This is a genomic window from uncultured Oceanisphaera sp. (genome assembly GCF_947495715.1).
In the GTDB taxonomy this organism is placed as follows: domain Bacteria; phylum Pseudomonadota; class Gammaproteobacteria; order Enterobacterales; family Aeromonadaceae; genus Oceanimonas; species Oceanimonas sediminis.
In genome coordinates this window covers 1-57,671 of sequence record NZ_CANLZU010000017.1, presented here as the reverse complement: position 1 = coordinate 57,671, position 57,671 = coordinate 1, and the positions used below count along the sequence as shown (strand labels likewise).

The window sequence follows — 57,671 nt, the reverse complement described above, 5'->3', positions numbered from 1 at the left end:
ATGGTGTTCTGGGCGATCAGTTCCATCAGAGGACCATTGATCGCCTGCTGCCGCTTGACCCGGCTCATGTCGGAAAAATCGGCCGATACCGCAATCACCTCGAAATGACTGCCTTCGCTTTTGATATAGAGTTCGTCCAGGGGCAGGGCCTGCCGCAGTAAACGTTCGACTTCGTTATTCAGATCCATGTTGGCTCCCGCTCATGTTAGCTCTCGGCTGTATTGTCGGTCAGTTCAAACAGCGAACTGACACCGTATAAATCGGCCAGTGGATAAAAACTGGTCGGGGGGGATATCAGGGTCAGCGCCTTGTTGCCGGCGGCCAGCGCCTGACTCCATTGCACCAGAAAAGCCAGGCCGACCGAATCGATCTGCTTCAATTTGCTCAGGTCTGCCCGCTCGGCACCGAACAGGGTATTACGTTCGGCCCAGTAGGCCGGCAGCATATCCCGTGTCAGTTCCCGTTCGAGTTTCATTGGGTTCTTTCCAGCGGCGTCACCGGCTTATCGGTGTGCGCCTGCAGCTGAAGAGTGACCTTGTCGATGCCGTTCTGACGGATAAGGCCGCTCAGCTCGGCCTGCTTGGCAGACAGCAGGCTGATGCCCTCGGCCACCATGTCGAACACCCGCCACTCACCGGTGCGGCCGTTCTGGCGCAGTTTGAACTCCAGTTTGATGGCCGGCTGGTTCGTCTCCAGCACCGACACCGGCACCGAGACCAGCTTTTCGCCCTTGGCGACGCTACCGGTACCTATGTCCAGCTGCTGCTCCTTGTAGGCCGCCAGGGCATCGGCATAGGTCACCACCAGGTAGTCGCTGAAGGCGGCAACAAAACGATCCCGTTGTTCGGGCGTGGTGTTGTTGAGCTGATTACCGATCACCCGGTAGGCGGAAAAACGCACATCCACCGCCGGCAGCATTTCTTCCCGCACTATGGTGCGCAGGTATTCCGGGTTGGCCTTGATTTGTGCCTGCTGTCGACTCAGTCGGTCAAAGGTACTCTGGGCGACTTCGTTCACCAGCACATAAGGATTGTCCAGCGAGATGGCACTGGCCAGCGGGGCCCAGAGCCCGGCCAGCATCAACAGCCCCGATATCAGTAATTTTTTCATTATTGGCTCCTAGGGAGTGGGCTTCGGCTCAGTTGTCGCCGATGGAATAAATGAACTTGCCAATCAGCTCTTCCAAGACCAGCGCCGATTGGGTATCCGTTATGGTGTCGCCGTCCTTGAGCATGCCGATGCCCATGTCCTCATCGGCAAAACCGGGGGTCAGCCCCAGATACTGCTCACCAAGCAGACCCGAGGTCTGAATGGCCGCCGTGCTGCTTTCGGAAAATTCACCGGCGCTGCGGCCGACCGTCAGCGTCACCACCGGCACCTGATCCTTTGCGTCCAGGCTTATCTGCGTGACTCGTCCCACCACCACGCCGCCTACCTTGACCGGAGAACGCACCTTGAGGCCTCCGATATTATCGAACTTGGCATAGAGGGTATAGCTTTCTCCCTGACCATTGACGCTGACACCGGCGACCTTGAACGCCAGCAGCAGCAAGGCGCCGATACCGGCCAGCATAAAGCAGCCGACGCTGAATTCCAGTTTGCTGTATTTCATTGTTATTTACCCGAACATGACGGCGGTAAGGGCGAAATCGAGCCCCAGTACCGCCAGAGAAGAATGAACCACGGTACGCGTCGTGGCCTGACTGATCCCGGCCGCCGTCGGCTGTGCATCGAAACCGTTAAACAGGGCAATCCAGGTCACCACCAGGGCAAACACCAGACTCTTGATCACCCCCTGCATGATGTCCTGCTGCCAGTCGACCGCCGCCTGCATCGTCGACCAGAAACCACCTTCGTCAACCCCCAGCCAATCCACACCTACCAGCTTGGCGCCCCAGATGCCGATCAGGCTGAACATCAGCGCCAGCAAGGGCATGCTGATCACACCGGCCCAGAAACGCGGCGCCACCACTCGGCGCAGGGGATCTATGCCCATCATCTCCAGGCTGGAGAGCTGCTCGGTCGCCTTCATCAGTCCAAGCTCGGCGGTCAGTGCCGACCCGGCCCGCCCGGCAAACAGCAGCCCGGTCACCACAGGACCCAGTTCCCGCAGCAGCGACAAGGACACCAGCGGGCCCAGGCTGCCTTCGGCACCGAAGTCGACCAGCACGTTGTAGCCCTGCAGCGCCAATACCATGCCGATAAAAATGCCCGACACCAGGATAATGGCCACCGACTGCACGCCCACTATCTGTAATTGCTGTACCAGTAATGGAAAGTGTTTTCCGGGTTGTGGCCGCCCTACCAGCGCATGCATCAGCATGATGCCGGCGCGTCCGCTGGCGGCTATGCCCACCATTCCCTGTCGTCCCAGCCGCCCTATCATATCAATCAACATTGGTTAACGACTCCCTGAAAGAAGGCGCCGGGTAATGAAACGCCACCGGACCATCCGCCTGCCCCTGCAAAAACTGAATCACCTGCGCATCGGTATGCTCACGCAGCTCATCCGGTGTGCCGGCGGCAATCACCTTCTTATTGGCGATGATATAGGCGTAATCGGCAATATTCATCACCTCATCCACGTCATGGGTCACCACGATGGAGGTCAGCCCCTGGGCCCGGTTCAGCTCGGCGATCAGCTTGACCAGCACCGCCATGCTGATGGGATCCTGACCGGCAAAGGGTTCATCATACATGATCAGCTCGGGATCCTGTGCAATCGCCCGCGCCAACGCCGCCCGCCGCCCCATACCGCCGGACAGTTCGGACGGCATCAGCCTGGCCGCGCCACGCAGACCCACCGCTTCCAGCTTCATCATTACCAGGGTACGAATCATGGCTTCCGGCAGGCCGCTGTGCTCGCGCAGCGGAAACGCCACGTTGTCGAATACCGACATGCCGGTGAACAGGGCGCCGCTCTGAAACAGCATGCCCATGCGCTGGCGCACCTGATAGAGACGGGAGCGGCCCATAGCGGGAATCGATTCGCCATCAAACAGCACATCACCGCTGCTCGGCTTGATCTGGCCACCGATCAGGCGCAACAGGGTGGTTTTACCGATACCGCTCGGGCCCATGATGGCGGTGATTTTGCCTTTCGGGATCTGCAGATTAATCCGGTCATACAGGGTCCGGTCGCCATGGCTGAAGCAAAGATCCCTTATTTCGACGAGGCTCTGGCTCAAACTGATTCCCCAATGAAAAGAAGGAATTGTATGAGTTCCCCGCAGGATGGGCAACCAAGCCGACTGCTTTTCCTTTGCCGATGCGCCATTCCCTGCCCGCTTATACCCTTCACATTAAGAATTCGATCTTTTTGACTGCGATATCAATCCCGGACAAAGGGCCCGCTTTGCCGACTCGCTCAAGCACCATCCATGTGACGCTCAGCACATGACATCCGACCGCCATGGACGGCGGGAGTGCCAGCATTGCAGGAGCTTTTGTTGGCCCTGTCATGTGATGGTCGGCGAAGCAGATCCCCTTGCCCTCCCAGATGCTCCGGCGTTGCCTGTAGATACCATCTGCGGGCAACTCGGTGTTCCTGAAGAGGCAACAGAGAACGGCTCCCACTGCCGTGAAATGCCAAGGACGGCATTTCCGAGCCCCCATGGATGGGTTCATGGCGTGTAGTGGGAGGTGGCTGTGTTACCTCTGACGCTCCGGTTTAATATAATTGGTATTACTGCCTATCGGCAGGTGAAGCTCGCTCCGCTCTACCGTTTTTATTACATCAGTCGCTTATCGGCACAAGCTTTTCTATAATGGCGCCGCCTAAGGTGTGGAGAAAGCTATGACTGCAGAATTTGATTATCGAAAAACCGCCAAGCAGGTACTGGATATTGAAAAGGCGGCCATCGATGGCCTTTATCAATATCTGGACCAGGCGTTCAATCATGCCTGCCGGCTGATGTTCCAGTGCCCGGGGAAAATCATCGTCACCGGCATGGGTAAATCCGGGCATATCGCCAATAAAATCGCCGCTACCCTGGCCAGTACCGGCACGCCCGCCTTTTTCGTGCATCCGGGCGAGGCCAGCCATGGGGATCTCGGCATGATCGGCAAGGACGATGTGGTGCTGGCCCTGTCCAACTCGGGTGAGAGCAGCGAAATCATTTCTCTGCTGCCGGTGCTCAAGCGCCGCGGGCTGCCGTTGATCTGTCTGACCGGCAACCCCGCCTCCACCATGGCACGAGAAGCCAACGTGCATCTGTGCACCCGGGTGGAGCAGGAAGCCTGCCCGCTTGGCCTGGCTCCGACCGCCAGCACCACCGCCGCCCTGGTGATGGGCGACGCCCTTGCCGTTTCCCTGCTGGAAGCCCGCGGCTTTACCGCCGATGACTTCGCCCTCAGTCACCCCGGCGGCGCCCTCGGCAAGCGCCTGCTGCTGCGGGTGGGCGATGTGATGCACAAAGACGATCAGGTACCGAAAGTCGGACTGGACACACTGATTATCGACGCACTACTGGAAATCGGCCGCACCGGTCTGGGCTTTACCGCCGTGGTCGATGACCGGCAAAAACTGGTGGGTATCTACACCGATGGCGACCTGCGCCGCACCCTGGATCATAAAATCGATCTGCATCACACTTGCATCGCACAGGTGATGACCCGCAGCTGTACCACGGTACACGCCGCCATGCTGGTGGCAGAAGCGGTCAATCTGATGGAAGAAAAGAAAATAAGCGGTCTGCTGGTGCTGGATGAACAACAGCATCCGGTGGGCGCCTTCAACATGCACGATCTGTTACGCGCAGGAGTGATCTGATGCAACAACCAAGCCTTTACGGCCCGGTGGCCGGCGACGTCTGGCAGCGGATGGCCGGGATAAAACTGCTGATCTGCGATGTGGACGGCGTGCTGTCCGACGGCATGATCTATCTCGGTAATCAGGGTGAAGAATACAAGAGCTTCTGCACCAAGGACGGTTTCGGCATCAAGGCGCTGCTCAACGCCGGTATTCAGGTGGCGGTAATCACCGGGCGGGACTCCCGCATCGTCAGCGAGCGCATGGCCTCCCTCGGGGTCACCCATGTTTATCAGGGTCAGAGCGACAAGATACACAGCTATCGTGCCCTGCTGGATACCCTCAAGCTCGGACCGGAGCATGTCGCCTATATTGGCGATGACGTGGTCGATTTGACGGTGATGCTGGACTGTGGCCTGGGCGTGGCGGTGGCCGATGCTCACCCGCTGGTGCTGCGACAGGCCGACTATGTTACCCGCATCGACGGCGGCCGAGGCGCGGTGCGCGAAGTATGCGACCTGCTGCTTGAGGCGCGGGGCGAGCTGGAACAGGCCAGGGGCATGAGCCTGTGAGCCGCCAGACCTGGTGGTTTGGTGGCCTGTTTCTGGTCGCGCTGGTCTGCTGGCAGTGGTTTCGGCCGGTCACCGATGCCCCGGTCAATCAGCAGGATTATCAGCCGGATTTTATTGCCAAAAACCTGCGCAGCGTGCAATACAACCAGCTGGGTCTGCCCTACCGCGGACTGGATGCGGAATATGCGGAGTACTACCAACCGCTGGCCATGACCCTGATGGAAAAACCTGTTATCTTGCTCTATTCGCCCGATGGCCAGCCACAATGGCGGCTGAGCGGTGACGAGGGCATGCTCAACACCAATGATAACGCGGTACTGAACGGCACCGTGGTCGGCCGGGGGCTGCAACCGGATGCTCTGGTGAGAACCCTGACCACCGAATATCTGGAACTGGATTTTATTAAGAATCAGCTGCGATCCAACCGGAACGTACAACTGAACAGCCCCACTTATCAGGCCCAGGGCCAGGGGCTGCTGGGCAAGCTTGATCAACAAACGGTGGAATTACTGCATGAAACCCGGGCAACCTACTTTACTCCTTAGCATCGGTGGCCTGCTGGCCCTCGGCCTGAGTCTGGCCGAGGCCAAAGAGGCAGACTTCAACCAGCCGGTGACCATCGATGCCGGTCGTCAGCTGGTGGAGCTGGTCGACAACAAGGTCACCTTCAGCGATAGGGTCGTGGTCAAACAGGGCACCATGGATGTGCGGGCCGACAAACTGGTGGTGATCCGCAACGACCAGGGCCTGCAATCGATGACCGCCCACGGCGCACCGGCCACCTACTATCAGGTGCTCGACAGCGGCCAGCCGGTCAAGGCCGAGGCCCGGGAAATCCACTACGATATGAAGGCACGCACCATTACCCTGCTGAAGGAAGCGAAGCTTACGCAAAACGACAATATCGTGACCGGCTACCGAATCCGCTACCATATCGACAAGGAGCAGATGGAAGCCGAAAGCCAGGGCGGAAAAGACCGCGTCACCACCATTTTTCTGCCCGAACAACTGCAGGACATAAATAAAAAAGAGACGCAGAACTGATCATGGCAACACTGAAAGCCCGCGGGCTGCAGAAGAGTTACAAGGGCCGCCAGGTGGTGGCCGATGTCAGCCTGACCGTCAACACCGGTCAGATCGTCGGCCTGCTCGGTCCCAACGGCGCCGGCAAGACCACCTCCTTCTACATGATAGTGGGCCTGGTACAGCGCGATGCCGGCAGCATCACCATCGACGAACAGGACATCAGCCATGAGCCCATGCATGTGCGAGCCCGGGCCGGTATCGGTTACCTGCCCCAGGAAGCGTCCATTTTTCGGCGCCTGAGCGTGGCCGACAACCTGATGGCGGTGCTCGAAACCCGCCAGGATCTGGATGCCGCCGGCCGCGACGAAAAAATGGAGCAGTTGCTGGAAGAGTTCAATATCACTCATATCCGCGACAGCGCCGGCATGAGCCTGTCCGGTGGCGAGCGCCGCCGGGTGGAAATAGCCCGGGCGCTGGCGGCCGATCCGCGTTTCATTCTGCTGGATGAGCCCTTCGCCGGGGTCGATCCCATCTCGGTGATCGATATCAAGAAAATCATCCTGCACCTGCGTGATCGCGGCCTGGGCGTGCTGATTACCGACCATAACGTGCGTGAGACCCTCGATGTCTGCGAACGGGCCTACATTGTCAGCCACGGTCATCGTATCGCCGCCGGCACACCGACCGAAATACTCGCGAACGAGCAGGTCAAGAAAGTCTATCTTGGTGAACAATTCAGCCTCTGAGCTGGCCCGCTGAAGACCCATGCGGTTGACATAGAAGGACTTTTCTACAATGAAGCCAACTCTTCAGTTACGTCTGGGACAGCAACTGACCATGACCCCCCAGCTGCAACAGGCCATTCGCCTGCTGCAGCTGTCGAGCCTGGAGCTGCAGCAGGAAATTCAGCTGGCCCTGGAAAACAATCCCCTGCTGGAGCAGGAAGAGCCGGACAGCATAGAAGTGGCCGACGGTGGCAGCGACGAGCAAATGGCTGCCGATACCTCCATGGAGCAAAGCCAGCTGTCCGACGAACTGCCGATGGACACTCATTGGGATGATATCTATACCGCCTCCTCCGGCAGCAGTGGTAACGGCGGCCTGCCCGAAGGAATGGAAGATACCGTCTATCAGGGAGAAACCACCGAAACGCTGCAGGATTACCTGCTGTGGCAGATGCAGCTGACCCCCTTCAGTGAAACCGATCAGGCCATCGCCCTGGCCATTATCGACGCCATCGATGACGCCGGTTATCTGACCCAGGATCTGGAAGATATCCTCGCCGCCGTCTCCGGTGGCGACCAGGAAATCGAGGCAGACGAGGTGGAAGCGGTGTTGAAGCGCATTCAGCACTTCGACCCTGTCGGCGTCGCCGCCCGCAGCGTGCAGGAATGCCTGCGCATTCAACTCGAGCACTTTCCCGCCGACACTCCCTGGCTGAACGAGGCCCGCCTGGTGCTTGAGCAACACATGGATCTGCTCGGCAACCGGGACTATCGCACCCTGCAACGTAAAACCAGGCTGAAGGAAGAAGAACTCAGGGATGTGCTGGCCCTGATCCAGCAGCTGGAGCCCAGGCCCGGCAACAGCGTGATTCAGAGCAGTTCCGAGTACGTGATCCCGGATGTGGTGGTGACCAAACGCCAGGACGTCTGGGTTGCCGAACTCAATCATGACGCCATGCCCAGGGTACGGCTGAATCAGACCTACGCCGCCATGGCGCGCCAGCCCAGAAACAGTGAAGACGGCCAGTTTATTCGTAACCATTTGCAGGATGCCAAATGGTTTATCAAGAGCCTGGAAAGCCGAAATGAGACCTTGCTCAAGGTTGCCAATTGTATTGTTGAACAACAACAGGCATTCTTTGAGTACGGGCCCGAGGCCATGAAGCCGATGGTGCTGAATGATGTGGCCGAAGCGGTGGAAATGCACGAATCCACCATCTCCCGGGTGACCACGCAGAAATTCATGCATACCCCCAGAGGGGTGTTCGAGCTGAAGTATTTTTTCTCCAGCCATGTGGGTACCGACAGTGGCGGAGAATGTTCGTCGACGGCAATTCGCGCCCTGATCAGGAAACTGGTCGGTGCGGAAAACCCGGCCAAGCCACTGAGCGACAGTAAAATTGCCCAGTTGCTGGCCGAACAGGGGATACAGGTGGCCAGGCGGACCATCGCCAAGTACCGGGAGTCGCTGGCCATCCCCCCTTCCAATCAGCGTAAGCGCCTGATGTAAAGGCAGATCTAGAAGGAAGACGATATGCAAATAAATCTGACTGGACACCATGTAGAAATCACCGATTCCCTGCGTGACTATGTGAACAGCAAGTTTGCCCGACTGGAGCGTCACTTCGACAACATCACCAATGTACACGTCGTCCTCACCCTGGAAAAATTGCAGCAGGTGGCCGAAGCCAAAATGCATCTCAGCGGCGGTGAAATTTTTGCCAACGCCCAGCATGACGACATGTACGCCGCCATCGATGGCTTGATCGACAAGCTCGATCGCCAGATCATCAAACACAAAGAGAAGCTCAAGCAAAAGTAACCATGGAAGTCGCCGACATACTGAGCAGGGACTGCACCCGCAGTGCAGTCTCCTGCACGAGCAAAAAACGAGCGCTGGAAATCATCAGCGAGCTGGCCGCCCTGCATCTCGATATCAGCAGCCAGCAGCTGTTCGACTGCCTGCTGGCCCGGGAAAAAATGGGCAGCACCGGCATCGGCAACGGTATCGCCATTCCCCATGGCCGTATCAGCAATGACAACCAGGCGACGGCGGTGCTACTCACCTTTGCCGAGCCGGTGGAGTTTGATGCCATCGACAATCAGCCCGTAGGCCTGGTATTCGCCCTGCTGGTACCGGAACAAGAATGTAAGCAGCACCTGAAGACGCTGTCATTGATTGCCGAAAAGCTCAGCAACAAACAGGTCTGCAAGCAGTTGCGCCAGGCCGGCAGCGATGACGAGCTCTATCACATCATGGTGTCTTCCTGAGGAGAACAATATGCAGCTGGTGATCGTCAGTGGTCGTTCGGGCTCGGGTAAAACCGTGGCCCTGCGTGTGCTCGAGGATCTGGGTTATTACTGTGTCGACAACCTGCCCGTCGAGCTGCTGCCCGAGCTGGTACAGATGCGTCGGCGCGAACCCGGTGAGGTGGCGGTCAGCATCGATGTGCGCAACCTACCCGACAGTGCCGACAAACTGGAAGCCTGTCTGGCCGACATCGGCGCCATGGAAGGGGTCAGCCTGTCCAGTATTTTTATCGACGCGGACAATGCCGCCCTGATCCGTCGCTTCGGCGACACTCGCCGGCTGCACCCCTTGTCTCGTCACAGCCTGACCCTGGACGAAGCCATCCGTCAGGAAACCCACCTGCTGGCACCCCTGTCTTCCACCGCCGATCTGCGCATCGACACTTCCGATCTCAGTATTCACGATCTGAGCGAAATTATCCGTGCCCGTATTCTCGGCAAGAAGGAACGGGAACTGAACTGGGTATTCGAGTCTTTCGGCTACAAATACGGTATTTCTCAGGATGCGGATTTCGTGTTCGATGCCCGCTTTCTGCCCAACCCCCACTGGATAGCCGAGTTGCGCCCTTTCAGCGGCCAGGACGAGCCGGTCGCCAGCTACCTGAGCAGCCAGCCCGAGGTCACCAAATACCTGTGGCAGATTGAAAACCTGCTGGTCACCTGGATGCCGCACCTGGAACGCAACAACCGCAGTTACGTGACCGTCGCCATCGGTTGTACCGGTGGCAAGCACAGATCCGTGTATATCGTCGAGCAGCTCGCACAGATATTCCGGCAAATGGGCAAAAGCGTACAACTGCGCCACCGGACCCTGGAAAAGCAACATGACTAGAATCGAGCGGGATCTGCAAATCGTCAACAAGCTCGGGCTCCATGCCCGGGCCGCCATTCAGCTGGTACAGTTAACCCAGCAATTCGATGCCACCGTGACCGTTTGCAACCAGGAAAAACAGGCCCCGGCCAACAGCGTCATGGGCTTGCTGATGCTGGAAACCGCCCAGGGGCACGCCATTCGCGTCGTTGCCGAAGGGCCGGATGCAGAAGCCGCCATGAACGCCGTCTCCCGCCTGGTCGCCGACCGCTTCAACGAATCGGAATAATTCCCCTATCGCCTTCCCCCCGCAGAAGGCTGGAGTCCGGATGACAGAATCATTAGAAAAGCCAAGAACGCAGGATCATCTGGACACCATTACCCAGGCGCTGAACGGCGGCATGTTCGTGCACGTTCGCCGCATGCTGCAACAGATGCGCCCCGGCGACGTCGCCTGGCTGCTGGAATCATCTCCCTCTCCCAGTCGCAAGGTATTGTGGCAGCTGATCGACCCGGATGAATACGGCGAAATCCTGGAAGAGCTGTCGGAGGAAGTCAGAGACGGCATTATCCGGCTGATGGATCCGGGCAAACTGGCCGCCGCACTGGAAGACATGGAGTCGGACGATCTGGCCTATGTACTGCGGGATCTGCCCGAGCAGCTGTTCAATCAGGTACTTACCCAGATGGATGAGCAGGATCGGCAGCGAGCCCAGCAGGCGCTGTCGTATCCGGAAGACACCGCAGGCTCCATCATGAATACCGAGTTCATCACCCTGCGGGCCGATGTCAGCATCGAGGTGGTACTGCGCTACCTGCGCCTGCATACCGAACTGCCGGAGGGCACCGATACGCTGTATGTGGTCGACCAGAATAACCGGCTGCTGGGCGATATTTCCCTCGCCAGCCTGGTGGTGCAGGATCCGGCCACCACGGTTGCCGAGGCCATGGATACCCAGGTGGAAGCCATACCGCTGACCATGACCGACACCGACGTGGCCAACCTGTTCGAGCGTCACGACTGGCTGTCGGCGCCGGTGGTCGATGAGGACTATCAGTTGCTGGGCCGTATCACCATCGATGACGTGGTGGACATCATTCGAGAGGAAGGCGAACACTCGATGATGGGCATGGCCAAGATGGATGATGACGAAGATACCTTCGCGCCGGTACTGACCAGTGCCCGTCGCCGCTCCATCTGGCTCACCGTCAACCTGGGCTCGGCCCTGCTCGCCGCCAGCGTCTCCAACATGTTCGAGGAAACCCTGTCACAGCTGGCTACTCTGGCGATTCTGATGACCATAGTGCCCTCCATGGGCGGTATCGCCGGCAATCAGACCCTGGCATTGGTGATCCGCGGCATGGCGGTCGGCCATATCGGCGACAGCAACGCCCGCTGGCTGCTGACCAAGGAGGCGCTGGTGGGGCTGTTCAACGGCCTGCTGTGGGCGGTGATGGTGGCGGTAGTGGTGAGTCTGTGGAAAGGCAGCTGGGAGATAGGCCTGGTGCTGGCCTCGGCCATGTTCATCAATCTGTCGGTCGCGGGGCTGGCCGGCGCCGCCATTCCGCTGGTGATGCGCAAGCTCAACATCGACCCGGCGCTGGCCGGCTCCATGGCCCTGACCACCGTCACCGACATCGTCGGTCTGTTCTCCTTCCTGGGTCTCTCGACCCTGATATTGCTGCACTGACCGGGGGAATAGGGAATAGCAGTAGATTGGGATAAGCGCAGTAAATCCCAACCCAAGCTCCTGATTACAAAGAGGGAGCAGGGACTGGTGATTAGGGACTCGATCCCGAACTTCCAGTCCCCAGTCCCTAATCCCAATTCCCTGCAGTTACTGCCCTGCGATTTTCATCTCGTCGATCAGTACAGAGCCGGTCTGCAGGCTGGAACGGGTTTCCACGTCGGTGCCGATGGCTTGAATACCCGCAAACATCTGTTTCAGATTGCCGGCGATGGTGATCTCTTCCACCGGATAGGCGATTTCGCCGTTTTCCACCCAGAAGCCGGCCGCGCCGCGGGAATAGTCACCGGTGACAATATTCACGCCCTGGCCCATCATCTCGGTCACCAGCAGGCCGGTACCCATCATCTTCAACAACTGCTCCAGGCTCTGGCCGCTGTTTGCCACCGTCCAGTTGTGAATACCGCCGGCGTGTCCGGTCAGCGCCATGCCGAGCTTGCGGGCCGAATAGCTGGTCAACAGATAGGTTTTAAGCTCACCCTTTTCGATGATGTGGCGCTCTTGAGTACGCACCCCTTCGTTATCAAACGGCGAGCTGGCCAGCCCCTTGTGCAGGTGCGGCTGCTCGTGAATATCGAACCAGTCGGGGAAAATCCGCTCGCCCAGCGCATCGAGCAGAAAGGAAGACTGGCGATACAGGTTACCGCCGCTGATCCCCATCACCAGATGGCCGAACAGGCTGGCGGCCACATCCGGATGAAACAGCACCGGCGCCCGGGTGGTGTCGATTTTGCGACCGCCCAAGCGGCCCAGGGTACGGCTGACCGCTTCGTCCGCCACCTGTTCGGGAGTCCAGAGATCCTCGAAGCTGCGCGCCGAGGTATAGCCGTACTCCCGCTGCATATCGCCATCCTGCTCGCCGATCAGCACGCAGCTCATGCCGAAGCGGCTACCGGCGTAACCCTTGATGAAGCCGTGACTGTTACCGTAAACCTTGATGCCCAGATTACTGGAAAAGCTGGCGCCGTCCGACTGCTTGATACGGGGGTCCCGGCCCAGCGCCTGCTGTTCGCAGCGCAGTGCCAGTTCGATACCGTCGGCAGGCTCAAGCTGACGAGGAAAACACAATTCAAGCTCCGGCGCATCCCAGGCCAGGGTATCGGCATCGGCGATGCCGGCGAAGGGATCGGCGGTGGTATAACGGGAAATATCCAGCGCTGCCGCCACTGTGCGGGCAATGGCATCGGGGCGCAAATCGGACGTGGAGGCCGAGCCCTTGCGGCCATCCCGGTAGACGGCGATCCCTAAGGCCCCGTCCTTGTTGAACTCGATATTTTCCAGTTCACCGTTACGGGTGTTGACCGAAAGCCCGGTCTGCTTGCTGATGGACACTTCGGCGCTGTCGGCGCCCAGTCGTTTGGCGCTGTCCAGGGCCTGCTCTACGGCCAGCTCTAGCTGGCGCTGTTCGGTTTGAATTTCTGCTGGGGTCATGATTCACATCGCTGGCTCAGTTTGGAGTTAGCATAACAGACCCCTGCGCGCCTTGGGAGAAGCTGGTAATATATATGTATATGTTAATCGAGACGGAAAAACTATGAGCCAGCACGACGCCCCCAACGGCCACGATGATGAAATCGAATGGGTCAGTAAAAGCGAGATGAAGCGGGAAAGCCGCGCCCTGCAAAAACTGGGGGAGTCGCTGGTCAAGCTTCAGCCTCACGAACTGGCCAAGGTGCCACTGGATGAAGATTTGCTGGAAGCCATAGAGCTGGCACACAAGCTTCACAACAAGCGGGAAGGTCTGCGCCGCCACATGTCGTATATCGGCAAGCTGATGCGCACCCGGGACGTCACCGATATCCAGAAAGCATTGGCAGGCTTCGAGCACAAAAGTGCCGTCGCCAATGCCCATTTCCATAAGCTGGAGTTATGGCGTGACCGGCTGATCAAGGAAGGCGACAAGGGTGTGAACGCGTTGCTGGCGGAGCACCGCAACCTGGATCGGCAAAAGCTGCGCCAGCTCGCGCGTCAGGGCCGCAAGGAACTGGCCGCCGGTCTGCCCCCCCAGGCCTACCGCGAGCTGTTCCAGTATCTGAAACAGACCCTGGGCTCAGACCCTTCGTAATTCTGCCACACCGGGACGAAGATACAGACAGCACAACGGGAGCCTGGGCTCCCGTTGTTATTAATAGGCTCATTCAGCGGTTAAAAACACATACCCGCCGGTTTTTTACCCATTTTACGTAACTTGGCACATTCACGGGCATCAACACCGTCGCCCCTGCTTGCCATTTCCTGCACTACAGGCTGCTGCACATTTAGCACCGAACCGGCCTGAGCCGGCATCAACATCAACCCTAGAACAGAGGCAAAGGCTATCGATAGCAATGTTTTCATCATTATCGCCTCCAGTTTGCTTCCACGCATTCACGTGACTCAGCAAACATTAGACACCGCATCGCCCCCGAATCGCACAGAAAAAAACCGTTAACCTGTAGTTAATAATCAGGTCAATAATCAATCAGAGAGCTTACTGAGTACCACCCACCGTCATTCGATCCAGCTTGAGGGTCGGCTGACCGACGCCCACCGGTACGCTCTGGCCTTCCTTGCCACACACACCTACACCGGCATCCAGCGCCAGATCGTTACCGACCATGGACACCTGGCTCATGGCCTCGGGACCATTGCCGATCAGGGTGGCGCCCTTGATTGGCGCGGTCAGCTTGCCGTCTTCGATGAGATAGGCCTCGGAGGCGGAAAACACGAAGCGCCCGGAGGTAATATCCACCTGACCACCGCCGAAGTTGGGCGCATAGATGCCCTTCTTCACGCTGCGGATGATCTCTTCCGGCGGTGTCTCGCCCGGCAACATATAGGTGTTGGTCATGCGCGGCATGGGCAGGTGAGCATAAGACTCCCGCCGGCCGTTGCCGGTGGGCGCCACGCCCATCAGCCGGGCATTGAGCTTGTCCTGCATGTAGCCCTTGAGCGTGCCGTTTTCGATCAATACGTTATAAGCGCTTTCGGTACCTTCATCGTCGATGGTCAGCGAGCCGCGGCGGTTGGCCAGGGTGCCGTCATCCACTATGGTGCACAGGCTGGAGGCAACCTGCTCGCCGATACGACCGGCATAGGCAGACGAGCCCTTGCGGTTGAAGTCGCCTTCCAGTCCGTGTCCCACCGCCTCGTGCAGCAAGACACCGGGCCAGCCGGCGCCCAGCACCACCGGCATGGTGCCGGCCGGAGCGTCTATCGCTTCCAGATTGACCAGCGCCTGCCGCACCGCTTCTTTCACATAGCTCATGGCCCTGGGCTGGCCGTCCAGCTCTTCCAGAAAATAGTCGTAGCCGACCCGGCCGCCGCCACCGCTGCCACCCCGTTCGCGCCGCCCTTTGCGCTCCACCAGCACCGAACAGTTCAGCCGCACCAGAGGGCGTAAATCGGTGGCCAGGGTGCCGTCGGTCGCCATCACCAGTATCTCTTCATACACACCGGAAATGGAGGCAATCACCTGAGTGACCGCCGGATCCAGGCTGCGGGCGAAGGCATCCATCTGCTGCAACAGGGCAATCTTCTGCTCCCGGGTCAGGGTATCGAGCGGGTTGAGACCAAAATAACGCGGCGCAATGGCGCGCTCGCGGCCAATCTGGAAGCGACCATCGCCGCCCTGCTCGGCAATGCCCCGGGCGGCGCTCACCGCCTGATCGAGCGCCGTTGCCGTTAGTTCGTCGGAGTAGGCGAAACCGGTCTTTTCACCGCTGACCGCCCGCACGCCTACCCCCTGCTCTATGTTGTAGCTGCCATCCTTGACGATGCCGTCTTCCAGCACCCAGGACTCGTGCACGCTGTTCTGAAAATAGAGATCGGCAAAATCGATCTGATGCCGGCTCAGTCGGGCCAGCTGGGCGTCCAGCAGCGCCATATCCAGTTCGTTCGGGATCAGCAGGCTGCGATTAATCTGTTCAATACTCATGCTTGTCTCTCCAAACCGCGCTCAGGCGGGCATGTTGTGCAACCGGCATCTGACGGCGAATGCGTGACAGTCGTTCCGGATCCAGCGGGGCGACCACCAGCCCCTCGCCCTTGGGCAGGCAGGCCTGAACCTCGCCCCAGGGATCGAGAATCACCGAATGGCCCCAGGTCTGTCGTTGGCCCTGTTCGCCATAGAGGCCCGCCGCCAGCACATAACACTGGTTTTCGATGGCGCGGGCCTGTAACAAGGGCAGCCAGTGCGCCTGACCGGTGACCCGGGTAAAGGCCGCCGGCACCATCAGGATCTCGGCGCCCCGTTCACGCAACGCCCGGTATAACTCGGGAAAACGTAAATCATAACAGATAGACAACCCCAGACGCCCGAAGGGACTGTCGATCACACACAGTTCGTCGCCGGGCGCATAGGTGGCCGACTCCCGATAGCTCCCCTGATCATCGGCCACATCCACATCGAACAGGTGCAGCTTGTGATAATGACCCATTCGCTCGCCCCGATCGTTATAGACCAGACTGGTGGCGTGCAGCCGTTCGCTGCCCTCGATACGGGTCGGCATGGAGCCGACTACCAGCCAGATGCCCAGTTCGCGGGCCCATTGACTGAACCGGGCCTGTATCGGGCCTTCGCCCAGCGGCTCGGCCAGCTGCCGCGCCGCCGCCTTGCTGCCAAACACCACGGCATTTTCCGGCAGTTGCACCAGCAAGGGACGCGTCGACGGTAATTGCTCCAGCCAGCTTTCCAGCCTGGCCCGGTTTTCCGGCCAGTCGGGCCCGGCCGTTATCTGTATCGCAACCAGTTCCATGGCGTACTCCTTATTCGTTACCGGGCACGGCGACCCGTTTTCGCTCCCGTCCCAGCTCGGTCACCCTGGGCCGTTCCAAAGGGCCCTCTACTCGGTAGCGAATGCGGGTAAACACATCCACCACCGGGCCCAGCACCTTGGACAGCGCCAGCACGTAAAGCCCGGTCACCGGGGTGACCGCAAAGGCCGCCAGCACCGGCAGGTTGCCGGTGAGATTGGGTGTAAACTCCAGACGATAATCGAGCAGCTCCGCCGCCAGATCCACCCGTCCGCCGCCGCGCAGGTTACCGGCTGCCCCATCAAGGGCCAAATCGTCGTTCTGTAATACCCCGTTGTGCAGCGCGCCGCTGGCGCTGATACGATCAAAATAGAAACCCTGCTCGAACACGTCACGAAAGTCCAGCCTTAGCCGACGCAATACCGACTCCATGCTCAGTACCGACAACAGACCGGCGCCCCTGTCGTTCACTTCGCGCAATACACCGGCATCGGTGTCGGCTTTCAGTTGACCGTTAAGACTGGCCAGATCCGGTCGCCAGGGTACATCCAGCCAGCGCAGTTGCCCTTCGAGTCGGGCCGGCGTTTCGCTGAACGGCGACTCTTTACCCAATGCCTGCCACAGCCGCTGCAACGATGAGGTGCTGCTTTGCCACTCCAGTCGGCTCAGGTTGCCGCTCTGATGCTGCAACCACTGGCCATGAGCCCGGGCCTGCAGCAGCGGGCCGTCAAGACTCAGTTCGGTCAGCTGCATCCCATTCTGTTCCGGCTGGGGGCGTAATTCAAAAGCCACCTTGCCCAACGCCAGCTGCTGCCAGCGGCAGTCGTCACAGCGAAACTGCACGGCCGGCAGCCGGCCGGGGGTTACCCCGTCTGGCACAGCAGCGGATTTTACTGTTGATACAGCGCTTGGCGCACTCGCATTCGGCGTCAGCCAGAGTCGCCTGAACTGCGCCTGCACCGGCTGATTATCACCCCAGCTCAGGGTGCCATCCGCCTGCTCGGCGGTCACATTCAGCTGCTGTCGCTGCCTCTCCGCCGGGCCAATCGACAACCTAAGCTGGTTAAGGGGATACTGCCAGAGCCGGGCCCGACTGGCCTGCACCGACACCCGGTAAGAGGTCGGCCAGGTAATTCGGGGGCTGGCACCCGGCGGCAAGGAAGCATTGGAGCGGGAAGACGCCGGTTGTGCATCCCTTAACAGCACCAGCCAGTCATCCAGCGGTAAGTCCGCTACCCGCACCGCGATATCCAGTGGTGCCCGAGGCAGAGTGGGCTGAACGCCGGCCCCGGCCGACAACCACAGCCGCTGCACCCTGGCACCGTTCGGCCCGAACCCCACCCCGGCCAGCCCTCTAATCTGCTCACCCAGGGTCAGCTCAATCCGCGCCTGCTGACCATCCCCCGTCAGCTCGAGCTGACTGGGCCAGGCTTGGTTGCCGGCCTTGTTCAACGGCGACGGCAGGCGGCTGGTCAGCCCTTGCAGCGCCGAGTCGGCCTGAAAGCGATAATCCAGCTTGCCTCCCTCCGCCAGCGTCAGCTTGAGTTTGCCGCGCCAGTCGGCCGCGCCGTCCAGCGCCTGCAGCGGCGGGTAAGCTCGCGCCAGCGCGGCGGCCTGCAGCCGCCCCCGCATGTCGATACCTACCTCGTAGCCGGCGGCAGTCTGCTGCCCGCGGTAATCCAGCTGCAGCGGTTGTCCGTTCCAGTTGGCCTCCATGCCCTCGAAACGGGTCTGCCGCTCATCGAACAGCAGGCGGCCACTCACCTGATCGAGCGGCAGATCCAGCGGTTTGACCCGTACCCGATTGCGTGCAAAGTCGACCTGGCCCGCTACCGCCACCGGGCCGCCGTGCAAGGGAATGGCCAGCGCCAGCCGCCCCGTCAGCGGGCCCGTCACCTGCACCTGCTCCAGAGTGGTCCCGACCGAGGCCGCCAGAGCTGAATCCTGCAGATAGGCGGTGACCGCCTCACCGGCGCCTGCAATGTCGGCACTGAGTTCCAGTTTGGCCGCCTTGTTCAGCGGCACTATGCGCGCATCGATGGCGCGGGCATTTACCGCGCCCAGGCGCCCTTCCGGCCCCCGCATGTAGAGGCCATCATTTTCAAACAGCAAATCCAGGCTGAGATCGGTCAGCGGTTGCCAGTGGGGATCGAAGCGAAATTCGGCCTGGCGCAGCGGCACCCGGGCCTGAAAAATACCGCTGTCATCGTGATAGGGAAACCCGGTGAGTCGCCCGTACCAGAGCACTTCGGCACCCTCGGCCTGGCCGCCACGAATGGCCCCCTGCAGATAGTTCACCAGGCGTGAGCCCATCAATGGTTCGGGAAAATAACTGAAGGCCCGTTCGGCTCGCAAGACATTCACCCGCGCCGAGGTACTGAGCAGAGGTGCGCCCCGGCTCGGCAACTGCAGGCTGAACCAGCCCTGCAGCGCCAGGTCGGCGGTATTCACTTCCAGTTCATCGCTCCACAGCAGCCAGCCGTCCGGCTGCTTTTGCCAGCGCAACCCGGTCGACAAACGCTGCATCGGCCAGGGCTCGCGAAAGGCACCATCGTAGACCCAGTCGGCCGCCGCTTGCTGGTTCAGGCTCAACTGGCCATGATCGGCGGCCAGCAAAAAATCACCGTTGAGACCCCGGGTTTGCGGTGTCCACTCGAAGGCACTGGTGCTGACGTCTTCCAGCTCGCCCTGCCAGCGCCAGTCGTCACCGGAGGCGGCGGAGGAAAAATAGAGATTGGCAAGATGGCCGCGGGGGGCAATGCCGGCCAGCTGACGGGCACTGGTCGGCCAGAAGCTTTCGCCCCACTGGGCCAGCAGGGCCAGGTCGGTAAAGGTCAGTCGATCCAGATAACCGTGCAATCGATCCTGCTGCCGGTCCAGCTGAAGAGACCAGCTCGGCCAGGCATCGCCGTCGACGCTGATATCGACATCGCTGCTGGCGAGCTGCCAGCCGGCATCGGTCGGTTGCCACTGCAACCGGCCGCCATCCACCAACACCTGATGATCATCGCCCCAGCGCAACCGGTTTTCACCCAGTTCCAGCACCCCGGCGCTGAGCCGGCCCTGCTGCCATTCCAGCCATAATTCGAAGTCGAGATCGGCGCTCACCGATGAATCGGCGGGGCGAATACGGGAAAGGACGACGGAGGCATCGACGTCATCGGCATGCAGATAAATACCGCCGTCGAGTCGGTCAACCGGTCCGGTGAAACGGCTGCTGAGGCGCACCTGTTGCTCGGCGTCGGGACCAAAGCCCAGACGGCCCCGCCCCTGATGCAAACCGGGCGCATTCTGCCAGTGCAGAGCGGGAAGATGCAGCTCGAACAGGTCCTGCTGCGGTGTGGTCACCACCAGCAGGGCATCGTTGAGGGAAAAGCGTTCCACTCCCTCGAGCGCCAGCTGCGGTAGCCAGCTCAGGTCGGGAGGCTGGACGGCATTCTGCTCGCCGCTCAGATTCAGCGGCAAACGGAGGCCATCCAGGGTCAGTTCATTCAGTACCGGCCGCCACTGACGCAGACTTTGCCATAACTGCACACTCACCAGGGCGCGCCGCAGGGTGATGGCCGGCGCATCCTGCGGGTGCAGGCTGACCTCGTTCACCACCAGTACCGGGCCGTAATCCTGCCAGCTCAACCCCAGGCGGCCCACTTCCAGCGTCAAATGCTGCTCACTCGACAGCCGGTCCAGCCATTGTTGCTGCCAGCCGGCCAGCCAGGGTGAGCCAAAGCGCAACAGGGTCACCAGCACCGCCAGCAGGACCGCCGTTGCCGCCAGCCCCAGCCAGGCCCAGCTCAAGCCCCGCCTGAACAGCACAGACACTACATCATCACCACGTCGAACTGCTCCTGGTTATACAGGGGTTCGCTGCTCACCTTGACCTGTTTGCCGATAAACACTTCCAGCTCGGCCAGCATGTGGGACTCGTCTTCCTGCAGGGCGGACGCCACCGCCAATGAGGCATAGACCACAAACTTGTCGGCGTCATATGCCTTGTTGACCCGGGTTATCTCGCGCAGTATTTCGTAGCTGACGGTTTCCACCGTTTTGACTCTGGCCCGGCCATTACACTCGGGACAGGCGCCGCAGAGCACGTGCTCCAGGCTTTCGCGGGTGCGCTTGCGGGTCATCTCCACCAGCCCGAGCTGGGAAAAACCGTTGACGTTGGTCTTGGCCCTGTCCCTCGACAGCGCCAGTCCCAGGCTGTGCAGCACCCGCCGTTTGTGATCCTCATCGTACATATCGATGAAGTCGATGATGATGATACCGCCCAGATTGCGCAGCCGCAGCTGGCGGGCAATGGCCTGGGTGGCTTCGGTATTGGTATTGAAAATGGTTTCTTCGAGATTGCGGTGGCCGACGAAGGCCCCGGTGTTGATGTCGACCGTGGTCATGGCCTCGGTCTGATCGATGATCAGGTAACCGCCGGACTTGAGTTCGACCTTGCGATCCAGCGCGCGCTGAATTTCATTTTCCACGTCATAAAGGTCGAAAATCGGCGAACTGCCGTGATAATACTCGATTTTACCGGACAGTTCGGGTACGAATTCCTCGACAAAGGTGCACAGTGTCTCGTAGGTGGCGCGCGAGTCGACCCGAATCCGATCCAGCTCGGCACCGACGAAGTCCCGCACGATGCGACAGGCCAGCCCCAGATCTTCATACAGCATGGAGCAGGACCGGTATTTGCCACGTCGCTCCAGAATCTTGCGCCACAACCGCTTGAGAAAGGCGGCATCCTGCGCCAGTTCATTCTCGCCGATGCCTTCGGCGGCGGTGCGGATAATGTAGCCACCCTGTTCGTCGACGTAACCGCCCACTATCTGCTTGAGCCGCTCCCGCTCCTGCTCCGAGTCGATACGCTGGGACACCCCCACATAGGCGCTGCCCGGCATGAACACCAGATAGCGGGAGGGTAGCGTGATATCGGTGGTCAGGCGCGCGCCCTTGGTACCCAGGGGATCCTTGACCACCTGCACCATGATGTCCTGGCCCTGACGAACCAGCTCGGCGATGTTGCCGGCCTGAAAATGCGCCTGCTCCCTGGTGTCTACGCATTCGGTATGGGGCACTATATCGGAAGCATGCAGAAACGCCGCCCGCTCGCCGCCAATATCGACAAAGGCCGCCTGCATACCGGGCAGTACCCGACTGACCTTGCCTTTGTAGATATTGCCGACGATGCCCCGTCGGGCCTGACGCTCCACATGCACTTCCTGCAGAATACCGTTTTCCACCAGTGCCACCCGGGTTTCCGCGGGGGTCATATTGATTATCAGTTCTGCAGACATGCGAGCTCCGCCCATAGGTGAATAAAATGGCCTCTAAACTACCATAGAATGGCGGACAGATAAGGGATCAGCCCAACAAAACCCCACCCCGGCGCAACAGGGCTTCGGTTTCCACCAATGGCAAACCGACCACGGCGCTGTAACTGCCGTTGATGCGGGACACGAAACGCCCGCCCAGCCCCTGAATACCGTAACCGCCGGCCTTGTCGGTCGGCTTTTCCAGCACATCGCCATCCAGCACCACTATGGTATCGCCGGCCAGCACCGGCAGGGGCCGCGCCGCCATGGCGGCGCCGGCGGTAGCCTTGTCCCGGGCCAGGCGCTGCACATAGTCGACCGCCGTTTCCGTGGGCCGACGCTGCTCTTCGACCCGAGGCAGGACCAGCTCGAACGGCACCTCCAGCTGAGACAGCAGTTCACGGCGACGGGGCGAGGCGGAAGCAAGGTAAAGCAGAGGGGACATGAAAAGACTCACGACAGGGCGAATTGCCGCCGGCATTTGCGCAGCAGCAGAAAAATCCAGGGCCAGAACACCATGCTGCTGACGATGGACCAGAAATAGTGGTAATCGAGCTGTATATCCCGGTTTACGTAGGCGGCCCAGAAAATCAGCACTTTATTTAAAATCGCCAGGGCGCCAACCACGAAGGCCTGCTGCCAGACCGAATAGTTGCGCATACGCTGAAACTGGGACGCGGCCAGATACACGGGGATCACCAGCGCCAGCGCATGCACGCCCAGCACGGAGCCGAGCAGCAGATCCAGCATCAGACCGGAGAAAAAGGCGGTACCCACGTTGGCCCGGTGCGGCAGGGCTATGGTCCAGTAAATCAGCGTGACCAGCAGCCAGTCGGGACGAAAGGGGGCGATCAGCTCCGGCAGCGGCAAAATGGACAGGATCAGCGCCAGCAGCAGGCTGATACCAATCACCAGCCGCCCTTTCAGGGAAAAGCTTCTCATCGACGTCATTGCGGGGCTCCTTCTGCCGCCGACGAGGCCACGGCGTCATCCACATCGATGACCTGGGGCTCCGGCCACAGCAGCAGCAGGTAACGCACCCGATCGAGGGCGGCAAACGGTTTTACCCGAATATCGGCAAAGGGCTGACCTTCTTCGTAGCCGACCCGGCTGACCCGCCCGACCGGATAGCCTTCGGGAAAACGCCCCGCCAGGCCGGAGCTGAGCAGCACATCCCCTTCGCGGATATCGGTGTTACGGGTAATGTTGTGCAACAACAGCCGATCGAGCTGGCCACTGCCACTGGCGATGGCCCTGATGTCGTTACGCGCCACCCGCACCGGTATGCCATGGCTGGTGTCGGTGATCAGCAGTACCCGGCTGGTGGTCTTGCCCACCGAAATCACCTGCCCGACCACGCCCTGTTCATTGAGCACCGGCTGGCCTTCAAATACCCCGACCAGGCTGCCTTTGTCGATCACCACCTGATGAGAGAAGGGATCCGTGTCCACCGCCATGATCTCCGCCACCATGCGGCGGGTATCGAAGCGCACCGGCGAGCCGAGCAAATCTCGCAGGCGCTGGTTTTCCTGCTCCAGGTGACGCAGCCGCAGCAGATCGTCACGCAGCAAAAACAGTTCCTGCTCCATGCGCTGGGACTGGGCCAGCAGAGACTGGCGCGACATCAGCTGACTGGAGGCGGAGTCGAGCAGCAATCGCGGGCTGTTGGCCACATACTGCAGCGGGCTGACCAGCGAGTTGAGATAGACCTTGGCCTCGGTAAAGCTGTGGTAGCGGCTGTCGGCGATGATCAGGACCAAAGAGGCCACCACCGCCAGTGCCAGGCGGATAGGGAGGGAGGGGCCACGACCGAAAATCGGTTTCATAAGAGAATGGACAGGCCGGTTATTCCGGCCCCGTTATCAATCGTAATGGAACAGATCTCCGCCGTGCATGTCGATCATTTCCAGCGCCTTGCCGCCGCCACGGGCAACACAGGTCATGGGATCATCGGCCACCACTACGGGAATGCCGGTTTCTTCCATCAGCAAGCGGTCCAGATCGCGCAGCAGGGCGCCACCGCCGGTCAGTACCATGCCCCGTTCGGAAATATCGGACGCCAGTTCGGGCGGTGACTGCTCCAGCGCCACCATCACGGCGCTGACGATGCCGGAAAGCGGCTCTTGCAGCGCTTCCAGAATCTCGTTGGAGTTCAGGGTAAAGCTGCGGGGAACCCCTTCGGCCAGGTTGCGGCCGCGCACTTCGATTTCCAGTACTTCATCACCCGGATAGGCCGAGCCCACCGCATGCTTGATGCGTTCGGCGGTGGCTTCACCAATCAGCGAGCCATAGTTACGGCGCACATAATTGATGATGGACTCGTCGAAACGATCGCCGCCCACCCGTACCGACTGGGAATACACCACGCCGTTAAGGGAGATGATGGCCACTTCGGTGGTACCACCACCGATGTCCACCACCATGGAGCCGGTGGCTTCGGAGACCGGCAGGCCGGCACCGATGGCGGCGGCCATGGGTTCGTCGATCAGATAAACCTCGCGAGCGCCGGCACCCAACGCCGATTCCTTGATGGCCCGGCGTTCTACCTGGGTAGAGCCGCAAGGCACACACACCAGCACGCGCGGGCTGGGGCGAAAGAAATTGTTGTCGTGCACCTGCTTGATAAAATGCTGCAGCATTTTCTCGGTGACATAAAAATCGGCAATCACACCGTCTTTCATCGGACGGATGGCGGCGATATTGCCGGGAGTCCGTCCCAGCATCTGTTTGGCGGCATGGCCTACGGCGGCAACACTCTGGGCCGAACCGGATCTTTCCTGGCGAATGGCCACGACAGAAGGCTCGTTCAGAACAATGCCCTGATCTTTCACGTAGATGAGGGTGTTGGCCGTTCCCAGGTCGATCGAAAGATCGTTGGAAAACATGCCTCTTAGCTTTTTAAACATATGCTGAAGGGGATCCTGGAATTGAAAAACCGGAAAGTGCGGCTAACTTTATCAACGCAACCGGTTACAGGCAAGGAGCACGCACAGCTAAAGCCGCCCCACCAATGGGGTTAGCTTGAATAAAGGGATAAGTTCCTTACACTTGCATTCTCATTCCTGTGGTAATCATTTTCGTGTCCGATCCTTTCTGCTGGCAACAGCTGTACCAACGGCAGCCTCCCTCGCCACTACAACGCCTTCACCACCCCCTGCTGGAGCATCATAGGCTGATCCTGTGGATCAAGCGCGATGACCTGTTGCACCCGTTAATCTCGGGCAACAAGTGGCGCAAACTGAAGTACATACTGCGCCAGGCATTGTCGGAGCAGGCCTCCGGAATACTGAGTTTTGGCGGCGCCTATTCCAATCATCTGCACGCCCTGGCCGCCGCCGGCCACCGGCTGGGCCTGCCCACCATCGGCGTGGTGCGCGGCGAGCCTAACAGCAGCAACCCTACCCTTGAGGACGCCCGCCGCTGGGGCATGACACTGGAATTTGTCGACCGGCAGCAATACCGCTGCCGTCAGGACGCCGACTGGCTGGCCGAGCTGGCCCGGCGCCATCCCGGTTATCTCATCGTTCCCGAAGGCGGCAGTTGCCCCCGGGCCTTGCCCGGAGTGGCCGAATTATGGCACGAACTGGGGCCGGAACTGCCCGGGCTGGATGAACTGATATTGCCGGTGGCCAGCGGCGGTACCCTGGCGGGCCTGCTGTCGGCTCGCCCGGCCAACATTCGAGTGCACGGTTATGCGGTATTGAAGGGGGCCGGCTGGCTGGCCGAAGAGGTATGCCGGCTGTATCCGCCGGCGGCGCAGGATAATGGTTGGCAACTCGAACTGGGCCACCACGGTGGCGGCTATGCCAAGAGCCCGGCCACCGACAAAACGGCCATCGCCGCGCTGGCAGAGCGGCTCAGGGTGCCGCTGGAGCCTATCTACAGCGGCAAGGCGATGCTGGGGCTGTTTCGGGATATCGAAGCCGGCCGCTATGCCGCCGGCAGCCGGCTGTTGTTTGTGCATACCGGTGGCATGCAGGGCGCACGCGGTACCTTATAGCAGTTGAAATCGTTCCGGGCGGGAGAAGAAGTATCCCTGACCGGCATACACTCCCAGCTGATGCAGGCATTCCCATTCGGCTTCGGTTTCAACGCCCACCGCAATCACTCGGGTTCGACTGCCGACGCTGTTGCCGACCAGGCTTCTGACCGCCATCTGGTTGACCGGTTTGCGGTTGATGTCCCGCACCAGGCTGGGGTGCAGCTTGAGATAGTCCAGGGCGTAATCCTTGATATATTGCGCACTCACCACATCCTGCCCCGCATGATCCACCGCCAGACTACAGCCCAGCGCCTTGAGCGCACGCAGCGGCTTGCCCAACACCTGAAAATGCCGGCTCACCTGGGCTTCCGACAGCTCGATCACCAGCCCGTTGAGTTGCACCTTGGGCAGTTGAATCAGTTCAAATATCAACCAGCGATGAAAGCCGCTATTCAGCAGGCTGGCCGCGGAAACATTGAGCGCCAGAGGCGCACGGCGATCGCTTTCCTGCAACAGGGTCAGGGTGCGCAACACCATGGCACAATCCAGATCCTTCAACAGGCCGCATTTTTCCGCCATCGGCAAAAAATGCCCGGCCGACAGCTCTCTCCCCTGCTCGTCATGAATGCGGGCCAGCAGCTCATACATGATGGGCTCCTGCTCCGGCCCGGCATAGATACCCTGCCGGTCAAGCCGCACCCTGTCCTGCTCCAGCTGACGCCCCAGCAGAGTGCGCCAGCGTACCGTTCCCTTGCCGCTGCTCTCTTCGGTCACGCCCTTGTAATACATGAAGTAACCATCACCGCCCTGCAAGCCGGCGCTGCGCAGCGCCAGCTCGGCTTCTTCTTCCACCTGCGACAGCACTTCACCACAGCGAAAACAGACGCCGCCGATAAACAGCGCTGGCTCTCGTACCGCATCCGGCCAGTGCAGGCGGCGCAGCAGTTTCATCACCTGACGGGCCGCTTCCTGCGCTTCGCTTTCCACCAGGTTGGGAAACAGCAACGCGAAGATATTGCCGGTATAACGCGCCTGCAGGGCACCGGGATAACGGCGGATGAGGTGGCCCAGATAAACGGAAGCAGAGGTCAGCAATTCGTCACCCCGTTCATATCCCAGGCGGTAGTTGATGTGTTCCAGATCCTGCAGCTCCACCAGCAACAGCGCCCCGGAGTGACTGGACGGATCATTGAGTGCCGCTTCCAGCCGGTTATCGAAAAACACCCGATTGCCGATACCGATGGTTTTGTCCACAAACACATTGGCCCGCATAAAGGTATCGAACCGGCTGCGCTCCTTGCCCGCCTCCTTCAACTCACACAACAGCTTATCCAGCGCCTGACTGGCCTGATGTGGCCATTCTTCCTGCGGGTTATGCTGCAACATGCCGAGTTTGCCTTCGAGGATCAGCTGGCCACGTAAATCGAGCAACTCGGCCCCCCTAAGTTGTCGTCGAAACCAGCGCAGGCTGAACAGCAGGCCGACAAAGACCAGAATAATGGCGGCAGTCACCCCGGACAGTGCAGCCAGAGAGTGATCGATGTCATAAAAAGGGGGCCGTAGTACCAGGTGCACCTTCAAGCCCGGATGCGCACCCAGTTCATGCCAGTACTCCAGCGACAGCTCATTGGCCGACAAGGGAGTATCGGACTGGTAGCGATACAGGGGGGTCGACTGCTTCTGCACCGCGAATTCGATGATGTCGTTGACATCAAGCAGCGCCGGCAGCCAGCGATCGATGCTTTCCTGTTGCTCGGCACCACTTTGCCAGCCCTCGTCGACCAGACGCACCACCGAATCGACTTGTCGCTGCTGGTAGGCGACGCCCATCTGATAGAAGCTGATCCCGGCTCCCACCAGAACCATCAGCACGGCCGCCAGAATGCACATGGTGATGGTGGCAATAAACTGATTGGTAAATCTCATTAAGGTTCCCTGACTGACTCCGGCTGATTCCGGCGTTCCTTCCCTGGTGTTCCGTTATCGTGAGCCTGTCGTCCAGCTCGAGACAGAAAATGCGAGTCATTCTCGTAGCCCAATCTGAAAGATAAGGCTTTTCGGCCATTATCGCCAGAACAACTGCTAATAAAAAGCCCCTGATTACAGGGGCTTATCTGGCATTCTTGACGAATTACCCCTTAGAACGGGATATCGTCATCGAAGTCCATCGGCGGTTCGTTGTAAACCGGTGCCTGATTCTGCGGCTGGCTCTGAGGCTTGCTGGCCGCCGGCTTGTTTTGCTGGCCGTACTGGGGTTGCCCCTGCGGCGCCGCCTGCTGCTGGCCGCCCTGCTGCTGACCCCAGTTACCCTGACCACCCTGGGTTTGACCGCCTTGCTGCTGGCCACCTTGTTGCTGACCCCAGCCGCCCTGGCCGCCACCTTGCTGACCACCGCCCTGAGGACGTCCGCCCAGCATCTGCATGGTACCGCCGATATCGACCACGATTTCGGTGGTGTAGCGATCCTGACCGTCCTGCCCCTGCCACTTGCGCGTCTGCAAACGACCTTCCACATAGACCTGGGAGCCTTTGCGCAGATATTCACCGGCAATTTCGGCCAGCTTGCCGAAGAACACCACCCGGTGCCATTCGGTACGCTCTTTCTGCTCGCCGGTCTGCTTGTCGCGCCAGGTTTCGCTGGTGGCCAGGGTAATATTGGCCACGGCGTTACCGTTGGGCATGTAACGCACTTCCGGGTCCTGGCCCAGGTGGCCGATCAGAATAACTTTATTGATGCCTCTATTGGCCATAACTCGCTCCGTACTCACAGGTTGATCAGGCGCCGGGCCTGATCCAGTTCAAAAATATTGCCGTCTACCTTCAGGTAGGCGGACCCCTCTTCGGGGATAATCAAGGCTTCATGCACGCCGGGCAGGGCCATCAGCCGCTGCAACAGCTGCTCGCGCCGATCATGACTTTCTATATTAACACCGATGGACAGGATATGAGACCGAACCTTGCTGACATTGGTCATGCCCGCCGCCAGCCAGAACCACACCGCCATGCAGGCCGCCACCAGCACAAACACGCCGCTGCCGCCAAGTTGTTGAAACAACAGACCACCCAGCACACCGCCGAGAAAGGCACCAAAGAACTGGCTGGTGGAATAAATGCCCATGGCGGTGCCCTTGGCGCCCGCCGGGGCCAGCATCGACAAAAACGCCGGTAACGAGGCTTCCATGAAATTGAAGGCGGTAAAATACAGCACCATCGCCAGCGCCAACAGCCAGATCTGGCCCTTGCCCACCGCCATCAGCAACAGGGCGACCATCATCACCAGAATGGAGGCCTGAAACAGCTGCTTGTTCATGTTGCGCCGCGCGCCGAGGATCAGAAAAGGCACTATCAGCAAGAAAGACAACAGCAAGGCGGGCAGATACAGCCACCAGTGATGCTCTGCCGCCAAGCCGGCGTCGAGCAGGGTCAGCGGAAAGGCCACGAACACCGCGGTCAGGGTCAGGTGCAACAGCATGATGCCGAAGTCCAGCCGCAGCAATTGTCGATCTTTCAGCAAGCGGCCGAACAGCTCGGGCGCGGCGGTCACATCACGGATCTGGCCGCGATGGGCCGACTCCGGCAGCAGAAAGCGCACCATCAGAATACCCACCAGCGCCAGCAGTGCCGTGGTCCAGAATACGCCCGACAAACCGAAAAATGACGCCAGTACCGGCCCCAGCACCATGGCGATGGCGAAGGAAATGCCGATACAGACCCCGATGATGGCCATGGCCCTGGTGCGGTTTTCTTCCCGGGTGATATCGGCGGCCAGCGCCAGAATGGCCCCGGCAATGGCACCGGAGCCCTGCAATACCCGGCCGACGGCCACGCCGTACACCGAGTCGGACAAGGCCGCGACTGCAGAACCCAGGGCAAACAGCGCCAAACCGGCATAGATCACCGGCTTGCGGCCGATGCGGTCCGACAGCCAGCCGGCGGGAATCTGCAACACCGCCTGGGTCAGGCCATAGATACCGATGACGATGCCGACCCACAAGGGCGAAAAGCCAATCAGGTCCTTACCATACAAGGCAAATACCGGCATGATCATAAACAAACCGAGCATCCGCATGCCGAAAATGCCCGCCAGGGTAAACGAGGCCCGCCGTTCGCGGGGGCTGAAGCCTTGCTCGTCGCTCATGGATATTCTTCCGTCGTTAACAGGATCAAAAAGAGACCTAGTTTAGCACGGGGACACTGGCGGATTAATCCTTATTGTCCCTTGGCTGGCTATTCATCCAGTGCCATACTAGCCGGTCGAATTTACACCAAGGTAATGCTGCAGATGGATAAAATCGAAGTTCGCGGGGCCAGAACCCACAACCTGAAAAACATCAGCCTGGACCTGCCCCGGGACAAACTTATCGTGATCACCGGTCTGTCCGGCTCGGGTAAATCGTCCCTCGCCTTCGATACTCTCTACGCCGAGGGCCAGCGCCGCTACGTGGAGTCGCTTTCCGCCTACGCCCGCCAGTTTCTCTCGCTGATGGAAAAACCGGATGTGGACCATATTGAAGGGTTGTCACCGGCCATCTCCATCGAGCAGAAGTCGACCTCCCACAATCCGCGATCCACCGTCGGCACCATTACCGAAATCTACGACTATCTGCGGTTGCTGTTTGCCCGCGTCGGCGAGCCCCGCTGCCCGACCCATTCGCTGCCGCTGGCGGCCCAGACCATCAGCCAGATGGTGGACAAGGTCATGGAGCAACCGGAGGGGGCACGGCTGATGCTGCTGGCGCCTGTGATCCGCAACCGCAAGGGCGAGCACAGCAAGCTGCTCGACAACCTGTCCGCCCAGGGCTTTATTCGTGCCCGGATCGACGGCGAGGTTTGCGATCTGTCGGATCCGCCCACCCTGGAACTGCAGAAGAAACACAGCATCGAAGTGGTGGTGGATCGTTTCAAGGTACGCGAGGATCTGCAGCTGCGGCTGGCGGAATCGTTCGAGACGGCGCTGGAGCTGTCCGGCGGCATCGCCTCCGTGGTGTCGATGGACGACGCCGATGATCCCGGCCTGGTGTTTTCCGCCAACTTCGCCTGCCCCGAGTGTGGCTATTCCATTGCCGAACTGGAGCCGCGCATCTTCTCGTTCAACAACCCGGCCGGTGCCTGCGACAGCTGCGACGGCCTGGGCGTGCAGCAGATCGTCGATCCCGACAAGGTGATCAGCAATCCGGAGCTGAGCCTGTCCGGCGGCGCCATTCGTGGCTGGGACAAACGCAGCTATTACTACTATCAGATGCTCAAGTCCCTGGCCGAACACTACGACTTCGACCTCGAGGTGCCCTATCAGGAGCTGCCGCAGTCGATACAGCAGGCGGTACTGTACGGCTCGGGCCGCACCAGCATCGAATTCAAGTACATGAACGACCGCGGCGATGTGCTGGTGCGCAAGCATCCGTTTGAAGGCATATTGCACAACATGGAGCGCCGCTACCGGGAAACCGAGTCCAATTCGGTGCGCGAAGAACTGGCCAAGTATCAGAGCCACCGTGCCTGTCCCGGTTGCAGCGGCACCCGCCTGAAAGAAGGCCCGCGCAATGTGTTTGTGGCCGGCCATACCCTGCCCCAGGTCGCCGACATGGCCATCGGCGAGGCCCACGCCTTCTTCACCGGCATGGAGCTGACCGGACAGAAGGCGCAAATTGCCGACAAGATCTTCAAGGAAATCGTGGCCCGGCTGGGCTTTCTGGTCAACGTCGGCCTCAACTACCTGACCCTGTCGCGCAGCGCCGACACCCTGTCCGGCGGCGAGGCCCAGCGTATTCGGCTGGCCAGCCAGATTGGCGCCGGCCTGGTGGGGGTCATGTATGTACTGGATGAGCCCAGCATCGGCCTGCACCAACGCGATAACGAGCGACTGCTGTCGACCCTGACCCACCTGCGGGATCTGGGCAACACCGTGATCGTGGTAGAGCACGACGAAGACGCCATTCGCGCCGCCGACCATGTACTGGACATAGGCCCCGGCGCCGGCGTGCACGGCGGCGACATCGTGGCCCAGGGCACCCCGGCCGAGGTGATGGCCAACCCGGACTCGCTCACCGGTGCCTACCTGTCGGGCCGGGAGAGTATTGCCATTCCCGACCAGCGCACTCCGGTCGGTGAACACTGGCTAACGCTGAGCGGCGCCCGTGGCAACAACCTGCAGAACGTCGAACTGAAGTTGCCGTTGGGGCTGATGACCTGTATCACCGGCGTGTCCGGCTCGGGCAAGTCGACGCTGGTTAACAACACTCTGTTTCCCATCGCCCACCGGGAGCTGAACAAGGCCACCGTCAGCCAGCCCGCCCCCTACGACCGCATCGAGGGCATGGACAAGCTGGACAAGGTGGTGGATATCGATCAGAGCCCCATCGGCCGCACGCCCCGTTCCAACCCGGCTACCTATACCGGTATTTTCACCCCGATTCGCGAGCTGTTTGCCGCTACCCATGAAGCCCGCTCCCGGGGTTACAAGCCGGGTCGCTTCTCGTTCAACGTCAAGGGCGGCCGCTGTGAGGCCTGCCAGGGCGATGGCCTGATCAAGGTGGAGATGCACTTTCTGCCCGACGTCTATGTGCCCTGCGATGTGTGCAAGAGCAAACGCTACAACCGGGAAACCCTGGAGATTAAATACAAGGGGCTGAGCATCCACGAGGTGCTGGACATGACGGTAGAGGAAGCCAGTGACTTCTTCGCCCCGGTGCCGGCCATTTCCCGCAAGCTGCAAACCCTGATGGATGTGGGCCTGTCCTACATTCGGCTGGGTCAGTCGGCCACCACCCTGTCCGGCGGCGAGGCCCAGCGGGTCAAGCTGGCCAAGGAGCTGTCCAAGCGCGACACCGGTCAGACCCTCTATATTCTGGACGAGCCCACCACAGGCCTGCATTTTCACGATATTCAGCTGTTGCTGACGGTGCTGCACCGGCTGCGTGATCACGGCAATACGGTGGTGATCATCGAGCACAACCTGGACGTGGTTAAAACCGCCGACTGGATCGTCGACATGGGGCCGGAAGGCGGCAGCGGCGGTGGCCAGATCCTGGTTACCGGCACTCCCGAACAGGTGGCGGAACACAAAGAGTCGCACACAGCTCGCTTTTTACGGCCTATGCTGAAAGGGCGCTAAATCTGCATGGAAGCAAGGATGACACGGATTTCATTACCCTACCTCTGGTTCTGGTGTTTTGCCGCCTGGGCACTGGGCGGCATGCATTACTTCATGCACAACCCCGGCGGCTCCGGTTTCTACCTGCCGTTCAACATGGTGGGCTGGATCTTCATCTCGCTGATGACGGGGCTGGGGCTGTGGCAGATGACCCTCAACCGCAGCGTCAGTTACAGCCGCTTTCACCTCTGGTGCTGGCTGGTGCTGCTACTGCTGCTGGTGCCGCTGCTCTATCCCAACCGGGGCTTTGCCGATCATGCCCTGCCCCGGCTGGCGGGACTGGCCGGCGGTTTGCTGTTCTATTTTGCCCTGCTGCAGTGCCGCCTCAATGAAACGGCCCGCTACCGGCTGCTGTATCTGCTGCTGGCCGCCGTCAGCCTGGAAGCCCTGCTCGGCCTGGTGCAATATTATCTGCTGACGCCCGGCAACTGGATTGGCTACAACACCGAGACCAACCGCCCCTACGGTATCTTTCAGCAGCCCAATGTGATGGCCAGCTTCATGGCCACCGGTTTGATGCTGGCCTGTTACCTGGGGCTGGCCGATACTCGCCGCCTGCCGGCCGTGAGGCAGTTCTGGCTGGGCGCCGTGCTGGTTAGCGGTTCCCTGTTGCTGACGGTGCTGCAATCCCGGGTCGGCCTGCTCGGCGGCCTAGTGGGCCTCTTGCTGCTGCTGCCCTGGGCCTGGCAACAAAACCCGAAATACTGCCGGTGGGGGCTGGGACTGATCGGGCTGGGTATCGCTATCGGTCTGATATCGATGGCCCTGGTGGAAGGCGTACAGCGCGGCGCCGAAGTGTATACCGATCCCGGTATTCGCAAACAGATCTGGTTGCAAAGCCTGGCACTGATTGCCGAGCACCCCTGGTTCGGCGCAGGCTATGGCGACTTCGAGCGTCAGTTCATGGAGTTCTATCACGCCCAGCGGGAACAAATCCCCAACCTGCCCATGATACCGCCCAATCTGGATCACCCCCATAACGAACTGCTCTACTGGGGGGTGGAAGGCGGCCTACTGCCGGTACTGGCCATCGTTTCGGTGGCACTGGCCTTTGTGCGTCTGCTGTTCAAAGCGCCCTGGCGGCAGGCGCTGGCGCTGGCCGCCCTGGTCTGGCCCATCGCCCTGCACAGCCAGACCGAATACCCCTTCTATCACTCCCTGGCCCACTGGGTAACGCTGCTGGTGCTGCTGTACTGGATAGACACCCGGCTGGAAGCACAGCGCAGCCAGCCCTATCGCCTCTGGCTACTGGCCCGCTTTGCCGCCCTGCTGATCCCGGCACTGGTGGTGCCCTTCATGCTCACCGGGCTGCAGACCGCCCGAGTGGTCACCCAGTATGAACGCGGCGGTGGCAAGGAGCCCGAGCTGTTGCTGTCGGCCAGCAATCCCCTGGCCTGGCTGACCCGGCTGGAATTCAACGCCATGTCGCTGCGGTTGGCGGTAGGCTCGGCGCAACAAAATGCCGAAGAGCTGCAGGCCTATGTGGACTGGGGACGGCAGTTTGTACGCCATACTCCCAGAGCCAACATTTACTACAACATGGCGCTGGCCCTGAACCGGCTGGATAGACCGCAGGAAGCGGAGCAGTTACTGCAGCAGGCCCGCTATTACTATCCGAGTGATGCTTCACTTCAGCAGGATAATATCAGCCAGGCACTGCAGACCCTGAGTCAGGGCCGCAGCAGCCAGGCCGACCACACGGCCATGGTCACCCACCCCGAGGAGCCTTGAGCCCGGCTCTGTTGCCTCATCTTGAACTCCGAGTTACCCGTCGGCGGCGCCAGCAGGCGACTCGGAAGCATCAAGGAGGACAAAGGGATCTGCCCCGCCGACCTTCTGTTTCAGGGATGAAACAGAGAGCGTACATGGATGTATCCACAGCGAGTCGGCGGAGCGGGCCCTTTGGCTGCATACAACGCCTGCACCTAAAAGTCAGTCGCTCACTTATTCTGCGCTACATTCATCGCGCCGTCGGCACGAAACGAACCCGAAACATGCGGGGCCAGTGCTTGCCGGTGAGATAAAACTCGTTACTCTGGGGATCATGAGCGATGCCGTTGAGCACCGCCTCGGGATCCGCCGGGCGGCCGCTCAGGGCCAGCAAGGGGCTGGCGTCAATGTCGGCATCGACTCGCCCGTTGTGCTTGTCGATTCTGACGATGCGCTGCTCCTTCCAGATGTTGGCGTAAATGTAGTCACCGACACAGGCCAGATCGTTAAGCCGATCCCGAGGCCAGTCTTGCTGCATCACGGTCACGCTGAACTGGTGTGAAAAATCCACCGGATCACGTCGGTACAGGGTGGCACTGCCGTCACTCATCCACAGCGACTCGCCATCGAAGCACAAGCCCCAGCCCTCGCCGCCGTATTGATGCGCCTGCACCAGCGTCAGCGTATCCAGGTCATATACCAGCGCCAGCCCTTCTTTCCAGGTCAGCTGAATCAAGCGGTTACCGACCCGCTCCAGCCCTTCGCCGAAATAACCGGGATCCAGCGCCAGCCGTTGCACCACCTCGCCGCTTTCCGGATCCACCTTGCGCAGACTGGATCGACCATAGAGACCGGTACTTTCATACAGGTAACCATCATGCAGCAAGAGCCCCTGGGTAAAGGCATCGGGCTCATGGGGCAGGGTTGCCACCACCTTCAGCGCCCAGCGTTCCACGACGGTCTCTTTCGCCTCAACAGGCAGCCAGCATCCACAGAGAAACAAGAGTCCCCGGGCCCACTTTATATCACCGAAAATAACGCCTCCTTGCCACCTCGATTGCTCGCGAAGGCGTAACGCCTTCGAATCCTTGTCGGTTGCGAGAGCCCTTCTGAAACCGTGTTCATGTCTGTTGTTGTCGCAATCCGAATTCGGCTCAAAGGGAACCAGACCCTTGCCGGGCAAGGGATCCGCTGAAAAGCATTCAATAATGCAACCGGACAAGAGAGAAACGCCCTTGCTATTACCGTGATTTAAATGGAAATTCAGGGCCAACACTCGGTCTATACTTGTGGCGGAAGATAACATGGTTCGGCGCCTGATATGGTGTATTAGCGCCCGGAACGAATCCATATTGTTACCCACACACTTGCAGGAGCACAACAATGAAAAGACTCTTCCGGATACTTAATCCCTTACTGATCCTCTCTCTGATGATGGGCACCATGCCGCTGGCGGTTCAGGCCCAGCCAAGTCAGCTGGTATCGACCCAGAGCGCGCTGAATGCGGTACAGGTCGACGCCGAACGCGAGCGTATCGGTCACCTGCTGGCCCGTGCAGACGTGCGCGAACAGCTGGTCAACCACGGTGTTGAGCTAAACGAGGTCGAGGCCCGGGTCGCCGCCCTGTCGGATCGGGAAGTGCAGCAGATGGCCGAACAGCTGGATAACATGCCCGCCGGGGCCAACGGGGTGGTCGGCGCCCTGCTCACCGTCTTTATCATACTGCTGGTCACCGATCTGCTGGGCCTGACCCACGTCTTCCCCTTCACCCGCTGATGTCTTTGTTAGCGCAGCCGCAGGCGCTCCCTCGCCGCTTGCAAAACGTCCGCCTGGCGGGCGTTTTGCCATTATTGATGCTGATGTTGACGGCGATATTGACGGCGCTGCTTAGCGGCTGTGCCGCCACGCCCCAACTGTCATCGAACGCCGGAAGCCGACTGCCGGATAAGGCCTATGTCAGCGGCGTGCCCTTTCACAGTCAGCGAGACTACCAGTGCGGCCCGGCCTCGCTGGCCATGGCGCTTAATGCCAGCGGTATAAAGGTGAGTGTGGATCAACTCATTCCCCAGGTATTCGTGCCCGGACGCGAAGGCAGTGTACAGCCGGAAATGATGGCCACGGTGCGCCGTCACCGGCGCATCAGCTATCCATTGGACGGCAGCTTCGATGCTCTTCTGTCGGAAGTGAACGCCGGGCACCCGGTGGTGGTGTTGCAGAATCTGTCGCTGCCGCTGTTACCCATGTGGCATTACGCGGTTGTCATCGGTTACGACCGGGAGCGGGAGCAGCTGATACTGCACAGCGGCGAACAATCGCGCCAGGTGACCGACATGAGCCGCTTCGATGCTACCTGGGCGCGCAGTGGCCGCTGGGCCATGGTGGCACTACCGCCGGGGCAGTTGCCACATAGCATCACCTCGCAGCAGGCCACCGACAGCATCGCCGACTTTGAAGCCACCGCCGGAGCCGAGGCCGCCCTGCCCGCCTGGCAGGCACTGATCGCACGCTGGCCCGGCTACGCCATGGGCTGGTTCGCCCTGGGCAATGCGCTGCATGCCAGCGATGAACCACAGGCCGCGGCCGATGCCTTCGTGAAGGCCACCGAACAGGACCCCGCACTGGCGGTCGCCTGGCTCAATCTCGGGCTGACTCAACAAGGCCTGGGCCAACAACAGCAGGCGATCGCCAGCCTGCAACAGGCGGCAGCCCTCCCAGGCCAATGGCAGGCCCAGGCTGAAAAAGCGTTGGCAGAAATGTGATACTAACCCCACCAAAAAATGGCTCAGTGCTCAAGCAGAGGCAGCAGGGATTACTCAGCCAGCAGATTTGTGACCAAGAGACAGCCTCATATCAATTTGAATAAAGATCTGATCATTTTTAAACCCGAGCTCAGAGGCAACACAGCCGCCTCCCTAGACACGCCATAAACCCATCCCTGGGGGCTCGGAAATGCCATCCATGGCATTTCACGGTCATGGGAGGCGATCTCTGCTGCCTCTTCTCGAGCACCGAGTTGTCTGTGGACGGCGCTAACAGGCAACGCCGGTGCATCAAGGAGGACAAAGGGATCTGCTCAGCCGACCATCTGCGCCACGGATGGCGCGGCTGAGCCTCCAGGGAAGGATTCACGGCGAGTCGGCGGAGCGGGCCCTTTGTTCGACTTTTATACAAAAATGAAATAGATCATTTGTTTAGTGGGATTGGTATCACACCTTACCCTTCACGGTTTTTACATTACTGAATGGGATCATCCGTGGTCAGCATCGTCACCAGCCGGCGGCGTGTCACCAGCCCCAGCCCCCGACGGCCAACCGGCAGCAAAAAGCCGGCGGTTTCTTCCTGCTGCAGCGTCTTGAGCGCCGTCAGCAGCGAGGCATCTTCGGTCAACTCAATCAGCCGTAAACGATCACTCAGCAAGGGTGCCAGTGCCTGGTGCAGGGGCTGCTCTTGCTTTTGCTCCCGCCAGATTAGACCGACTTTCGCAAATGCTTCTCCCTCAATCAGGTAGCGATACTCTCCCTGGCGAACCACGACCCAGGGCAGCTTCTGTTCGAGCACCGCATCCAGATGATGGGCATCCTGCTCGGTATCAAACCCGGAAAAATCAAAACGAGCCAGCTCGGACAGATAACGCTGGGCCAGGGCGGTGCGCAGCGGATGAGTTTGCAGCAGGCGGCCCCGCTCCTTGAGCAGGGTCAGCAGCAGCGACGGCTGCCGAAAGCCATGCTGGCAGACCAGATTGGCTGTAAGCACCACCGTCATCGCCGGAAACATGGCCTCGGCGCTGAGCGACAGCTCCAGTACCGTGGCTAGCGCCGCCAGGGGCGCATGCAGTACGGCCCCCATCATGGCCGCCATGCCCAGCAGGGCATAGAGGCCCGGCTCGGAAGTGCCCGGCACCAGGGCGCCCGCCACGCCACCGGCACAGACCCCCAGCATCAGCATGGGGGCTATCTGACCACCCGGCACCCCCAGACCGATGGCGGCGGCCGTGGCAATCAACTTGGCACCCAGAATCAACAACAAGAGCAGCCAGGGCAACTGATGGCTCAGGGTGGCATTGATGGTGTCATAGCCCGAGCCGAGAATCTGCGGAACAAACAGCGCCAGCCCGCCGGTGATTACGCCGGCCAGCAACAACCTGAGCGCCCGGCTCTTGAGCGGAAAACGAAGAAACAGCCGAACCAGATAATGAAACAGCACCGCCACCAATCCTATCCAGAGTCCGGTGAGCAGCAGGCCGGGAATATCACCATAGCCCGCCAGTGACAATCGGACCGGCTGCAACACCGAGTGAGACCCGATCAGCACGCCGCTAAAGGCCGAGGCGCTGATGGCGGCGGCGATAATGGGAGCAAACCCCAGCAGGCTGTACTCCATCAACACCACTTCCATCGCGAACAGCACCCCGGCCAGGGGTGTATTGAAGGCGGCGGAAATGGCCGCCGCCGTACCGCAGCCAATCAGCAACCGCTGCTGACTCGGGGGCCGGCTCGTATATTGCCCCAGCAGGCTGCCGATACCGGCGCCCATGTGCACCGCCGGCCCTTCGCGGCCGACGCTGTGACCGGTACCGAGTGCGATCAGCGCCGCCATGAACTGAAAGGCGGTATTGGCCGCCGGCAGCTGGCCGCGACCAAACTGCAGCCGCTCCAGCACATAGGCCAGTCCGACTGTCTGGCCCGACACCGGGGTCAGGCGGTAAAGCAGGATCAGCAACAGACTGCCCAGCACCGGCAGCCCCAACCGCCACCAGGGCGACAGAGATTCGAAATCTTCCAGGTTGGCACCGTTCAGCCAGCCCAGAGTCAGATTCAGCAGACTCAGAAAACCGAACATCACCAGACCGGCAGCGACCCCGATTACCCCGCCCATCAGCACCAGCGGCAGCAGGCTGTGCGAGGGGCCGGCAAAAAACCGGTGAAATCGGCTGGTTGTCGGCTTCATCGGTTATTGCCGCCCTGTGACCAGCAGCCAGTCGAGCAACTCCCGCGCCAGCCGTTCATGGGCCACCCCAAACGCCGCCACTACCGCCGAGACCTCTGCATCCTGCGCTATGACACTGGCCTCGAAGCGTCGGCTGGCCAGCAGGGTGCGCCGGTTCGAGGCCAGCAGCCGGGCATCGAAGCGTATAACCACCACGGGACTACCCTGACGGTATTCGCTTTGAAAGGCGCGCAACACGCCCCCCAGCTCCATATCGGCTGGCAAGTTGTCATCGTCGCTGCCCACGTGACGAAGACGGCCATCCTGCTGAAACGCCTCGATCAACTGATCCCGCCACAATACCGGCACCGGCGACATCCAGCGCACGCCCTGATAAGCGCCGAGCTGATTGCCTTGAGGCACCACCAGGATACGGTTACCGGCCAGCAGGCCGCTGGCCTCGGGCCGGGTGATGCGTAGCGTCAGATCCACCTTCTCCGCCGGGCTCGGTACCGGAACGGGGGGCGGCAGACGATAGAAGGTGACCGGCGGGGATGCCGGCAGCAGGCTGCAGCCACTCAGCAGCAGCATGACCGGCAACAGGAAAGACCAGCGTCGTATCGCCATCATGGTTGAAACTCCTTAATGTCTTCACCACCCAGCAGAAAATCGGCCGGATTCTGCTCCAGCTTGCGGGCTACCTCGCCCAGAGTTGCCAGTGTGCGGCGCAACTCCTTCAGGGTCGGTTCCAGCTCGGCCATACTCTGCAACCCCGAGCCCAGCGCCTGCTGGTTATCGGCCAGCAGGCGATCGAGGTTACGACTGAATCGATCGAGAGACGCCAGGCTGCGATCCGCATTGGCGAGCAGACGATCGCCCCTTCCTTCGAGCCGATCCTCAAGCTGGCCGAGCAGGCGGGAAGCCTGGCTCATGGTGATCTTCATCTGCCGGCTGGCCTCGGCCAGATCCGCCACTCCCTGGCCAAGTTCGTCTTTCCGCTCGGCAATCACGCCGGTGGCTTGATCCAGATTGGCCAGCACGCGGCCGAGATGCCGGCTGTTTTCCGCCGAGAACAACTGATTGGCGTTATCGATCAGCGACTTGATGCCGACCAGCAGCTCTTCGCTGTTCACCCGCAGGCGAGCGATGGGGGAAGGATCGGCCAGGATCACCGGTATGGCATCGCCTTCTGCCTGCAACGCCGGACTGGCGGGAGAGCCTTCACTCAGCTGAATGTTGGCGGCGCCGGTAATATTGGCCAGCGCCAGCCGGGCTCGGGTGTCGGATTTGACCGGCGTCTGCCGGGCGATGCGTACCCGGGCCAGAACCCGACGCGGATCCTGGGGATCCAGAGACAGATTTTCTACCTCTCCCACTCGAATGCCGCTGTACTCCACCGCACTGCCCACCGTCAGCCCGCTGACCGGCTCCCGAAACACGATATCGTACAGCCGGAAGTCCTGCTGGCTGCCGGCTCTGGCCAGCCAGAGCGCGAACAACAGCACACCGGCGGCGACCATCAGGGTAAAAAAGCCAATCAGCACATGATGTGCACGGGTTTCCATTGCTTACTCCTTGAAGGCGGCGTCGACCGCCTGACTCGCGGCCCGGCCGCGGGGGCCATGAAAGTAATCCTGTATCCAGGCATCATCGGTGGCGGCCACCACCGCCAGCCGGTCAGCGACCAGAACTCGCTTGCGTGACAACACCGCTACCCGATCACAACAGGCATAAAGGGTATCCAGATCGTGCGTGACCAGAAACACCGTCAGATTGAGCGCATCGCGCAGCGTCAACAGTAACCGATCGAAGGCCGCCGCCGCGATGGGATCCAGGCCGGCGGTGGGCTCGTCGAGAAACAACACATCCGGATCCAGCGCCAGCGCCCGGGCCAGCGCCGCCCGCTTGATCATGCCGCCGGACAATTCGGACGGATACAGGGCCGCCGCCTTGGCCGGCAAGCCCACCAGCGCCAGCTTGACCGACGCCAGATAAGCCGCATCGGCGCGCGACAACCCCGTCTGCTCGATCAACGCCAGTGCGATATTCTCGGCGACCGTCAGCGAAGAAAACAAGGCGCCCTTTTGAAACAGCACCCCCATGCGTCGCTCCAGCCGCACCCGCTCCTGCTCCGGCAAGGCCAGCAGATTCTGGCCCAGTAACCGCACCTCACCACCACTGGGCCGGCGCAGACCCACAATGGATCGCAGCAGTACCGACTTGCCGGTGCCGGATCCACCGACCACCCCGAGGATCTCGCCCCGGTAAACGTCCAGATCCAGCCCTTGGTGCACCGCATGCGTGCCGAATCGATTGTCGAGCCCCCGCACCTGAATCACCACGTCGCCGGTTTGCCTCACCAGTCCATCTCCATCAAAAAAAGTGCGGCAATCGCATCCAGCAATATCACCACGAAGATCGACTGCACCACGCTGGAGGTAGTGTGCTCGCCCACCGACTGGGCGCTGCCGCCGACCTTGAATCCTTCCAGGCAGCCAATCAGTGCAATCAGCAGGGCAAACAGCGGCGCCTTGCCCATGCCTACCAGAAAATGCCGCACCGGCACCTGTTGCACTATCGCCAGATACTGGGCCAGAGAAATATCGAGTGACAGCAACGACACCATGGCGCCGCCGACCATGCCCGAGAGCATGGCGATAAAGGTCAGCAACGGCAAGGTCAGCACCAGCGCCAGCAGCCGCGGCAGCACCAGCAGCTCGATGGGATCCAGTCCCTGGGTGCGCAATGCGTCCAGCTCTTCATTCACCTTCATCGAACCGAGCTGGGCGGTAAAGGCACTGGCGGTACGGCCGGCCAGCAGAATAGCGGTCAGCAGCACCCCGAATTCGCGCAGAAAAGAATAGGCCACCAGATCGACCGTATAGATGGTGGCGCCGAAGTTCGCCAGCACGGTGGCGCCGAGAAACGCCACCACGGCGCCCACCAGAAAGGTGAGCAAGGCGACGATGGGCACCGCATTGAGGCCGCACTGATGCATTTGCGCCACCAGGGCGGTGAGCCGCCAGCGCCGCGGACGGACTATCGACACCACCAGGGTACTCAGAGTCAGGCCCATGAAACCAAGCAACATGATCAGCTGCTGCCAGCCACTCAGCATCCGCTCACCCAGCCGGGCCAGGCCGTCGCTCCAGCGAGAGACGGTGGGCGGCAAAGCTTCCTGGCCGGCCATGGCACTCGCCACCGCAAGCAACAGTGCCCGGCGCTCGGCAGACAGCCCTGTGGCATCCGGCAACATGCGGCACAGGGCGTCCGCACCCAGCAACTTCACCAGCAGGGCAGCACCGGCGGTGTCCAGCTCGGTAAGGCCCGAGGCGTCCAGACACACCACCGGCACTGCCGGCGACGCCACAGTACGCACCAGTTGTGCATACTGCGCCAGGATCCAGGATCCCTGCAGGCAGGCACAGGGCTGGTCGCCGGTGGTCACGGTCAGTGCTGCGCTCGTTCCGCTCATGCTGTTCGGCCCCGTTCGACAATAAACTCATATGAGCCTACCATTGTCTGCCATTGCCCCCATCACCACAACAAGTACCCGGCTTTATGCTAGGATTTCAGGATCGCGCGATATTTATCTTCGTGCCGGAGTCCTCATCATGACCATAGAACAACAATGACAGCAACGCAGCGGCAGCCGTTGTGAGCTGTGCGGTGCCACCGAGCATATCGAAGGCAAGGTCAACGGCCTGCATATCGTGCTGGCCGCCCGATTCCTGAAGAAATCCCACCCCTGAGTCTCCGAGGAGTCATCCATGTACAAGCTGGTATTTTTCGTACCCGAATCTCATCTTGAACCGGTCAAGGCGGCGGTGTTCGCCACCGGTGCCGGCAAAATAGGCGACTACGACCGGTGCTGCTTCGAAACCCGCGGCAACGGCCAGTTTCGGCCCCAGACCGGCGCCAACCCCTTCATCGGCGAGACCGGCGCCCTGGAGCGGGTAGCAGAGGTGCGGGTCGAGCTGGTGTGCGAGGATCAGCTGATCCGCGCCGCCGTAACGGCCCTGCGCCAGGCTCACCCTTATGAAGAGCCCGCCTTCGACGCCTGGCCACTGAGCGAATTTTAACGCCACCGCCGACGACAAGAGGGATACAATCAGGGTATCCCCTCGTCACTTCGGAGTCTGCCATGTCGAACCACTGCACCCTGCCAAGCCCACTGGGCTTGCTCTTCATCTGCGCCACCCCCGATGCCATCACAGAGCTGCGCTTCAGCGACGAGACCGGTAACACCGAGCAGAACATGGCGCCCGCCACCCCCTTGCTGCAATCCGCCTGCCGACAATTGACGGAATATTTCGACGGCCAGCGTCACCACTTCGAACTGCCACTGGCGCCCAAAGGCACACCATTTCAGCAGGCCGTCTGGCAAGCCTTGCAAACCATTCCCCACGGCGAACACCGCAGCTACAAAGACATGGCCCTGCTGATCGGCAACCCCAATGCGATGCGGGCCGTCGGGCTGGCCAATGGTCGCAATCCCATTGCCATTATCATTCCCTGTCACCGGGTCATCGGCGCCAGCGGCAAGCTGGTCGGTTATGCCGGAGGACTCGCACGCAAGTCCTGGCTGCTGCAACACGAAGCGGCTTCAGGCAACGACTAGCGAAAAACACCAGCCACCGTGTGCGAGATCTCTCAAAGCCACGCAGGCAGAAGCGCTTTATGATCACGCCATTGGCCGACTATTAAATATTTTCCCCTATTTATCATTTAGTTAAAAATGATCGAGAATTCGACAGTCAAGATGCCTTCAGTTTTTTGAATTGAGCAGAGAGCGAATCGGGCTACTATGTTTACAGCAGGAAGCGCAGAGCCGGTCAGGAAGACAGGCTGCCAGGACAGGCAAGGAACCCCGCAGGATGCGGCGATGGATACCTCCAGGATGGAGACGAGCGTCAGATCAGGATGATTTGCGGTCAGGAAGACAAAGGACAGCCCGATGGATCGGGAAAGGGAACGCCATAAAGGATAAGGCACGTCAGGGATTGCAGGGAGCAAACCGGTTTACGGACAAGCCAACAAGACGACCCAAAAAGGGGCAACATGATGTTGCCCCTTTTTCCTATGTCAAAAATACAATGAAGAGAAGTGATACCAATCAGATTAAATATCTGATCAAATATTCAGTCGAAGCGTCAGAGGCGACAGAGCCGACTCCCACGACACGCTACGAGTACATCCATGTAAGCTCGGAAATGCCATCCCTGGCATTTCACGGTCGTGAGAGGCGTTCTCTGTGGCCTCTTTCTGAACACCGAGTTGCCCGCAGACGGCGCCAACAGGAGACTCTGCAGCATCAGGAGGACAAAGGGATCTGCTCCGCCGACCATCACATGACAGGGACGTCATGTGCTGAGCGTCACAGGGATGTGCTCGAAGCGGGTCGCCGGAGCGGACCCTTTGTCCGACGTTTACACAGAAATGAAATAGATCATTTGTTTATTCAAATTGGTATGAGGCGTTACTTTTTTCCTCTCCCCTTCACTCTTCATGCGGTTAACTCCCCGTCGTCTTCACTACCAGACAGTCCATGCCCTGACGCGAGAGCCGCTGGCAGGCACTCTTCGCCTGATCCTTGTGCATGCCCACCAGCCGGGCTCTGAACAGGGTGCGATTGCTGATGTTCACCTCGTTGACCGCCACCTGGATAACATCGATATTGTCCAGCCGACGGGCCGCATCGGATGCTCTATCCCTCGCCTGCTCCGGTACCCGGAAAGAACCAATCTGCACCGCCCAGCCCAGGTCACCGACAGGCAAGGCCTGTTGTACCGACAAGGTCTGCTTTACCGGCAGGGTTGCCCGTTGCAATACCGCCGGCGGGCGTGTGGCGGGCTCTTTCCTGACCACCTGACGCACGGGTTCGGTGCTGACCAGCAGCTTGCTGCCGGCCGGGGCCGCCTTACCCGATGCCTTGGCAAACCGAGTGGCCTGCTCGAAGCCACTATCCAGCAGTTTCGCCATCTGGGCGTCTCGGGACTGGGCGGTATTTCCGCCCATCACCACGCCAATCAGGCGCCGTTCGCCCCGCACGGCAGAGGTGGCCACATTAAAGCCCGATGCCCGAATATACCCGGTTTTCATGCCATCGACTCCCGCATAGTTTTTTACCATGCGGTTGTGGCTGTGATAGGTCTTGCCCCGGTAGCTGAAAGAGGGCGTGGAAAAATAATGATAGTGCTGGGGAAAGTCCTTCATCAACCGCAGCGAGAGTATGGCCAGATCCCGGGCGGTAGAGGCCTGGGCATTGTCCGGCAGACCGGAGGCATTACGAAAACGGGTGGCGGTCATCTTCATCGACCTGGCCTTGGCGGTCATGATGCGGGCAAACTCGCTTTCGGTGCCGCCCAGGGCTTCCGCTACCACCACAGCCGCGTCATTGGCGGAACGTACCACCAGCGCCGGAATGGCGTCTCGTACCCGCAGCCGCTCTCCTTTTTTCAGCGAAATATTGGTCTGCGGCATGGAGGCGGCGTGAGCCGATACCGGCATGGCGGTATCGAGCCGCATCAGCCCCTTGTCCATGGCTTCGAACAGCAGATACAGCGTCATCATCTTGGTCAGCGAGGCCGGATAGCGAGCCGCATCGGCGCTGGAGGCATGCAGTACCTCGCCGCTGTCCGCATCCAGCACGATGGCGGCATAGCGCGGGTTGGCCTGCGCCTGACTCAAGGAGGCCAGCAACAGCATGACCGCCAGGAGCAAGCATCCTGTTTTTCCGGTGTGTCTTACAACAAACATGGAAGGCTCCTCCCAGTGGTGAAATAAAGTCGGCAGAAGCTACGTCATCGCCCGAAGACTGTCCAGCCTTTCCAGCGGGGCCACAACCAAAAACGCATGGTGATCGCCGGCATTGCTCTCCCTGTTACTACCAGCATACACCCCGCACGCCAGCTGACGCCCCCAATGCTTAAATAAAAAGGCGCCCTTGGCGCCTTCTTGTTTTGGGGAAAGACACTGCATAACGCGTCTTTACCCCCTAGTTACGTGGCTGAAATCAGGCACTCAGATTGGGTGCCAGCCATTTTTCGGCATCGATCCGCGTCATGCCCTTGCGCGCAGCGTAGTCCAGCAGTTGATCCTCCTGGATCTGCGCTATCGCAAAGTAGCGGGTATCGGGGTAGGAGAAATAAAAGCCCGAGACCGCCGCTCCCGGCCACATGGCGTAGGATTCGGTCAACTGCATGCCAATGCGCGACTCCACATCCAGCAGCTGCCAGAGTGTGCCCTTTTCGGTGTGCTCGGGACAGGCCGGGTAACCCGGAGCCGGCCGAATGCCGCTGTATTTTTCCCGAATCAGCTCGTCGTTGCCGAGATTCTCGTCGGCGGCATAGCCCCAGTATTCACGGCGTACCAGCAGGTGCATGTATTCGGCAAAGGCTTCCGCCAGGCGATCGGCCACGGCGCTGGCCATGATGGCGTTGTAATCGTCTTCCGCCTCTTTATAGCGACGGACGATGTCATCCTCACCGATGCCGCCGGTTACCGCAAAGCCGCCCACATAGTCCGGCTTGGTGCCCTTGGGCGCCACATAGTCGGCCAGACAGTAGTTGGGAAATCCGTCTTTCTTCTCGGTCTGCTGGCGCAGGAAACGCAGCGTGTGCAGCACTTCGGTACGGGACTCATCGGTGTAGATTTCCACATCATCTTCCACGCTGTTGGCCGGGAACAGTCCCAGCACACCGGAACAGCGCAGCTCCCCCTCGGCTTCCAGCTTGTCCAGCAGGTCGTTGGCATCACGAAACAGCTTCTTGGCCTCTTCGCCCACCACCTCGTCTTCCAGAATACGCGGATACTTGCCCGCCAGCGACCAGGTCAGGAAGAAGGGGGTCCAGTCGATGTACTCGCGCAGTACCGAGATGGGTACTTCATGCAACTCGTGAATTCCCGGTTTGGCCGGTACCGGCGGCGTGTAGGCCTGCCAGTCGATGGCCACCTTGTTGGCGCGAGCCTCGGCCAGGGTCACCGGCTTGGTGCGCGGCTTCTTGCGCGCATGCTGATCGCGCACCACCTCGTATTCCTTGTTCAGCCGGTCGACGAAGGCCGGCTTGTGCTCGCGACTCAGCAGGGTTTGCACCACGCCCACCGCGCGGGAGGCATTGGACACATAGACCACCGGCTCGTCGTAGTTCTGCTCGATCTTGACCGCCGTATGCGCCTTGGAGGTGGTGGCACCGCCGATCAGCAGCGGTATGGTGAAGCCCTGACGCTGCATTTCCTTGGCCACATTCACCATTTCATCCAGCGAGGGGGTGATCAGACCGGACAGACCTATCATGTCGGCATTGGTTTCCCGCGCCGTCTTCAGGATCTGCTCGCAGGACACCATGACCCCCAGATCCACCACCTCGAAGTTGTTGCACTGCAATACCACGCCGACGATATTCTTGCCGATGTCGTGCACATCGCCCTTGACCGTGGCCATGACGACCTTGCCATTGGTCTGGCCGACTTCCTTGCTGGCCTCGATAAAGGGGTTCAGATAGGCGACCGCCCGCTTCATTACCCGGGCCGACTTGACCACCTGGGGCAGGAACATCTTGCCCTCGCCGAACAGATCGCCGACCACGTTCATGCCGTCCATCAGCGGGCCTTCAATCACGTCCAGCGGCCGTACCGCCTGCGCCCGGGATTCTTCGGTATCCTCTTCGATAAAGTCGGTCAGCCCCTTGACCAGGGAATGGGCCAACCGCTCGTTGACCGGCCAGCTGCGCCATTCCAGATCGCGCGGATCCGCCGCCTGGGCGCCACTGCCACGATAACGCTCGGCGATCTCGAGCAGCGCCTCGGTGGCACCGTCGTTTTCGTTAAGCACCACGGCGATGACCTTTTCCTTCAGCTCGGGCTCTATGTCTTCGTAAATCGCCAGCTGACCGGCGTTGACGATGCCCATGTCCATGCCGTTCTTGATCGCATGGTAGAGGAACACCGCATGTATGGCCTCGCGCACCACATCGTTGCCGCGAAACGAAAACGAGACGTTGGACACGCCGCCGGAAATCATGGCGTGCGGCAGATTATCCTTGATGTCCTTCACCGCCTCGATGAAGTCGACAGCATAGTTGTTGTGTTCTTCAATGCCGGTGGCCACGGCAAAAATATTGGGGTCGAAGATGATGTCTTCCGGCGGAAAGCCCACCTGATCCACCAGAATGCGGTAGGCGCGCTCGCAGATCTCGAACTTGCGCTCGCGGGTATCGGCCTGGCCGACTTCGTCGAACGCCATCACGATCACCGCCGCCCCATAGCGGCGCACCAGCCTGGCCTGCTCGATAAACTTCTCTTCCCCTTCCTTCATGGAAATGGAGTTGACGATGCCCTTGCCTTGAATGCATTTCAGGCCGGCCTCGATCACCTCCCACTTGGAGGAGTCGATCATGATCGGCACCCGGGAAATATCCGGCTCGCCGGCAATCAGGTTGAGGAAGCGGGTCATGCAGGCCACCGCATCCAGCATGCCTTCATCCATGTTGATGTCGATGATCTGGGCGCCGCTTTCTACCTGCTGCAGCGCCACTTCCAGCGCCTCGTCGTATTTCTCTTCCTTGATCAGCCGCTTGAAACGGGCCGAGCCGGTGACGTTGGTGCGCTCACCGACGTTGACGAACATGCTGTCGGCCGTAATCTGCACCGGCTCCAGGCCGGACAGCCGGCAGGCTACCGGCAGCTCCGGCAGCACGCGCGGCTTGATACCCGCTACCGCCTCGGCCATGGCCCGAATATGCTCGGGAGTAGAGCCACAGCAACCGCCTACCAGGTTGAGGAAGCCGCTTTCGGCCCACTCGCGAATATGCTCGGCCATCTCAAAGGCTTCCAGATCATATTCACCGAAGGCGTTGGGCAGACCGGCATTGGGGTGAGCGGATACATAGGTTTCGCTGATACGGGACAGTTCGGCCACGTACTGGCGCAACTCGTCCGGCCCCAGGGCGCAGTTCAGGCCGAAGGAAATAGGCTTGGCATGACGCAGGGAATGATAGAAGGCTTCGGTGGTCTGGCCGGTCAGGGTACGACCGGAGGCGTCGGTAATGGTGCCGGAGATCATCACCGGCAGTCGAATATTCTGCCGCTCGAACAGGCCTTCGATGGCAAACACCGCCGCCTTGGCGTTGAGGGTGTCGAAAATGGTTTCGATCATCAGCAGATCGGCGCCGCCGTCGATCAATGCCTGGGTCGACTCGGTATAAGCCTCGACCAGTTGATCGAAGGTGATATTGCGGTAACCGGCATCGTTCACATCCGGCGAAATGGAGGCGGTTCTGTTGGTCGGCCCCAGCACCCCGGCCACGAAGCGCGGCTTGTGGGGCTCTTTCGCGGTCCACTCATCGGCTACCTGGCGGGCCAGTCGCGCCGCTTCACGATTGATTTCCACCGCCAGCGATTCCATGTCGTAATCCGCCATGGCGATACTGGTGGCGTTGAAGGTATTGGTTTCGATGATATCGGCGCCGGCGGCAAAATAGTCGCTGTGGATCCGGGCGATGATTTCGGGCTGGCTCAATACCAGCAGGTCGTTGTTACCTTTCAAGTCGGATGGCCAGTCGGCGAAGCGTTCGCCTCGATAGGCGGCCTCGTCCAGTCGATGTGACTGGATCATGGTGCCCATGCCCCCATCGATAATCAAAATACGTTCGGCGAGCGCCTGTTCGAGCTGGGAAAAAACGGGGGATCTGGACACTGATAACTCCTGTTACAACTAGATTCCTGAAAGCAGCAACCATGCTATCACAAAATACCAAGCTGGAAATCCAGCCATCTACAAGGCTGATGAATGGCAAGGGGTCATATTGGCACGTAAAATGCGTAAATTAACCGCATTTTAGCTAGTGAAAATGTGTGCTGTTAAGGCACACTATGCACCACCGGCAAAGACCGGCCAACCAAGCTTGCAAATAAAATAAAAACTCTACGGAAGTGCCTTTATGAGCGTCTATTACACTCTGTGTTTATTGGCGGCCATGGCGATCACCATCGCCTTCGTCAATCAATACATCATGAAAATCCAGACCACCATTGCCATTACCTTTGGCGCCCTGCTTATTTCCATCTTGATGTTAATACTGGGAAAAACCACCTGGCCCGAACTACAGCTACATGCCATTGCCACCCTGGAGACCGTCGATTTCGGCGAATTTCTGCTGCAGGGTATTCTCGGCTTTCTGCTGTTTGCCGGTGGCCTGGGCATTAACCTGCCGGCCATGAAAAGCCAGAAATGGGAGATTTCGGTCTTGGTCATCGTGGGCGTGCTGATTTCAACCCTGGTGGTCGCTACCGGCCTGTGGCTGCTGGCTTATATTGCCGCCATCCCACTGCCTTTTATCTACTGCCTGCTGTTCGGGGCGCTGATCTCGCCCACCGACCCCATCGCCGTGCTGGCCATCGTCAAGAAGCTGGGCGCCCCCGAGCAGATTGCGATTCAGATCGAAGGCGAGTCGCTGTTCAACGATGGCATCGGCCTGGTGATCTTCCTGACCATTTTTGCGGTCGCCTTCAACGGCACCGAGGCGACCTTCGGCTCGGTCATGACGCTGTTCACCCACGAAGCCGTTGGCGGCATCGTATTCGGCGCCCTGCTGGGCCTGATGTCTCACCTGATGATCAGCGCCACCGACGATGGCTCCATGGAGCTGTTGATGACGCTGTGCATTCCCACCGCCGGTTTTGCGCTGGCCAACGTGCTGGGCGTGTCCGGCGCCCTGGCCATGGTGGTTTCCGGTATCATGATCGGCAACTGGACCCGCTACACCGGCTTTTCGGAACAGAGCTCGAAATACCTGGATCAGTTCTGGCATCTGCTGGACGAGTTTCTGAACGCCCTGCTGTTCCTGCTGATTGGCCTGGCCATGTTGCTGGTGCAATTCCATTGGCAAGCCTGGATTCTGGTGCTGTGCGGTATTCCGCTGGTGCTGGCCGGCCGCTTCGTCAGCGTCGCCCTGCCCTATGTCGCCTTTCGCCGCTTTCGCAGCTACAACAAATACTCGATACGCATCCTCACCTGGGGCGGACTGCGCGGCGGCCTGTCACTGGCGATGGCCTTGTCCATTCCCACCGGCATCAAACTCGGTAGCGACGGTCAGGTGGAACTGCGGGATCTGGTGCTGATGATGACCTACGCCATAGTGCTGTTTTCCATCATAGTGCAGGGCATGAGTATCACCCCGATGATCAACAAGGCCAAGGCAGCGGAAAAAGCCGGCTTTCCTATCGAGTAAATAGTTCCGTGAGGGGTGAGGCGCAAAGCGTGAGGGGGAAAGGTTGAGTGTGAGGCTTTACTCCCTCACTCCTCACCATTTACCCCTCACGGGATTTTAGTCTCGCGTAAGCGACTCGCCGGTGGCACTCAGGGTACGCAGATCATACGGGGTCAGCTGGTAAACGTGATAATTCAGCCAGTTGGCAAACAACAGATGACCATGGCTGCGCCAGGTGGCCCTGGGGGGATTATCGGCATTATTGTCGGGATAATAATTTTCCGGCATTCGGGGCTCTATCCCTACCTCCAGATCCCGCAGGTATTCGGCATGCAGGGTATCGGCATTGTATTCCGGGTGCCCGGTCACGAATACCTGGCGTCCGTCCGGGCTGGCCGCCAGATAGACGCCGGCCTTGTCCGACGCGGCCAGTATTTTCAGATCTGTCTTTTGCCGTAACAGCTCCACCGGAAAATCCGCATAACGGGAATGAGGCGCCAGAAACACGTCGTCAAAGCCGCGCACCAGAGGCTCGTACTGGGCCAGGTTCTGGTGCTCGTAGACACCGGACAGTTTTTCCAGGCGGGTACGCTTGTCCAGCCCGTACAGAATCTTCAGACCGGCCTGGGCGGCCCAGCACAAAAACAGCGTGGAGGTAACATGGCTTTTGGCCCACGCCACTATCTGCTCTATCTTGTCCCAGTAGATCACATCGCAGAAATCGGTCAGCCCGAGCGGCGCGCCGGTGATGATAAGTCCGTCGTAGAACTGATCCTGCACCTGTTCGAAGTCGTGGTAGAAGTGTTCCAGGTGCGATTGCGGCGTATTCTTCGAAGGCCGGTCGTCGATACGCAGCAGGTCCACACCAATCTGCAACGGCGAGTTGGACAGCATGCGTAACAACTGGTTTTCGGTTTCAATTTTCTTCGGCATCAGATTAAGCAGCAGCACCCGCATCGGGCGGATTTCCTGATTGACCGCCCGGGTTTCCGTCATCACGAAGATATTTTCCTGAGTCAGGACATTGGCCGCTGGCAGGCGATCCGGAATTCTGATGGGCATTTGCTCACTCCATGTACAGCATCGGTAAGAAAGTCTAGACATCTAGAAATCTACAACAAAGCAGCGGCTCTTGTCATCCTCGGCGTGTGCCATTCGCCCAAGATACGTTAAAATCCCGGCAACGCCCTTCAAGGATAAGCATATGAAACCCGTGATTGAACTGGTGAGCACCGGTGATGAAGTGCTGACCGGACTGATAACCGACACCAACGCCGGCTGGTTGTCGCAGCTGCTGCTGGAACAAGGCTGGCAGGTACGCCGCCGCTTTACCGTGGGCGACGACAAGGCCGACCTGGTCGAGCTGTTCGTACAACGCAGTCACCAGGCCGATCTGGTGATCGTCAACGGTGGCCTTGGCCCCACCTCGGACGACATCAGCGCCGAAGCCATGGCCGAAGCCGCCGGTGTGCCCCTTGAGCTTAACCAGCACTGGCTCGAGGTAATGCAGCAAAAATACGCCAGCCGCAATCGCGCCATGCCCCAGAGCAACAGCAAGCAGGCCATGCTGCCACAGGGTGCCGAGCTGGTGGACAATCCGGTGGGCACCGCCTGCGGTTTTGCGGTCAAACTCAACCGCGCCACCTTTTTCTTTACCCCGGGCGTGCCATCCGAGCTGAAAAAAATGATGACCGACGAGATTCTGCCGCGATTACGTCGGCAGCTGGGCCAGAATGGTCATAGCCAGGTACGTCGTTTCTTTTCATTCGGGTTGTCCGAATCCGGCCTGAGCGACCGGCTTGATCATCTGCCATGGCCGGCTGGCATTACCCTCGGCTACCGGGCCAATTCGCCGACCATAGAGCTCAAGCTGATTATCGAAACCGAAGACGCCGCCGCCATTGCCACCGCCGAAGCACTGCTGCTGGCCGAAGTGGGCACTCACCTGGTGGCGCGGGACGAGATGAACTTTACCGCCAGCCTGGGGCCGCTGTTACTGAACAGGGATTTGATGATTTTCGAGGATGCCAGCGGCGGTCGCCTGACCGATACCATCAGCACCATCACGCCCGAATTCGAAGGTCACTACCTGGCTGGCCTGCCCGACAGCGCCGAAGATCTGGCCCTCTGGCTGGCACGATCGGCCCGCCCGCTGACCCTGGCCATCGGTGCCGAAGGCCCGCAGGGCATTCCTATTGCCCTCAAGACCGAACAAGGCTGCCAGGTACAAACCCTGCAAATGCACTTTCGGGAGCCCCTGAATCGGCGCCGCCTATTGGCCTTTGCCGCCTTCGATATGTTGCGACGTCACCTGCTCGGTGAAGCCGTGATGATCGACTACGATATTCTGCCCTGCAGCGAGCGGTTTACGCTGCCTGCATAAACAAAAGGGCACCATTCGGTGCCCTTTCTATTATCCAGCGCTGACAATCACACCGTCATTTTCAGACCAGCTGTGCCGCCAGCTCTCGCTGTCTGGCCTTCAGTGCTTCGATATCCAGACCACAGACGGTACCGTCGGTCACCCGCCAGCGCCCGGCCACCATCATGCGATCGGCTCGTTGGGCACCGCACAAAACCAGCGCCGCCAGCGGATCACCGGCACCGGCAAACTGAATATCATCCAGCCGGAACAAGGCCAGATCCGCCTGTTTGCCAACGGCGATATCACCGACATCATCACGCCCCAGACAACGGGCAGAGCCATTAGTGGCCCAGTCCAGTACCTTCTGATGGGTAATTTTTTCGGCGCCGTAACGCAATCGTTGCAACAGCAGCGCCTGCCGTACTTCGGTCATCATGTTGGAGCCATCATTGGAGGCGGAGCCATCCACGCCGATACCGACGGGGCAGCCGGCGGCCTCCAGATCCAGCGTCGGACATTGCCCCGAAGCCAGCAGCATGTTGGAAGAGGGACAATGGGCAATGCCCACTCCCGCCTGACCCAGACGGCCGATTTCCTGCTCGTTGAAATGAATGCCGTGAGCCAGCCAGACCCGATTGCTGAGCCAGCCCACCGACTCCAGATAATCCACCGGCCTCATGCCGAACATCTTCTGGCAGAAGGCGGTTTCATCGTGGGTTTCCGCCAGATGGGTATGCAACTGAACCCGGTGTTTTTCTGCCAGCTCGGCGGACATTTTCATCAGTTCGGTACTGACCGAAAACGGCGAACAAGGCGCCAGTGCCACTCGGATCATGGCCCCGTCGGTGTGGTCATGATAACGCCGAATCAGCCGTTCGCTGTCGGCCATGATCACGTCTTCACTTTGTACCGTCGACTGCGGCGGCAAACCGCCCTGTTCCTTGCCAAGACTCATGGAGCCGCGGGTCAGGTGCACCCTAACGCCCAGCTGCTGCGCCTGCGCTACCTGAATATCGATGGCATCTTCCAGCCCCCGGGGAAACAGATAATGATGGTCACTGGCGGTACTGCATCCCGACAGCAGCAACTCGGCCAGAGCAATCTGGGTCGAGACTTCCAGCATTTCCGGCCGTAGTTTAGCCCATACCGGGTACAGTGACGTCAGCCAGGAAAACAGCGCCTTGTTCAGTGCCACCGGGTGGGCGCGGGTAAGCGTTTGATAAAAATGATGATGAGCGTTGATCAGGCCTGGCAGCAGCACATGCTGACTGGCGTCAAACACCTCATCTACCGGTGTTTGGGGAGTTTGCCCCGCAGGCACCAGTTCGGTGATCCGGTTTTCGGTAATCACCACACCACCGGCATAAGCCGGGCTCAGGGTAGCGAGGGGGTGTTTTATCCAGAGTGTGTTGGGGTTTTGCATCAGACTTTCGACTCCCTTTAAACATGAAAGTTAGCATCCCCCGGATGTAAAAAGCCCTGACACACAATCCGGGAAGGTGTGCCAGGGGTTCAGCCTTTTCAGGCACCTAGAAGGAAGTAAGTATTAACCTACTTCACCTAATTTTTTTTTTGCATCATCAGCTTCGGCGGCCACAGTAACGTCGGCTTCGCTTTCTTCGGCAACCTTGTGTTCGGGCAGAATCAGGCTCAGAGTGATGGCCGTAATAGCGCCCATGGCGACCGGTGATTTCAAAATGTTTTCCAGCATGTCGGGCAGCGCCTGTAGTACAGCAGGTACGGTAGAAACACCGATACCCATGCCGACAGAGATGGCTACTATCATCATGTTGCGACGGTCCAGGTTAGCCTGGGACAGCACACGAATTCCGGCTACCGCCACGGTCCCGAACATGATCAGGGTAGCCCCACCCAGTACCGGCTTGGGCATCTGCTGCAGCACACCACCGATGATGGGGAACAGACCCATGAGGAACAGAATGGCGGCAACATAGATACCGACGAAACGACTGGCCACACCGGTCAGAGCGATAACACCGTTGTTCTGACTAAAGGTAGTGGACGGCATGCTGTTGAAGGTGGCGGCAATCATGGAGTTGATACCATCGCCCAGTACGCCACCGCGGATACGGTTCAGATACACGGGGCCTGATACCGGTTCACGAGAAATGGTCGAGTTGGCAGTCAGGTCACCGGTGGTTTCCATGGCACTTACGCAGAACAGAATGGCCAATGGAATGAAGGCGGCAAGGTCAAACTGGAAACCGAACTTGAACGGTACCGGAACGGATATCACCGGCAGGCTGGCAATATGAGAGAAATCAAGGCGTCCCATGAAGAAGGCCGCAAGCATGCCCAGCACCAGACCAATAACCACGGCAGCCAGACGCACCATAGGGTTCTTTGAACGGTTGAGTAACACAACGCTAACCAGCACTATCCCGGCCAGCATCAGATTATCGAGGGAACCGAAATTTTCGGCACCGAAACCACCACCGATATCGGTCATCGCCACCTTGATCAGCGGAATACCGATAAGGATGATGATGGTACCCGTCACCACAGGGGTAATTATTTTCTGTAGCTTGTGAATGAAACGACTCAGGAATATTTCGATAAAGGCGGCACAGAAGCTGACCCCAAAAATGGTCGCCAGAATATCTTCCGGGGTGCCACCCTTGCCCTTGACGATCATGCCTGCAGACAACACCGCCGTCAGGAAGGCAAAGCTGGTTCCCTGCAGACACAGCATACCGGCACCGACAGGACCGATACGACGGCACTGAATGAAAGTACCCACACCCGAGACCATCAACGCCATACTGATGAGATAGGGTACATGCTCGCCCAGTCCCAATACGCCACCTACGATCAGGGTGGGGGTAATCACCCCCACCAGACTGGCCAGAACATGCTGCAATGCGGCAAAAGAAGAAGGCCAGAAGCCCGGTTTATCATGCAATGAATACAGCAAGTCGTGATTCTTGCTCGGTGCTGTTTTTACATCTTGTTGGGTCATAACAGATCCCTTTGTTAATTGTTGCCAATGTGCAGACATACTCTGACCGCTGTTGTATTGGCCAACATCCTTGTACAGACGTTTGGCACTGCCCTCCATTCTCCACTGCAAAGCGTAGGCTAAGTGAGGAGACAACTAGATAATACCGCAAATAAAACACAGGTGTTATTAAAATGTATCCTCCTTGTATACAAAAATAACCTTAATGTGATCTACATCTACAGAGAAGCGTTCACAAAATGAAGAAAATACATAAGATATCAACCTGTTATACTTTCATCACGATGGCGGCGTGAGGCGTGAGGCGTGAGGCGTGAGGCGTGAGGCGTGAGGCGTGAGGCGTGAGGCGTGAGGCGTGAGGCGTGAG

52 protein-coding genes (1 of these 52 running past the window's edge) are annotated in these 57,671 nt (G+C 59.8%); 21 read left to right on the top strand and 31 right to left on the bottom strand.

Annotated elements, in window-relative coordinates:
* The 6 genes in view from Q0753_RS11815 to mlaF are tightly spaced (at most 25 nt apart) and all read right to left on the bottom strand, a layout consistent with a single transcriptional unit that may run on beyond the window.
* A protein-coding gene (locus Q0753_RS11815; RefSeq protein ID WP_298721031.1) for a BolA family protein crosses the window boundary here: on the bottom strand, positions 1-188 show its 5' portion. It extends 73 nt beyond the left edge of the window; only the first 188 of its 261 coding nucleotides appear in the window; its start codon is at positions 186-188; the stop codon falls past the left edge of the window.
* Positions 189-205: 17 nt separating this feature from the next.
* Positions 206-475 (bottom strand): STAS domain-containing protein, encoded by a 270-nt coding sequence (locus tag Q0753_RS11810; RefSeq protein WP_298721028.1) that lies wholly within the window; start codon positions 473-475, stop codon positions 206-208.
* The gene (gene mlaC / locus Q0753_RS11805) at positions 472-1,113 is read right to left on the bottom strand and encodes a phospholipid-binding protein MlaC (protein WP_298721204.1); all 642 of its coding nucleotides are present in this window, start codon (positions 1,111-1,113) and stop codon (positions 472-474) included. The genes Q0753_RS11810 and mlaC overlap by 4 nt, the downstream gene beginning before the upstream one ends.
* Positions 1,114-1,138: 25 nt before the next feature.
* Positions 1,139-1,612 carry an outer membrane lipid asymmetry maintenance protein MlaD gene (gene mlaD / locus Q0753_RS11800; protein WP_298721025.1) on the bottom strand — a complete coding sequence of 158 codons (474 nt, stop codon included), beginning with the start codon at positions 1,610-1,612 and terminating at the stop codon, positions 1,139-1,141.
* Between the two features lie 6 nt (positions 1,613-1,618).
* Complete coding sequence (gene mlaE, locus Q0753_RS11795) at positions 1,619-2,398, bottom strand: lipid asymmetry maintenance ABC transporter permease subunit MlaE (RefSeq protein WP_298721022.1); 780 nt, start codon at positions 2,396-2,398, stop codon at positions 1,619-1,621.
* Positions 2,388-3,188 (bottom strand): phospholipid ABC transporter ATP-binding protein MlaF, encoded by an 801-nt coding sequence (mlaF, locus tag Q0753_RS11790; protein WP_298721019.1) that lies wholly within the window; start codon positions 3,186-3,188, stop codon positions 2,388-2,390. Before mlaF ends, mlaE begins: the two co-directional genes overlap by 11 nt.
* A 608-nt stretch (positions 3,189-3,796) precedes the next feature.
* On the opposite strand from mlaF, the gene Q0753_RS11785 reads away from it, so the two are divergent.
* The 11 genes from Q0753_RS11785 to mgtE are packed head-to-tail and all read left to right on the top strand — an operon-like array spanning position 3,797 to position 11,885.
* On the top strand, positions 3,797-4,771 hold the full coding sequence (locus Q0753_RS11785; RefSeq protein WP_298721016.1) for a KpsF/GutQ family sugar-phosphate isomerase: 975 nt from the start codon (positions 3,797-3,799) through the stop codon (positions 4,769-4,771).
* Positions 4,768-5,322: a 3-deoxy-manno-octulosonate-8-phosphatase KdsC gene (gene kdsC / locus Q0753_RS11780; protein WP_298721201.1), complete on the top strand. Its 555-nt coding sequence runs from the start codon at positions 4,768-4,770 to the stop codon at positions 5,320-5,322. Before Q0753_RS11785 ends, kdsC begins: the two co-directional genes overlap by 4 nt.
* Positions 5,319-5,867 (top strand): LPS export ABC transporter periplasmic protein LptC, encoded by a 549-nt coding sequence (gene lptC / locus Q0753_RS11775; RefSeq protein ID WP_298721013.1) that lies wholly within the window; start codon positions 5,319-5,321, stop codon positions 5,865-5,867. The genes kdsC and lptC overlap by 4 nt, the downstream gene beginning before the upstream one ends.
* Positions 5,836-6,366 carry a lipopolysaccharide transport periplasmic protein LptA gene (gene lptA, locus Q0753_RS11770; RefSeq protein WP_298721011.1) on the top strand — a complete coding sequence of 177 codons (531 nt, stop codon included), beginning with the start codon at positions 5,836-5,838 and terminating at the stop codon, positions 6,364-6,366. Before lptC ends, lptA begins: the two co-directional genes overlap by 32 nt.
* A 2-nt stretch (positions 6,367-6,368) precedes the next feature.
* Positions 6,369-7,094: an LPS export ABC transporter ATP-binding protein gene (gene lptB / locus Q0753_RS11765; RefSeq protein ID WP_298721008.1), complete on the top strand. Its 726-nt coding sequence runs from the start codon at positions 6,369-6,371 to the stop codon at positions 7,092-7,094.
* A 49-nt stretch (positions 7,095-7,143) separates the two neighbouring features.
* Positions 7,144-8,583 carry an RNA polymerase factor sigma-54 gene (locus Q0753_RS11760; protein ID WP_298721005.1) on the top strand — a complete coding sequence of 480 codons (1,440 nt, stop codon included), beginning with the start codon at positions 7,144-7,146 and terminating at the stop codon, positions 8,581-8,583.
* Between the two features lie 24 nt (positions 8,584-8,607).
* Positions 8,608-8,895 carry a ribosome hibernation promoting factor gene (gene hpf, locus Q0753_RS11755; RefSeq protein ID WP_298721002.1) on the top strand — a complete coding sequence of 96 codons (288 nt, stop codon included), beginning with the start codon at positions 8,608-8,610 and terminating at the stop codon, positions 8,893-8,895.
* Between the two features lie 2 nt (positions 8,896-8,897).
* Positions 8,898-9,344: a PTS IIA-like nitrogen regulatory protein PtsN gene (gene ptsN / locus Q0753_RS11750; protein WP_298720999.1), complete on the top strand. Its 447-nt coding sequence runs from the start codon at positions 8,898-8,900 to the stop codon at positions 9,342-9,344.
* A gap of 10 nt (positions 9,345-9,354) precedes the next feature.
* On the top strand, positions 9,355-10,215 hold the full coding sequence (rapZ, locus tag Q0753_RS11745) for an RNase adapter RapZ (RefSeq protein WP_298720995.1): 861 nt from the start codon (positions 9,355-9,357) through the stop codon (positions 10,213-10,215).
* Positions 10,208-10,483, top strand: coding sequence for an HPr family phosphocarrier protein (locus tag Q0753_RS11740; protein ID WP_298720993.1), 276 nt, complete (start codon positions 10,208-10,210; stop codon positions 10,481-10,483). Before rapZ ends, Q0753_RS11740 begins: the two co-directional genes overlap by 8 nt.
* A gap of 40 nt (positions 10,484-10,523) precedes the next feature.
* Positions 10,524-11,885 carry a magnesium transporter gene (mgtE, locus tag Q0753_RS11735; protein WP_298720990.1) on the top strand — a complete coding sequence of 454 codons (1,362 nt, stop codon included), beginning with the start codon at positions 10,524-10,526 and terminating at the stop codon, positions 11,883-11,885.
* Between the two features lie 147 nt (positions 11,886-12,032).
* Here the strand turns inward: mgtE and pmbA are convergent, their stop codons facing one another.
* Positions 12,033-13,373 (bottom strand): metalloprotease PmbA, encoded by a 1,341-nt coding sequence (pmbA, locus tag Q0753_RS11730; protein ID WP_298720987.1) that lies wholly within the window; start codon positions 13,371-13,373, stop codon positions 12,033-12,035.
* Between the two features lie 103 nt (positions 13,374-13,476).
* Here pmbA and yjgA point away from each other — a divergent pair, with 103 nt between their 5' ends.
* Entirely contained in the window at positions 13,477-14,007 is a 531-nt protein-coding gene (gene yjgA / locus Q0753_RS11725; RefSeq protein WP_298720984.1) for a ribosome biogenesis factor YjgA, read from the top strand.
* Positions 14,008-14,087: 80 nt separating this feature from the next.
* On the opposite strand, the gene Q0753_RS11720 is transcribed toward yjgA, so the two are convergent.
* From Q0753_RS11720 to Q0753_RS11680, 9 genes are all read right to left on the bottom strand, one after another.
* Positions 14,088-14,282 carry a hypothetical protein gene (locus Q0753_RS11720; RefSeq protein WP_298720981.1) on the bottom strand — a complete coding sequence of 65 codons (195 nt, stop codon included), beginning with the start codon at positions 14,280-14,282 and terminating at the stop codon, positions 14,088-14,090.
* Between the two features lie 130 nt (positions 14,283-14,412).
* The gene (gene tldD / locus Q0753_RS11715) at positions 14,413-15,858 is read right to left on the bottom strand and encodes a metalloprotease TldD (protein ID WP_298720975.1); all 1,446 of its coding nucleotides are present in this window, start codon (positions 15,856-15,858) and stop codon (positions 14,413-14,415) included.
* The gene (locus tag Q0753_RS11710; RefSeq protein WP_298720972.1) at positions 15,848-16,678 is read right to left on the bottom strand and encodes a carbon-nitrogen hydrolase family protein; all 831 of its coding nucleotides are present in this window, start codon (positions 16,676-16,678) and stop codon (positions 15,848-15,850) included. The genes tldD and Q0753_RS11710 overlap by 11 nt, the downstream gene beginning before the upstream one ends.
* A gap of 10 nt (positions 16,679-16,688) precedes the next feature.
* A complete protein-coding gene (locus tag Q0753_RS11705; RefSeq protein ID WP_298720969.1) occupies positions 16,689-20,471 on the bottom strand; it encodes a YhdP family protein in 3,783 nt (1,260 codons plus the stop codon).
* Between the two features lie 23 nt (positions 20,472-20,494).
* Entirely contained in the window at positions 20,495-21,964 is a 1,470-nt protein-coding gene (rng, locus tag Q0753_RS11700; protein ID WP_298720966.1) for a ribonuclease G, read from the bottom strand.
* 67 nt (positions 21,965-22,031) lie between these two features.
* Positions 22,032-22,427, bottom strand: coding sequence for a nucleoside triphosphate pyrophosphatase (locus Q0753_RS11695; protein WP_298720964.1), 396 nt, complete (start codon positions 22,425-22,427; stop codon positions 22,032-22,034).
* 8 nt (positions 22,428-22,435) lie between these two features.
* Entirely contained in the window at positions 22,436-22,924 is a 489-nt protein-coding gene (gene mreD / locus Q0753_RS11690) for a rod shape-determining protein MreD (protein ID WP_298721198.1), read from the bottom strand.
* 5 nt (positions 22,925-22,929) lie between these two features.
* Positions 22,930-23,808: a rod shape-determining protein MreC gene (gene mreC / locus Q0753_RS11685; RefSeq protein WP_298720961.1), complete on the bottom strand. Its 879-nt coding sequence runs from the start codon at positions 23,806-23,808 to the stop codon at positions 22,930-22,932.
* A 36-nt stretch (positions 23,809-23,844) separates the two neighbouring features.
* Positions 23,845-24,888 (bottom strand): rod shape-determining protein, encoded by a 1,044-nt coding sequence (locus Q0753_RS11680; RefSeq protein WP_104486893.1) that lies wholly within the window; start codon positions 24,886-24,888, stop codon positions 23,845-23,847.
* A gap of 173 nt (positions 24,889-25,061) precedes the next feature.
* Between Q0753_RS11680 and Q0753_RS11675 the strand changes: the two genes are divergently transcribed.
* Positions 25,062-25,982, top strand: coding sequence for a 1-aminocyclopropane-1-carboxylate deaminase/D-cysteine desulfhydrase (locus Q0753_RS11675; protein WP_298720947.1), 921 nt, complete (start codon positions 25,062-25,064; stop codon positions 25,980-25,982).
* On the opposite strand, the gene Q0753_RS11670 is transcribed toward Q0753_RS11675, so the two are convergent.
* From Q0753_RS11670 to Q0753_RS11660, 3 genes are all read right to left on the bottom strand, one after another.
* The gene (locus tag Q0753_RS11670) at positions 25,977-27,890 is read right to left on the bottom strand and encodes an EAL domain-containing protein (protein ID WP_298720944.1); all 1,914 of its coding nucleotides are present in this window, start codon (positions 27,888-27,890) and stop codon (positions 25,977-25,979) included. The two genes, Q0753_RS11675 and Q0753_RS11670, sit on opposite strands and share 6 nt — an antisense overlap.
* A 212-nt stretch (positions 27,891-28,102) precedes the next feature.
* Positions 28,103-28,714 (bottom strand): single-stranded DNA-binding protein, encoded by a 612-nt coding sequence (gene ssb / locus Q0753_RS11665; protein WP_298720942.1) that lies wholly within the window; start codon positions 28,712-28,714, stop codon positions 28,103-28,105.
* A gap of 14 nt (positions 28,715-28,728) precedes the next feature.
* Positions 28,729-30,102: an MFS transporter gene (locus Q0753_RS11660; protein ID WP_298720939.1), complete on the bottom strand. Its 1,374-nt coding sequence runs from the start codon at positions 30,100-30,102 to the stop codon at positions 28,729-28,731.
* Between the two features lie 144 nt (positions 30,103-30,246).
* Here Q0753_RS11660 and uvrA point away from each other — a divergent pair, with 144 nt between their 5' ends.
* Together uvrA and Q0753_RS11650 are read left to right on the top strand one after the other, a co-directional pair.
* The gene (gene uvrA / locus Q0753_RS11655; RefSeq protein WP_298720936.1) at positions 30,247-33,075 is read left to right on the top strand and encodes an excinuclease ABC subunit UvrA; all 2,829 of its coding nucleotides are present in this window, start codon (positions 30,247-30,249) and stop codon (positions 33,073-33,075) included.
* An 18-nt stretch (positions 33,076-33,093) separates the two neighbouring features.
* A complete protein-coding gene (locus tag Q0753_RS11650; RefSeq protein WP_298720933.1) occupies positions 33,094-34,845 on the top strand; it encodes a PglL family O-oligosaccharyltransferase in 1,752 nt (583 codons plus the stop codon).
* Positions 34,846-35,074: 229 nt separating this feature from the next.
* Here Q0753_RS11650 and Q0753_RS11645 read toward each other — a convergent pair whose 3' ends face one another.
* A complete protein-coding gene (locus Q0753_RS11645) occupies positions 35,075-36,130 on the bottom strand; it encodes a glutaminyl-peptide cyclotransferase (protein WP_298720929.1) in 1,056 nt (351 codons plus the stop codon).
* A 77-nt stretch (positions 36,131-36,207) separates the two neighbouring features.
* Here Q0753_RS11645 and Q0753_RS11640 point away from each other — a divergent pair, with 77 nt between their 5' ends.
* A complete protein-coding gene (locus Q0753_RS11640; RefSeq protein WP_298720925.1) occupies positions 36,208-36,600 on the top strand; it encodes a PA2779 family protein in 393 nt (130 codons plus the stop codon).
* Positions 36,601-36,665: 65 nt separating this feature from the next.
* Positions 36,666-37,583, top strand: a complete 918-nt coding sequence (locus tag Q0753_RS11635; RefSeq protein WP_298720922.1) for a PA2778 family cysteine peptidase — start codon at positions 36,666-36,668, stop codon at positions 37,581-37,583.
* A gap of 475 nt (positions 37,584-38,058) precedes the next feature.
* On the opposite strand, the gene Q0753_RS11630 is transcribed toward Q0753_RS11635, so the two are convergent.
* From Q0753_RS11630 to Q0753_RS11605, 6 genes are all read right to left on the bottom strand, one after another.
* A complete protein-coding gene (locus tag Q0753_RS11630; protein ID WP_298720919.1) occupies positions 38,059-39,771 on the bottom strand; it encodes a chloride channel protein in 1,713 nt (570 codons plus the stop codon).
* Between the two features lie 3 nt (positions 39,772-39,774).
* A complete protein-coding gene (locus Q0753_RS11625; protein ID WP_298720916.1) occupies positions 39,775-40,380 on the bottom strand; it encodes an ABC-type transport auxiliary lipoprotein family protein in 606 nt (201 codons plus the stop codon).
* A complete protein-coding gene (locus Q0753_RS11620) occupies positions 40,377-41,315 on the bottom strand; it encodes an MlaD family protein (protein ID WP_298720913.1) in 939 nt (312 codons plus the stop codon). Before Q0753_RS11620 ends, Q0753_RS11625 begins: the two co-directional genes overlap by 4 nt.
* A 3-nt stretch (positions 41,316-41,318) precedes the next feature.
* The gene (locus Q0753_RS11615; protein WP_367179504.1) at positions 41,319-42,110 is read right to left on the bottom strand and encodes an ABC transporter ATP-binding protein; all 792 of its coding nucleotides are present in this window, start codon (positions 42,108-42,110) and stop codon (positions 41,319-41,321) included.
* Positions 42,107-43,225 (bottom strand): ABC transporter permease, encoded by a 1,119-nt coding sequence (locus Q0753_RS11610; RefSeq protein WP_298720910.1) that lies wholly within the window; start codon positions 43,223-43,225, stop codon positions 42,107-42,109. The genes Q0753_RS11615 and Q0753_RS11610 overlap by 4 nt, the downstream gene beginning before the upstream one ends.
* Before the next feature lie 97 nt (positions 43,226-43,322).
* Positions 43,323-43,496, bottom strand: coding sequence for a hypothetical protein (locus tag Q0753_RS11605; protein ID WP_298720907.1), 174 nt, complete (start codon positions 43,494-43,496; stop codon positions 43,323-43,325).
* Positions 43,497-43,520: 24 nt separating this feature from the next.
* Between Q0753_RS11605 and Q0753_RS11600 the strand changes: the two genes are divergently transcribed.
* Positions 43,521-43,832: a YqfO family protein gene (locus tag Q0753_RS11600; protein WP_298720904.1), complete on the top strand. Its 312-nt coding sequence runs from the start codon at positions 43,521-43,523 to the stop codon at positions 43,830-43,832.
* A 62-nt stretch (positions 43,833-43,894) separates the two neighbouring features.
* Complete coding sequence (locus Q0753_RS11595; RefSeq protein ID WP_298720901.1) at positions 43,895-44,371, top strand: methylated-DNA--[protein]-cysteine S-methyltransferase; 477 nt, start codon at positions 43,895-43,897, stop codon at positions 44,369-44,371.
* 893 nt (positions 44,372-45,264) lie between these two features.
* On the opposite strand, the gene Q0753_RS11590 is transcribed toward Q0753_RS11595, so the two are convergent.
* On the bottom strand, positions 45,265-46,509 hold the full coding sequence (locus Q0753_RS11590; RefSeq protein WP_298720898.1) for a D-alanyl-D-alanine carboxypeptidase: 1,245 nt from the start codon (positions 46,507-46,509) through the stop codon (positions 45,265-45,267).
* Positions 46,510-46,765: 256 nt separating this feature from the next.
* Positions 46,766-50,446 carry a methionine synthase gene (gene metH, locus Q0753_RS11585; RefSeq protein ID WP_298720895.1) on the bottom strand — a complete coding sequence of 1,227 codons (3,681 nt, stop codon included), beginning with the start codon at positions 50,444-50,446 and terminating at the stop codon, positions 46,766-46,768.
* 244 nt (positions 50,447-50,690) lie between these two features.
* Between metH and Q0753_RS11580 the strand changes: the two genes are divergently transcribed.
* The gene (locus Q0753_RS11580) at positions 50,691-51,980 is read left to right on the top strand and encodes a sodium:proton antiporter (protein ID WP_298720892.1); all 1,290 of its coding nucleotides are present in this window, start codon (positions 50,691-50,693) and stop codon (positions 51,978-51,980) included.
* A 96-nt stretch (positions 51,981-52,076) separates the two neighbouring features.
* Here Q0753_RS11580 and metA read toward each other — a convergent pair whose 3' ends face one another.
* A complete protein-coding gene (metA, locus tag Q0753_RS11575; RefSeq protein WP_298720888.1) occupies positions 52,077-53,021 on the bottom strand; it encodes a homoserine O-succinyltransferase in 945 nt (314 codons plus the stop codon).
* Positions 53,022-53,163: 142 nt separating this feature from the next.
* Here metA and Q0753_RS11570 point away from each other — a divergent pair, with 142 nt between their 5' ends.
* On the top strand, positions 53,164-54,342 hold the full coding sequence (locus tag Q0753_RS11570; RefSeq protein ID WP_298720885.1) for a CinA family nicotinamide mononucleotide deamidase-related protein: 1,179 nt from the start codon (positions 53,164-53,166) through the stop codon (positions 54,340-54,342).
* 61 nt (positions 54,343-54,403) lie between these two features.
* On the opposite strand, the gene Q0753_RS11565 is transcribed toward Q0753_RS11570, so the two are convergent.
* Entirely contained in the window at positions 54,404-55,747 is a 1,344-nt protein-coding gene (locus tag Q0753_RS11565) for an 8-oxoguanine deaminase (RefSeq protein ID WP_298720883.1), read from the bottom strand.
* Between the two features lie 123 nt (positions 55,748-55,870).
* Entirely contained in the window at positions 55,871-57,304 is a 1,434-nt protein-coding gene (locus Q0753_RS11560; protein WP_298720880.1) for a nucleobase:cation symporter-2 family protein, read from the bottom strand.
* Positions 57,305-57,671: the final 367 nt, after the last annotated feature.

Excerpts from the sequence above, each read along its gene's own strand:
- mreC (WP_298720961.1), bottom strand. The coding sequence starts at position 23,808 with ATGAAACCGATTTTCGGTCGTGGCCCCTCCCTCCCTATCCGCCTGGCA.
- Q0753_RS11695 (WP_298720964.1), bottom strand. The coding sequence starts at position 22,427 with ATGTCCCCTCTGCTTTACCTTGCTTCCGCCTCGCCCCGTCGCCGTGAA.
- Q0753_RS11810 (WP_298721028.1), bottom strand. The coding sequence starts at position 475 with ATGAAACTCGAACGGGAACTGACACGGGATATGCTGCCGGCCTACTGG.
- Q0753_RS11680 (WP_104486893.1), bottom strand. The coding sequence starts at position 24,888 with ATGTTTAAAAAGCTAAGAGGCATGTTTTCCAACGATCTTTCGATCGAC.
- Q0753_RS11595 (WP_298720901.1), top strand. The coding sequence starts at position 43,895 with ATGTCGAACCACTGCACCCTGCCAAGCCCACTGGGCTTGCTCTTCATC.
- Q0753_RS11625 (WP_298720916.1), bottom strand. The coding sequence starts at position 40,380 with ATGATGGCGATACGACGCTGGTCTTTCCTGTTGCCGGTCATGCTGCTG.
- Q0753_RS11710 (WP_298720972.1), bottom strand. The coding sequence starts at position 16,678 with ATGGAACTGGTTGCGATACAGATAACGGCCGGGCCCGACTGGCCGGAA.
- pmbA (WP_298720987.1), bottom strand. The coding sequence starts at position 13,373 with ATGACCCCAGCAGAAATTCAAACCGAACAGCGCCAGCTAGAGCTGGCC.
- metA (WP_298720888.1), bottom strand. The coding sequence starts at position 53,021 with ATGCCCATCAGAATTCCGGATCGCCTGCCAGCGGCCAATGTCCTGACT.
- lptB (WP_298721008.1), top strand. The coding sequence starts at position 6,369 with ATGGCAACACTGAAAGCCCGCGGGCTGCAGAAGAGTTACAAGGGCCGC.
- mreD (WP_298721198.1), bottom strand. The coding sequence starts at position 22,924 with ATGAGAAGCTTTTCCCTGAAAGGGCGGCTGGTGATTGGTATCAGCCTG.
- Q0753_RS11600 (WP_298720904.1), top strand. The coding sequence starts at position 43,521 with ATGTACAAGCTGGTATTTTTCGTACCCGAATCTCATCTTGAACCGGTC.
- Q0753_RS11610 (WP_298720910.1), bottom strand. The coding sequence starts at position 43,225 with ATGAGCGGAACGAGCGCAGCACTGACCGTGACCACCGGCGACCAGCCC.
- Q0753_RS11620 (WP_298720913.1), bottom strand. The coding sequence starts at position 41,315 with ATGGAAACCCGTGCACATCATGTGCTGATTGGCTTTTTTACCCTGATG.
- Q0753_RS11565 (WP_298720883.1), bottom strand. The coding sequence starts at position 55,747 with ATGCAAAACCCCAACACACTCTGGATAAAACACCCCCTCGCTACCCTG.
- Q0753_RS11590 (WP_298720898.1), bottom strand. The coding sequence starts at position 46,509 with ATGTTTGTTGTAAGACACACCGGAAAAACAGGATGCTTGCTCCTGGCG.
- Q0753_RS11720 (WP_298720981.1), bottom strand. The coding sequence starts at position 14,282 with ATGATGAAAACATTGCTATCGATAGCCTTTGCCTCTGTTCTAGGGTTG.
- mlaE (WP_298721022.1), bottom strand. The coding sequence starts at position 2,398 with ATGTTGATTGATATGATAGGGCGGCTGGGACGACAGGGAATGGTGGGC.
- Q0753_RS11740 (WP_298720993.1), top strand. The coding sequence starts at position 10,208 with ATGACTAGAATCGAGCGGGATCTGCAAATCGTCAACAAGCTCGGGCTC.
- tldD (WP_298720975.1), bottom strand. The coding sequence starts at position 15,858 with ATGAGTATTGAACAGATTAATCGCAGCCTGCTGATCCCGAACGAACTG.
- mgtE (WP_298720990.1), top strand. The coding sequence starts at position 10,524 with ATGACAGAATCATTAGAAAAGCCAAGAACGCAGGATCATCTGGACACC.
- Q0753_RS11670 (WP_298720944.1), bottom strand. The coding sequence starts at position 27,890 with ATGAGATTTACCAATCAGTTTATTGCCACCATCACCATGTGCATTCTG.
- uvrA (WP_298720936.1), top strand. The coding sequence starts at position 30,247 with ATGGATAAAATCGAAGTTCGCGGGGCCAGAACCCACAACCTGAAAAAC.
- Q0753_RS11645 (WP_298720929.1), bottom strand. The coding sequence starts at position 36,130 with ATGTTATCTTCCGCCACAAGTATAGACCGAGTGTTGGCCCTGAATTTC.
- Q0753_RS11640 (WP_298720925.1), top strand. The coding sequence starts at position 36,208 with ATGAAAAGACTCTTCCGGATACTTAATCCCTTACTGATCCTCTCTCTG.
- Q0753_RS11660 (WP_298720939.1), bottom strand. The coding sequence starts at position 30,102 with ATGAGCGACGAGCAAGGCTTCAGCCCCCGCGAACGGCGGGCCTCGTTT.
- rapZ (WP_298720995.1), top strand. The coding sequence starts at position 9,355 with ATGCAGCTGGTGATCGTCAGTGGTCGTTCGGGCTCGGGTAAAACCGTG.
- Q0753_RS11760 (WP_298721005.1), top strand. The coding sequence starts at position 7,144 with ATGAAGCCAACTCTTCAGTTACGTCTGGGACAGCAACTGACCATGACC.
- hpf (WP_298721002.1), top strand. The coding sequence starts at position 8,608 with ATGCAAATAAATCTGACTGGACACCATGTAGAAATCACCGATTCCCTG.
- ptsN (WP_298720999.1), top strand. The coding sequence starts at position 8,898 with ATGGAAGTCGCCGACATACTGAGCAGGGACTGCACCCGCAGTGCAGTC.
- lptA (WP_298721011.1), top strand. The coding sequence starts at position 5,836 with ATGAAACCCGGGCAACCTACTTTACTCCTTAGCATCGGTGGCCTGCTG.
- ssb (WP_298720942.1), bottom strand. The coding sequence starts at position 28,714 with ATGGCCAATAGAGGCATCAATAAAGTTATTCTGATCGGCCACCTGGGC.
- Q0753_RS11580 (WP_298720892.1), top strand. The coding sequence starts at position 50,691 with ATGAGCGTCTATTACACTCTGTGTTTATTGGCGGCCATGGCGATCACC.
- mlaD (WP_298721025.1), bottom strand. The coding sequence starts at position 1,612 with ATGAAATACAGCAAACTGGAATTCAGCGTCGGCTGCTTTATGCTGGCC.
- Q0753_RS11560 (WP_298720880.1), bottom strand. The coding sequence starts at position 57,304 with ATGACCCAACAAGATGTAAAAACAGCACCGAGCAAGAATCACGACTTG.
- rng (WP_298720966.1), bottom strand. The coding sequence starts at position 21,964 with ATGTCTGCAGAACTGATAATCAATATGACCCCCGCGGAAACCCGGGTG.
- yjgA (WP_298720984.1), top strand. The coding sequence starts at position 13,477 with ATGAGCCAGCACGACGCCCCCAACGGCCACGATGATGAAATCGAATGG.
- Q0753_RS11650 (WP_298720933.1), top strand. The coding sequence starts at position 33,094 with ATGACACGGATTTCATTACCCTACCTCTGGTTCTGGTGTTTTGCCGCC.
- Q0753_RS11570 (WP_298720885.1), top strand. The coding sequence starts at position 53,164 with ATGAAACCCGTGATTGAACTGGTGAGCACCGGTGATGAAGTGCTGACC.
- Q0753_RS11785 (WP_298721016.1), top strand. The coding sequence starts at position 3,797 with ATGACTGCAGAATTTGATTATCGAAAAACCGCCAAGCAGGTACTGGAT.
- Q0753_RS11630 (WP_298720919.1), bottom strand. The coding sequence starts at position 39,771 with ATGAAGCCGACAACCAGCCGATTTCACCGGTTTTTTGCCGGCCCCTCG.